The organism is Rheinheimera hassiensis (genome assembly GCF_022436675.1).
Classification (GTDB): Bacteria; Pseudomonadota; Gammaproteobacteria; order Enterobacterales; family Alteromonadaceae; genus Alishewanella; species Alishewanella hassiensis.
Window position 1 is genome coordinate 1 of record NZ_JAKUJZ010000005.1, and the last position, 57,671, is coordinate 57,671.

Here is a 57,671-nt window from a genome sequence, read left to right on the forward strand (position 1 = left end):
TTTGCGAACCGTTTTAACTCACCCGAGACACCCAAACTGCAGCACCCCGTGGCATGGCGCGCATTATAGGGCGTTTTGAAATACCTGCAAGCGGTTATTTGAGAAAAATGACAGTTTTAATATCGTTAGCCGATTAATTGCACAAAATGCTATAAAAGCAGACAAAATGCGCTACTTTTCACCCGCTCTGATTACTACCGCCGCTTTAAGCCGGCTTTTACCGTAACTAAAGGCTTTGATAAATACACTATGCTCTACCGGAATATATTGCCGCTCAGCAGCAGACAGCCAGGGGATATCTTCAGTGTCGGGATCATTAATGTAGACAAAGTGTTCATCCACTGCACATACCACTACCCAATGCGGCGCTTTGCTTTTATCAAACTGCCAGGTGCTGATAAGCACCAGCAATAAAGCACCATCCTGCAGTAACTGTTTTATCTTGCTGATACCGAGCTCTGAGCGTTGTAGCACTATGCCACTTTGTTCTACTTTTTGCCGGAATGAATCATGCACGCGCTGCAAAATCGCTTTTTTAACTTCACTGCGCACCGTGTCAGTAAATAGCGGGCCTTCTTTATTTAAGAAAACTTCAACTGAAAACCCCCTGTTATGTGCAGCTAAAGCTAAGCCCCTTGGACCACAGCCGCCATGACCTGAGGTCATAAAAATAGTCGTGGCCTCGCGCCAGATATCAATTTCCAAAGCAGTAGGGTCAAACTTGCCCGGTTGAAAATAATTAAACACCATTAATAAGCAAGCCGGCCCACAGGTAAAAGGTGTGGTTTGCACTATATAAGGTACTTGCCGATTTAGCGATCTGTCATTGAATTGAATAGTCTGTTTTTGCATACAGATAGCATCAGAGTGATCTTCGTAAAAGTCATGCTTAACGGCAAACTCATGGTAATTGAGTTTCTGGTATAAGCGAATAGCAGCCATATTGTCGTAACGCACCTCTAAACGCAGCAATACACAACGCCTGGCTGCCGCCGTTTGCTCAGCATGCAACATCAGAAACTCTGCTATGCCCTGCTTACGACAGGCAGGGTCAACCGCCAGAGAATATAAACGTGCCAGGCTGGTGCCTCTGCGATAAATAAGTAAAAAGTACCCTACTACCTGCTCTGACTGCTCAACCAACAACAGGTCGCTGCGCTTTTCCGCGATAAAGCGTTTAAAGCTACGCAAGCTGATGCGGTCAGCAGTAAAACACTTATTCTCTAATGCTACCAAGGTAGCCAAATCAGACAAACTGGCATTTCTGATGGATAACATAGCTGTATCTGCGGGTAACGCCATAACTACACTCATTATTGCCTTTATCTGGTTTTTAACTAAGTTTAGGATAACACCAGCTAAACAAATGAAAAGCCAACAAGAAATTTAACTGTTGTAGTGCAGATTTCTTCGCTGTCTTTTGTTGTCACACCACGACATGCTTTAGCAAAATTACAGGAGTCGCAATGGCCAAACTTATTATCGTAGTCGACAAAGCTCAGGATTGGGCACCTTTTCATCAGTATGATGGCGTAATGACGTTACCGGCCTATTTGAAATGGTCAGCAAAAAATAAACAACGTACCCGGGTGATTAACTTATGCCGCCAGGCGCAGTACCTAGGGAGCGGCTATTACTGTTCATTGCTGGCAGAAGCGCGCGGCCATCACGTAGTACCTTCTGTGCGGGCGTTTAATAAATTTAACCGCCATGAAATAGCCGATATTGCCGAAGAAATTCCCGGCACTATCTTAACCCAGCTCAACAAAGCTTTAGTTGATGAAACCAGCACGCAGCTTATTTTTAATATTTACTTCGGTGAAACTGAGCATAAAGCACTGAAAAAAGTGGCTGGCTACCTGTTTGATGCCTTTTCGGTACCTATACTGCGTGTCGAGTTGCAAAAGAAAGCTACCTGGCAGGTGAAAACACTAAAAATCGGCAGTGTGCATAAACTGAACGAGCAAGAGCAAAGCTTGTTCGGCAATACGTTGGAGCGCTATAGCCACAAGATCTGGCGGGTAGAACCGACTAACCGTAAATATAAGTATGATCTGGCCGTATTAGTTGATCCGAAAGAGAAGTTCCCGCCCTGCACGCCTAAATCGCTGGAACTGTTTAGCAAAGCAGCCAAAAAAGCCGCGATGGATACCGAGCAGATCAGCTCTCGAGATATTCACCGGCTAGCAGAATTTGATGGTTTGTTTATTCGTGAAACAACCGGAGTGAACCATCATACCTTTCATATGGCATTAAAAGCCGAGCGCGAAGGATTGGCGGTAATTGACGACCCTAACTCGATATTGCGCTGTGGCAACAAAGTGTATCTGCAAACCTTATTTGAGCAGCATAAAGTACCGATGCCTGATGGCATTATGCTGTTTAAGCAGGATGAAGATAACTTAGAGCGTGCTGCCGACACTCTCGGTTTGCCCTTAGTGCTGAAGATCCCCGACGGCAGTTTTTCCCGCGGGGTGGTAAAAGTAAAAACCCTGACCGAGTTGCGCTCACAACTTAGTGCGCTGTTTGAGCAAAGCGCGATTATTCTGGCCCAGCGTTATACCTTTACCGAATACGACTGGCGTATTGGTGTGCTGAACGGCATGGCCATTTTTGCCTGTAAGTATTTTATGGCACGTAACCACTGGCAAATTTATAAACATGGTAAAGCAAAGACAGAAAGTGGTGGCTTTAGCACCTGTGCTGTTACTGAAGTGCCATCGCATGTACTTGATGCCGCTATCCGCGCTTGCGCACCTATAGGCGATAGTTTATATGGCGTGGATGTAAAACAAGACGGCGATAAAGTTTACGTAATAGAAGTTAACGATAATCCGAATATTGATGATGGCGTAGAAGATTTGTTTCTGGGAAATAAACTGTACGACATGATTGTTGAGGACTTTATTCGCCGTATAGAACTAAAACGGTGAACTATGGACGCAAAAAAACCGGCCTGGGCCGGTTGATTTGGTGCAGATGGAGAGACTCGAACTCTCACGCCTTGTGGGCACAAACACCTGAAGCTTGCGTGTCTACCAATTCCACCACATCTGCGTTATGTTTCGCGCTCAGCGCTTAACATGGCGTGCAGTATAGCGACTTTATAAAACCAGTCAACTGTGAAAATGCACATTTTGTATCGTTTTATATCGTTCGGACAAATACCAAGCAAGATGCTTAGTATTTCGTCTTTTTCAGTAACCCAATCTCCTCTAAACGCTGCATTAAGTAGTCGTTAGAGTTAATCGGCTCAGGGTAACGATTGGGCCTGTCGGCACTGATGCAGCTATCCAATGTCTTTATCACATAATCCGGGTTCGGATGCATAAAGAACGGAATTGAATAGCGCGGTTCACCTGCCGCAGCACCTGCCGGATTAACCACTCGATGAGTGGTGGATGGCAATACATGGTTGGTCAAACGCTGCAGCATATCGCCAATGTTCACCACTATAGTGCCTTCAATAGTGGTTACCGGTAGCCAGCTGCCATCACGGCGTAAAATTTCCAGCCCGGCTTCATTAGACCCTACCAACAAGGTAATAAGATTAATATCTTCATGCTGGCCGGCGCGAATAGACTGAGTGCTGGTATCTTTAATTGGCGGATAATGTATAGGCCGTAAAATCGAGTTACCGTAATTTACTTTATCGGCAAAGTAACTTTGCTCTTGCTGCAAAAACAATGCCAGCGCTTCCAATACGGTATTACCAAGCTTTTCCAACTCGCTATACAGCGCATAAGTAGCTTGCTTAAAACCGTCTACCTCAGTTGGCCAAACATTAGGATATAAGCTGGGATGCGGTGCAGGGCCATCCAGCTCACGACCCACATGCCAGAACTCTTTTAAATCCGGGTGATTAGAGTCTTTAGCTTTTTCGACGCCAACAGCAGTATAACCGCGAGCCCCGCCCTGACCCGGTTTATGGTATTTCGCTTTAACCTCACTCGGTAAAGCGAAAAATTGCTTAATTGCTGTGTAAGTATTTGCTACCACTTCATCCGGAATACCATGGCCGCTAATGCCGCAGAATCCAAACTCAGTGTAGGCCTTGCCAATTTCGGCAACAAAGTTATCTTTGTCGGTGGCAAACCGTCTTATATCTAACGTTGGAACTTGCTGTGTCATATAAAAGACCTGTTTTTTAGCCTAAGGAAAAAAAGAGCCCTGCAATAGTAGCGCTCATTAAGTTAGCTAATGTTGCCGCAAGTAAGGCTTTTAAACCCAGCTCAGCAATATCAGCACGGCGACTTGGAGCCATTCCGCCCAAACCACCTAATAAAATAGCAATTGAAGAAAAGTTAGCAAAACCACACAGAGCGATAGTTACTATCACCTGAGTATGAGCGCTTAATTGATCTTTCACTTGCACAAAGTCGAGGTATGCGACAAATTCATTAATTACCAGTTTTTGGCCAATAAAACTGCCGGCCATCCGGGCCTCATCCCAGGAGACTCCGAGAATAAAGGCTAACGGTTGAAACACATAACCAAATATCACCTGTAGTGTTAAACCTTCAACGCCAAACCAATTGGCAATGCCACCAATAGCGCCATTAACTAATGCAATCAAACCAACAAAAGCCAGCAGCATAGCACCAACATTTAATGCCAATTGCATACCGCTGGAGGCGCCAGCAGCAGCAGCATCAATTAAGTTGGTATGCTGAGTATCAGCCTGTATCTCGTTCAACTCATTCTTCGGTTGTTCGGTTTCCGGCAAAATGAGTTTTGCCATTAAAAACCCACCCGGTGCAGCCATAAAACTAGCAGCAATCAGGTATTTAAGTTCAATGCCCAAACCGGCATAACCTGCAAGTACAGAGCCAGCAACAGAAGCTAAACCACCTACCATAACGGCAAATAATTCAGAACGGGTCATGGTAGGGATAAAAGGCCGAACTATTAACGGCGCTTCGGTTTGACCAACAAAAATATTTGCCGCCGCCGACATAGACTCCGGCCGGCTGGTGCCCAGCAGTTTTTGCAAACCACCACCAATAATACGGATAATCCAGGTCATAACACCTATATGGTACAGCACTGCAATTAACGATGAGAAAAAGATAATAATCGTCAGCACATGCACTGCGAAAATAAAGCCTTGTGATTTACGGCCGATATCGCCAAACAGAAACTCAATGCCAGAGGTAGCATAACTGATAACATTGGCGACAAAAGCTGAAATGCTGTACAGCACATCCTGGCCAAAAGGCACATACAAGACAAAAGCCCCTATTGCCAACTGAATTGCAAAGGCACCACCCACGGTGCGCCAATTTATCCGGCTGCGGTTGGCAGATGCGGCATACGCCACCAGTAACAGGGCAACAATGCCCACTAATCCCATCATACGTTATTCCCTGATTATTATTATTCAGCCAGCAACTGGCGAATTTTTGCTTTTATTATATCGATAGCAATCTGGTTTTTACCGCCGCGGGTCACCACCAGATCGGCATGCTGTTTGGAAGGCGCGATAAACTCAAAAAAAGCTGGCCTTACGGAGTTTTCATATTGCTCAGTTACCGAGCTTAAACTGCGGCCTCTGTCCTCTAAATCACGTTTTATACGCCTTAACAGGCAGACATCCAGCGGCGTATCCATAAATACCGTAATATCAAACTGCTCTCTTAACTGCTCATCAGTCAGCAGCAAAATCCCTTCAACCAGAATTACTTTCGCCGGTTGCACCGCTATAGTTTCGTCAGTACGGGTGTGTATTTTATAGCTATATTGCGGCATTTGTATGGCTTTACCGGCACGTAGCGCGCGCAAATGCGCAGCCAGTAATTCATGTTCAAAAGCTGCAGGGTGGTCATAATTAGTTAACGTGCGTTGTTCAAACGACAAATGGCTCTGATCGCGATAGTAGGCATCTTCCGATAAAATAGCGATACGCTCACCGCCCAACTCAGCTACCAGTTCCTGGTATACCGTTGATGCAAAAAGGCTTTTACCTGATGCAGAAGCACCGGCAATAGCGATAATAGTATTTTTTCCCACTGGCACGTTCACTTTTGCAGAAATTAGCTGCTGATTATCGCTAATTACGCCTGAATTAGAAATAAAAAAATGCCAGTCGAGTACGACTGGCATTTTTATTTTACTGTTTATTAAACAGATTAGAACTTATAGCTTAAACCTATGCGAACTTCCCATAGAGAAGGTTCAATACGGCGGTTTTCGGCTGTTGGCTGGTTGAAGGTATAAACATACTGGCCATTAGCGTTAACACTGGTGGTCACGGCTGACGTCTGTGAACTACCTTCTTTAACAATACCCCAGTCATCATTCAGGAAATTACCAACGTTCTCCATCACGAAGTAAACGCTACCTTTATGCTCTGCAGTAAAACCTGGGAACTGTTGTTCAACACGAATATCAAACTTATTCCACCAGCTACCACTCAGAGCATTACGTGGCATGATGCTGCCGCGATAACCTTCAAGCCCTTGCTCAGTTATCCAGTTGTTAAAATTAGTTTCATTTTCCGCAGATGCGAAGACAACACTGCTATCGTTTAAAGTTGGAACGTATAACAACTGACGGCTTGCATCGTTAAAACCTAAACCCGAGCTTGAACGGTCAAAGGTATAACCATAAGAATTACTCTTAACTACCTGGCCGAATAAACTGAAACGAGTTTCATAGCTTGCAAAAAACTCATGGGCATAAGATAAGTTCAGTGTAAAACGATGAGGAATTTCATAGTCGGATGTTGATAAAGCTAAGTTTTCAGTATCTGACGCAGAAACATAGTGGTAATTAGAAAATGCCACCGAACTGTTCATCGGATGTACGTCTTTAGAATCAGTATAAGCATATGCTAAAGCGATATCGACGCCATTATCAAAAGACTTAGTGCCTGACAATGAAAAAACCGTAGACCGAGCATCATCTCCCTGCCGGTTCGTCAACAGGAAATCATTATTTGAACCACGTCTAGAAGTATATACAGGACGACCGTCTGGCGCGGTGCCGGTTTGATCTAGCGAGAGGTCCTTGATCAGAGCTGAGTTTTTCTTTCTGCTGTGTAATAGATCTGCAGATACAACATAACCACTGTCAAAGCTGTATGTAGCACCTAAAGCATACTTCCACTCAGAAGGGATTTTGAAATCTGGATCTGTGACGTTAGTCGTAGAATCAGCAGTTCCAGAGCCAACCGCATCATACAATGCTTGAGGTACGTCATACCCCGGACGGCCTTCACCTGTAAGAGCAACAGCATTTGGCCCTAACAGTTGCATGTCACGTTGGTTAATTTGAATATTGCGTATGCCATCATTGGAGTAGCTGTTAGAAATCCATACGTTAGGATTACCACCAGAATATAGACCGACACCACCACGAACTTCAAGTTGTTCAGTGGCAACCCAGTTAATACCTAAACGAGGTTGCAATAGACTTTTGCCATCCAGATTTTGCTGGTTAGAATAACCGTAGCGGTCTTCAAATTTAGCATTATAAGTAGGAACGCTGTCACTGGTATACCAGTCATAACGTAAACCTGCCGTAATAGTTACGTCTGCATTAGGCAAACGATACTTATCCTGAGCGTAAACCGTGTGGATATTATATTTAAATTCACCAGCAGCATCGTTCGGATTATGCGATGAAGCATTACCGTAATAAGCTCTTGCTAAACCATTCCTGAATGCCTCAATACCAGAAAAACGGTATTGACCGACGCTGTTTTGTACGAATAAGTTGAAAACATCTAAGTTTTCATACTCATATCCAAAATACAGTTCATGGTCGTTCAAATAGTAAGTACCAGCCAGTTTGAAAGACAAATTATCGTAATTTAAAATATTGGACTGACGTGAGTCATCAGGGCCTAAATAGATAGTGGTTCCATTTACGCCAAGTACCTGAACTTCACCAAAGCCACTGGCGGCATCGATTGACAGCTGGCGATTACGCAACTCAGAGTAACCAAGGCGAACTTCAGTAGAAAAATCTGGCGTCCAATCTGAATATAAAGACGTAACATAAGCATTTAGCTCAGCTCCGCGCTCGTAGAAGTGATTCGATAGTGACAGGCGATCAGAACCAGCATCAGACTGCGCTATAGCGTAACCATCGTTATAGTTATATAGGAAGTTTGCGCGGTGTAGTTCGTTAATGTTCCAGTCAATCTTCAGCAAAATCTTTTCATCTTCAACCGGCATACTTGGAATTGTAGAACCAGGATCGTAGTTGTAAACATCTTTTGCAATTGAAGTAATTTCATCTATCTGAGCTTGCGTTACACGACCATTTGCTAAAGGTGCATAATCAAATATCTCTGAACCTTCTAACTTTTCATAGGCAAAAAAAGCAAACAACTTATCTTGTACTATCGGGAAGCCAACATTCACACCGTAGCGTTTTTCGTTATAAGAGCCAAGGTTCTGCTTGTCGCCTTCTAACTTGTCGCCTTTCATCGAATCATTAGTGTAGTCAACGAAAACACTACCGCTAACTTCATTAGAACCTGACTTGGTAACAGCATTAATATTACAAGCAGTGAAACCGCCATACTTCACGTCAAATGGCGCAAGCTCGACAGCTACCTGATCTATAGCATCAAATGAAAATGGAATCCGCTCCGTTGGATAACCACTGCTATTCAGACCAAAGTTGTCGTTCATACGAACGCCATCTACCGTTAAGCTGTTAGACCGTGGGCTGCCACCGGCACACTGTATAGAGCTAGCATTCGTTTCATTGATATAAATGCGGGGATCAGCACGAATTACATCTTTAATATCACGGTTCATTGAAGGCGCAACTTCAAGAGCATAGCTATCAAAACGTGCTGATGGACCATTATCACCCGTCAGGCTGGAAATAGCGGTTCCGGCAACCTGAATTCTTTCAATAGTAGATGCTTCTAACTGACGCTGGAGTTGAAAAGTTTCGCCTAATGTAAGGTAAATATCATTAATTACCGTATCAGCATATGCATCAGAGTCGACGATGATCTGATAAGGGCCACCAACTCTCAAACCGGAAGCATTAAAAAATCCACTTTCGTTTACAACTGCCTGCCGGCTTGTGCCTGAAGGTACGTGCAAAATCGTTATTTTCGTACCTGCCGCTGGAGAGCCTTGCGGGCTGCTAATTACACCCCGAATGGCTGATGAGGTATCAGCAAAAGCAACGTTTGCTACGCCCATAGAGAGTGCGACAGCAATAGCTAAATATTTAATCTTCATATCGTTTTTTCACCTGGTAGTTGTAGGTATTTATCTAAATCCATTTGAATACAGATGCTGCTTTCAATTTGAGGAATTATGGTAACTAATTTATATTACATATTTCTTACGCCTAGCCAATTCACGGGAACTTTTAGCTCCTCTTGTTGTCGAGCTCAGTTGACACACAAGTGTAACATGTGAATTGTTTGATGCGAGAAAAACAAGCAAAAAAAGGTCAATAAATCAGCTCCTTTACCTGAAAAAAAAATGCCAGTTTAAGAACTGGCATTTTCAGGTCAATAAATCCGTTTAACCGGTTGAACTATCAGAAGCGATAACTCACACCTAATTTGAGACGCCAGGTTGATTGCTCCGGCTCATATTTATCCCAGTTATCGGTAATTGGGTCTCTGAACGGTTTTTCATAAATATAACGGCCCTCACTGTCTAACCCGCCAAAATCAACTATAGAGTTAGTCGTGTACTCCATACGGCGAACTTCCCCTTTAGAACTATCTATCAGGTTAAGCAAGTTACTAATGGTAAAATAGAATGAACCTTTATGACCTTTCGCAAAACCAGGTAAATCTTGTTGGAATTGGAAATCTAAAGTATTCGTCCAAGGGGTTTCACCCACACCTTTAGGAGCAAAACCACCTGCATACTTACCCAAGCCAACCTGATTTAGGTAGGACATGATTTCATCATATTGCATGCCGTCAGGGCTAATATTTGGGTCATCAACACCTGTTGGTACGTAAACTAAATAAGCACTGCTACTGAAGAACTTTGAGTTATCACCAAAGCCACGGTCTTGGTATAAACCAAAAGTACGGCTGAAATGCGTACCTGAGCGCCTCTGGAAAAACAGATTAAACTTAGAGTCATAACCTTCAAAGAACTGGTGCGTGTAACCTAAAACTAATTTCAGTGAGTGTTGGATTTCATAGTCAGCACGGCCTATTAACGTTTCGTTTCTATCAACAACAACATTATATTGATAGTTTGAATCCGCAGTCGATGAAGTTCCTGGCGTACCTTCATTAATATCTTGGTAGGTGTAAGATGCATAAGCAGTAAATCCACTATCCCAATTTTTGTTGAAGCTAGTCGTGAAAATTAACGCATCGCCGCTACTTTTTTCATTAGTGAGCATTAAATCATAATGATTTTCTTTAGCTGTAGGATCACATGGTTGATAGATATTAACGCCAGCACTTGTTTCCCCGTCCTTACAACGAGACACATCAGTCCAACGGTTGTTATCAACCATCCACTTCTTCATAACCTCAGCAGAAAAGTTAACATCTTCAACTACATTTGGCACAGAGAAAACATAGTCAGCACCTACACGAGCAATCCAATCAGAAGGAATTTTATAGTTAGGATCAATAAAGTTAGTGAAACCATCACCAGGGAACATAGCATCTTGAACGTTTTGCGGCACAGTTAAAGACGTAACATTAGATAAATGCGAGGTACCAGCAACTGCTGCATCATAACTAACCAATGTTGTGCCATCGTTTGAAAATGAGTTGGAGATATAAACATTGGGTTTACCTCCAGAGAAGCGTCCAAAACCAGCACTCAAGGTTAAGTCGTCGGTAGCCGTCCATTTTACGTTAACACGTGGCATTAAAATTGACAGGCCATCCAAATTCTCCTGATTAGAAAAACCGTAACGACCAACAAAAGTATCATTCAATGCTGGCTTATCACTTACGAAGAAACGCTCGTAGCGTAAACCCAAACCAATTTCAATATCATCATTAAAATACCACTGGTCCTGAACATACAGGTTGGCAGACCCGAAAGTAAACTCAGCTGCAGCATCACTTGCAACATTAGTGTAAGCATTATCATATGTAAACTGGCTGGCAGAACCAGCTTCAAAAGCATCGATGTTTTCGAAAGTCCAAACACCTAAAGCTCTGCGAACAAAAGCATTGTAAACATCAAGTGAAGCGTACTCACCACCGAACTTCAAGCTGTGATCACCAACTAAGTAATTGAATTTAACACCAAATTTTAATTCATCAGTATTCAACGCATTGGCATGGCGAGCCTCATCCGGACCAAAGTTCAATAAACTACGGATCACTATTTCGCCGTATTCTTCAGTTTTATTGCCCGAAACAGAATCTACAGATTTAAGATTAATATAAGCTTCACTTGACAGATCAGGAGTCCAGTCAGAGAACAGTGCAGCACGATACATATCCATTTTTTGCGTATAGGTATACCAGTGCGTATCAAGGTTTAATACACCGTTACTACTTGTTGTCTGGTTACGGACTGAACTACCTTCGCTTGAGTTATAAGTAAAAGCCGCACGATGCTCGTGGTTGATATTCCAGTCAAGTTTAACAAGAATACTTTCGTCTTTGATTTCTGGGGAGTTTCCCCATGAACCGATATCATCAATGCCATAACGTGACTGAGCGATCGCTTTGACGCGCGCTAACTCAGCTTCAGTTATCGTTGCTTCGTTTATCGCGCCGCTTCCCTTCGGCCCAGCAGTAACCTGAGCAGGTTCAGTGGTCTTCTCGTAAGCACCGAAAAAGAACAACGTATCTTTAATTAACGGCCCACCTAAAGTTAAACTATATGTGTCACGTTCGAAATCTAAGTCTGACTCGACACCAGTCTTTGGATTTTTTGATTTGCCAGCCCATGAGTCTGACATTTTTTCATATGTCAAAGAGCCGGTAAATTCATTGGTACCTGACTTAGTTACTGCATTAATACGACCGCCACTAAAATTACCTTCAGCAGCATCAAAAGGTGCTACGTCAACAGAGATCTGCTCAATTGCATCAATAGAAATAGGTGAGCGCTGTGTAGGATAGCCGTTGCTATTTAAACCAAAATCATCGTTTACACCAACACCATCGATAGTGGTACTGTTATATTTTGGGTTACTACCCGCAATACTCATTTCAGCATTAGCACCAGGTAGGATGTTTGCATACGGATTCATCCGTGCGACTTCTTTTAAATCGCGGTTAAATGTTGGCGAATTAGCGATATCATCTTCACCAAAATAACTACTACTGCCTGCATTATTACTACCAACAATTCTGGTTCCAGAAACAGACACTCTCTCAATTTGTTCTAGTTGAGCATTTAAACGTAACGTTTCACCAAGTGAAATAAAGATATTTTCGTAGGTTTTAGCGCCTGCGGAGCCAGTAATAGTAATAGTATAGGGACCACCAACTCGCAGACCTGAACTAGAAAATGCACCTGAAGAATTTGTAGTAGCAATAGATCTTGTACCAGATGGCACATGAACAATTTCAACTTTGGTATTTGGTGCAACTTCACCATTCTGTGTAACAATGTTACCGCGAATCGACGATGTAGTTTCCTGCGCCATTGCTATATTAGTAGCACCTAAAGCCAGCGTTACTGCAAGCGCTATACTCTTAACTTTCATATCGTTTTTCTCACCTGATAATTATAGGTATTTATTTAAATCTATTTGAATACAGAATGCTGCTTCAATTTGAGGGACAATAGTAACCAAACCATATTACATTTTTCTTACGCTTAACCATTTTCCGGGAACTTTTTTCCCTCTTCATGGCCTAAGGCGATTTGCCATATAAGTGTAACATAGCAGGTCTGAGTTGCGCACTATGCCGGCCTGAATTGGCTATAAAAAAAGCGACTTAACCAGCGTTTTCATTCATTTACCGGCAGTTACTGGTTTTTATTACTCTGGCACTTTATGCTATTCGCCTGTCTGATTTACTAATCTGTTGCCGATGAAAAAAACTTTATCTTCTGTCTGCTTTAGCACCTTAATCAGCCTTGGAGCGTCTTCAAATATGCACGCCACCGAAGTTACCTTTGCTACTTTTAATGTCAGCATGGAAGCCCAGAATTATTTACCCAGAGGCCAAACCGGCAGCCCTGCTGTGCTGGCAGAGTTACTGCAAACCGATAACCAGCCGCAAATTCGTAATATTGCTAATATTATCCAGTTGGTGCGCCCTGATGTGCTATTGCTGAATGAATTTGACTATATCGCCGATAGTAATAAAGGCATAAAAGCTTTTATTAAAAACTACCTGAACAAACCGCAAGGCACTGCTGAGGCCATTAACTATCCCTACTTCTACTACAACACAGTAAATACCGGCCAACCCAGCCCTTATGATTTAGATAACGATGGTAAAGCAACCGGCATAGGAGCAGACGCCTGGGGCTTTGGTTTTTATCCGGGCCAGTATGGTATGGTGCTGTTGTCGAAATACCCGATAGATATCGCCAAGGTACGCACTTTTCAGCAGTTTAAATGGAAAGATATGCCAGGCTTTATGCCAACCCAAAAAGCCGATGGCAGCCCCTGGTATAGTAAAGATGCCTGGGCAGAGTTTCCGCTTTCATCTAAAAGCCACTGGGATATTCCGCTCAATATTAACGGCAAAGCTGTGCATGTATTAGCCAGCCACCCGACGCCACCGGTATTTGACGGTGAGGAAAACCGTAACGGCATTCGTAACCACGACGAAATACGTCTATGGGCTGATTATTTAACGCCAGAAAAAGCAGCTTATATATACGATGACAACGGCCACAAAGGCGGATTAGCAGAAACCGCCAGCTTTGTGCTGCTGGGCGATCAAAATGCATCGGCTGATAATGAAGGCAATGCCTTAAATAGTGGTATTAATGCGTTATATAACCACCCGCGGGTTAACAGCAGCATGCCACCAGCAAGCAAGGGCGGCGCTGAGCATACGCCTGATAACGCCAAGGCAGCCTATCACACAGCGGAGTGGCGGATGCGAGCTGATTATGTGCTACCGTCAAAAGCAGGTTTTGTGATTAAAGACAGCGGAATATTCTGGCCGGTAAAAGCCGATCCACTTTACCCACTAGTTGGTTCACGTGGAGCCAGCTCGGATCACCGCCTGGTGTGGGTTAAGCTTGCACTCAGCGCTGAGTAATCAGCACTGAGTCTGGCGGGCATCAGAATTTTAATACCAGGTTTTGCACATGTACTGTTACTTCTTCACGGTCATGGTACAAGTGCTTAACCTGCAAGCGGAATTTAATATCTGCATCTGCAAGTCGCTGCTCAAGCTGGGTTAATATATCCGTTACGGTTTCATAGCGTTTTTTCATCGGCAGTTTTAAATTAAACATGGCTTCCTGACACCAGCCATTAATTAACCAATCTCCCATCCGTTCAGCCACCCGCTGCGGCTGCTCAATCATGTCGCAGACAACCCAGTACACATTTTTTTTCTGCGGTTCAAACTTGAAACCATCAACCATTAAATGCTTAACCTGACCGGTTTCCATCAGCGATTCTGCCATAGGGCCATTATCAATAGCCGTTACCATCATGCTGCGCTTTACCAGCTGATAGGTCCAGCCGCCGGGGCTGGCACCAAGATCTACCGCATTTACACCACCCGATAAACGCTTATCCCACTCATGCTTAGGAATAAACTGGATAAAGGCTTCCTCCAGCTTTAATGTACTGCGGCTTGGCGCTTCGTTGGGGAACTTCAGCCGCATAATGCCATTTTCCAGCGGGCTGTTGTTTTCGGGGTACGACAAGCCAACATAACCTTGCTGGCCGGTTAATAAAAACAGGTGCAGTACAGGTGCGCGCTTTTGCTCTTTTGGTAATAACACCCCGGCCTGGCGTAATGACTGGCGCAGTGGCACGGTGAGTTTACGTGCCAGTGTTGATAAGGTTTTACCGTCGTTGGTTTCCGGATACTCAACCCTTATTTCACCACAACCGCTTAACTCTGCACCAAGCACGGTCTCTATTACCGGTGCAATACGATCTGCCGGCGGCAATTCAAGCAACTCAGCCAGCAACAGGCTCCACTGACGGATAAAGATAAACTGCTCAAACGGATAATCGCGGTAAAACTGCGCCAGGCTGTCAGCATCATAAGCTTCAAAAATCACGTAGGCACTGTCAGCGCTTAATTTGCAGTAACCAAATACATTATGCAAAGCAGCTTTGTGCTGAATTTCGGCTACGCATTCTTTTTCAAAACCGGCGCGGCAGTACAGTAATAATTGTTTCATGTTAACTCCGCCGCCAGGCACTTACAGCAAACAGCAGCCAGGCAGCAATAAGCAACTGGCCACCGATAGGCGCCAGTTGTGAATAATAAAACGGCAGTGCAAACACACCTGCCAGTATAGTCCAGACAAAAAACCACAGCCCCAGATGCCAGACAACCGCCACCAGCTTAACCAATTTAGCGTCGGTGCGTTGCTGCCCTATCGCCAGCAACGCCAAAGCATGAAATGCCAGCATCGCAAGGGCGCTTATTGTCCGGGATATAGCCTCTGCATTTAACTGCCCTTGCCATAAATGCATCAGCACTGCACTTAACCCCACTACTGCGCCACCATATAAAGCAGTGACGCTATTACTTAGCTGCCAAAAGTACTTCATCAATATTCCTGCTGCAAAATTGCGCGGCGTCACTAATCAGTTGTTGCTGTGTCAGGCCGCTTTTTACTCTGGGTTTAAAATCATGATCGCCATCTGCCAGCCAGTGTGTTGTTACTTTAGGCCATTGCATGGCGGCCAGTTCGGCTTTAGAGCCAAAAGCATCCCGCTCGCCCTGGGCAATAAATAACGGGCAAGCCAACTGTGCAAAATGCTCTGTGCGCCAGCTTTGCTTTCTCGGCGGGTGAAACGGATAACCAAAGGCAAATATCGCTTTTACGTTACTATGTTGGCTTAGCATACTAGCTACCCGGCCGCCCATCGATTTGCCGCCGATAAATAACGGTAAATCCGTCGGGCAGTTATCCAGCCGGCGGCTGAATTCAGCCAGCAATAGCGGCATTTTATCCGGTAAGCTGCGCTTACCGCTGTCGACATAGCGCTGCATATAAGCAAAGTTAAAGCGCCATACTTCTATATTAAATGCCGCCAGTTGCTGTGACAGCTGCTGCATAAAGCCACTGCTGGCACCAGCGCCGGCACCATGAGCTAACAGTAAGCGGGCTTTGGCTGTTACGACCTTATTAATTAACACGTCAGTCAAGGGCAACCGCATTGGTAAACTGCTGTTCTGCAAAAGCGGCTTGCTCAGCTTCTACCATCGATACCATCCACTGGCGAAACGCAGTAATTTTACCCAGCTCAGTCTGGCTTTCACGGCAAACTAAATAATAAGCATCTTTAGAAATTAGCACATGGTTAAACGGCACTATTAAGCGACCTGAGTTTATATCTGGCCTCGCCAGCACGTTATGCGCCAATGCCACACCCTGGCCATGAATAGCTGCCTGCAACACCATGGAAGAGTGGCTGAAAATAGGCCCCTGATTAACATTAAAATGCTTAAAGCCTTGCGTAGTAAACCAGGCTTTCCAGGCACGGCGCGAACCGTCATGCAGTAAATTGTGATATTGCAAATCAGTGGGCTCTGACAATGGCTTAGTGCTGTTTAATAACAGTGGTGAGCACACCGGCAGTAAGTATTCAGTATGCAATTTATCTGCATGCAAATTGCGCCAGGTGCCACGGCCATAATAAATCGCCACGTCAACGTCATCGGTCAGTGAACCTTCGTCTAAATCCACGGCTTTAATGCGTACATCTATATCCGGGTGTTGTTCACTAAACTGGTTTAACCTTGGCACTAACCACTGAATAGCAAAACTCGGCTGCAGGCTTACAGTTAACGAGCCTTTGGCACCGCGCGCCAACAGTTTTTCGGTAGATTCATGCAGCTGCAAAAATATTTCTTTAATATCCAGAAAATAGCTTTGGCCTTCCTCTGTCAGCAGCAAAGAGCGGTTTTTTCGCATAAACAGCTTAAGGCCAAGATGATCCTCCAACGCTTTAATCTGATGGCTGATAGCGGCTTGGGTCACGTACATTTCTTCTGCCGCCTTGGTAAAACTTAAGTGCCTGGCAGCAGTTTCAAAGGCTTTTAATGCATTAAGCGGGGGCAGACGACGCGCCATGGTATCTCTTAGATTATTAAATCTGATGATTAAAATTTCTAATCCGAATTATAACGCCGTCGTCGCCACTACGCCAGCAACAAGCTAAGCTAAGTTTACTTCTCTACTGGCTTGTAGCCCTCAATTTCAACCTCTTCGCCTTTAAACAGAAAAGCTTCCATTTGTGCTTCTAAAAACTGCCGGTGTTCCGGGTTCATCATATTCAGTTTTTTTTCATTGATAAGCATAATTTGCTTGGCTTGCCACAGCGCAAAAGCTTCTTTGCTGATGCTGTTAAAAATCTTTTTACCCAGCTCGCCAGGATACAGCTGAAAATCCAGCCCGGCTGCTTCTTTGTTTAGATACTCACAAAATACGGTACGGCTCATAGTGGTTTGTCCTTTTTGTCCGGATTTGCAGCTAATAACTGCTGAAACAGTTGTTTTGCCGGTGCCGACAAGCCAACCTGAGGAATGGCATTTATTGTAAACCAAGTCGGTGCAGATTGCTCCTGCACCGCAACAGGGGCATGTTTTAGTTTTACCCGCTTTGGCTGGATCCATAAATGAAAATGGCTGAAAGTATGGCGAAAGCCTGCCAGCTCTTCGCTGCTTTCAACGTCGAGCGCATTTAATGCAATATATTGCTCACGCTCTGCTGCGGAGGCAAACTCAATAAAACCAAACAAGCCGCCCCAAAGGCCAGACGCCGGGCGCTGCGACAATAGCACTTTATCGCCGTGCTGTAACAACAACCAGAAGCTCTGTTTTTCCGGCAGGGCTTTTTTGGCTTTTTTACCAGGATACAATGCATGCTCACCAGCCAGTGCAGCTTGGCACTTTAATTTAAGCGGGCATTCAACACAGCGCGGTTTACTGCGGCTGCACAAAGTAGCGCCAAGATCCATCATTGCCTGATTAAACGCACCTACCCTGTCTTTTGGAGTTAGCTGTTCTGCCAGCTGCCATAACTGCTGCTCTACCTTCTTCTCACCGGGCCAGCCGGATATAGCAGCAAAACGGGCCAACACACGCTTACAGTTACCATCCAAAATAGGATAATGCTGCCCCAGTGCTAAAGATAACACCGCCCCAGCTGTTGAGCGGCCCACGCCCGGCAGCGCCAGCACCTGGTCAAATTCTGTCGGAAAGTCGCCGTTATACTGCGCCGCCATAACCTGCGCCGCTTTATGTAAATTGCGCGCCCGGGCGTAGTAGCCAAGGCCGGTCCATAAATGCAGCACCTCATCAAGTGGCGCCTGCGCCAGAGTATTAATATCGACAAAGCGCGTGGTAAAACGCTGAAAATAAGGAATTACTGTGGCAACCTGGGTTTGCTGCAGCATAACTTCGCTAAGCCAGGTTTTATACGGGCTTTTATTCAGCTGCCACGGTAGTGTTTTGCGCCCGTGCTGCTGATACCAGCTAACCAGCTGATTTGAAAACCAAACTGCATCCTGTTGCGCTAACATAACAGCCCCTGCTTTGAAGATTGCGCGCAGTATAAGCAGCTCTGTTTACCTTGCCAACCATAATCGCGGTTGAGCAAAGCCGCTAATATAAGGATAATACGCGCCGTTAACGATTATGCGGAGCAACAGATGACAGACAGTACCGGCCAGCAGCAAGACGAACAGGCTGAAAACACCACCTATATGCGCAGAATACGCTCCTTTGTGCTGCGTGAAGGCCGGCTGACCAAGGGCCAGCAACATGCGCTGGACACCTACTGGGCCGATTACGGTTTAACCTATCAGAGCCAACCGCTGCAATTGACAGAGGTATTTGGCCGAGATAATGCCAAAGTGCTGGAAATAGGCTTTGGTATGGGCAAATCGCTGGTGCAGATGGCAAAAGAAGCACCGGAAAAAGATTTTATCGGCATTGAAGTGCACCGCCCCGGCGTTGGCGCCTGTTTATCTGAAGCCGTGGCGCAGCAGGTTAATAACCTGAAAGTGTTTGAACACGATGCTGTAGAAGTGCTGGAACACAGCATTGCTGATAACAGCCTGGATACCGTGCAGCTGTTTTTCCCTGATCCCTGGCATAAAAAGCGCCACCATAAACGCCGTATTGTGCAAAGCGATTTTGTGCAACTGTTACGACGTAAGTTAAAACCAGACGGCGTGTTTCATATGGCTACCGACTGGGAAAACTATGCTGAACATATGCTCGAAGTTATGCTGGCAGCAGAAGGCTTTACTAATTTATCTGCCGACAATACCTACGTTGAGCGGCCAGAACACCGGCCGCTGACCAAATTCGAACAACGCGGCCAGCGGTTAGGCCATGGTGTTTGGGATCTGATGTTTAAAAAGGAAAGCTAAATGCTAGCAACAGCCAGTCAACTGGTTTTACGTAACATCAATGATCTTAATGGCAAGGTATTAGTGGTAGAGCCAATGGCTGACAGCCTGGCAACCGAGCTACACCACCTGTCGCCAGAGCTGGAACTAAGCTGCTACAGTACCGATGCTGCAGCAGCAGCCTGCTGGAATCATGACAATGTAACGCTGTATACCGATGTCAGCCCGCAATTTACCGGCACTTTTGACACCGTGGTGCTGTTTTACCCAAAAAGTAAAGAACAGCTTGCCTTTACGCTGGGCCAGCTGAAAAGCGTTATCAGCACTAACACCGAAGTCTTTGTGTGCGGCGACAATAAAGGTGGCATTAAAAGCCTGGCCAGTCATGCCCAAAAGCTGGGGCTCGGTGCCAATAAGCTGGACAATGCCAAACACTGTTTATGGTTTTCATTATTTGGTGATTTTAGCCGCTTAGCCAACGTATCAGACAGTAGTTTTACCATTAACGCAGCGGGTGAAACCCTTACACTGCATTCGCTACCCGGCGTATTTAACCACGGTAAGCTGGATATCGGCACCGCATTGTTACTGGATAACCTGCCAGATGTAAGCCAGGGCAAGGTGCTGGATTTTGCCTGTGGTTGTGGCGTAATTGGTGCGATGTTAAAGCGCAAGCATCCGGCAATTGAGTTGTTTAGCTCCGACATCAGTAGTTTAGCAGTAAAGGCTACAGAGCTGACACTGACAGCAAACAAGCTCAGCGGTACAGTAATAGCCGCCGACGGTTTGCCGGAAATACCCAAGCAGTTTGACTGTATTGTCAGTAACCCGCCATTTCACACGGGTATTAAAACCGACTACAGTATTGTGGATACCTTTATTCGCCAGAGCTCAGCCAGGCTTAGCGCCAATGGCAGCCTGACAATAGTGGCGAACAGCCATCTGGCGTATATGGAGTTACTGCAACAGGCATTTAAAAAGGTTACGCTAAAAGCCAAAGCAAACGGCTTTGCGGTGTACCGGGCTACTAATCAAAGTTAAAGGAATTACCATGCACAAACTGGCTGCTGTGTTAATACTGTTCTGGTTAACACCGGTGATAGCAGCAGACAGTTTGCCCTGCATCCAAAACCCTAACCGGGTAAAAGCCTGCCCTAATCTATTGTACCGCGTTGCACAGTTGCCGCAGATGAGCACACCTGGCGTTGTCTGTATCTGCGCTACTGATTTCGCACATCTGTTACAACAGCCCGCAGATGAAGCTGAAAAAGTGCAACAGAATATGAGCCGGCGCCAGATGGAAGTAATACACGGCGAAAAACTGCAAGCAGTGCTGGATATATTACAGCGCCGCGTTAATTAAGCAGACAGGCTAATCAGGTAGTAGCACTAAACGCTCACTAAAAGCCCCCAGGCTTTCTTCGTGCTGTGGCATTAACACCGGCACCAGAAATAATTCGCCCTGCTGTACCCAGTAAATCGCATTTTGCTGAAATTTTTGCGCCAACTGCAATGCAATGCTTTTATCACATAACACTATCCAGCTTTTTTCCTGAAAACTTAAGTCAGGTGCACTGCCAATAACAGAGCGCGAGGGTAAACGCTGCAAATTTAAATAAGCTTGTAACTCTTTGTCGCGGCGTAAATTAAGATAAGGATGTTCAGTGTTCCCGGCGGGGTTTTGGGCGCTGATAATAGCGAAATCAGCATCACACTTCAGTGCCTGATGACACAGAAAAATACTCGTTTTATAACTTTCCCACAGGCTCATAACCAGACCTAAAAGTAACAAGTGCTTCTACTATAAACTGCTTTACTAAATTTACCAGCGCGGTTTGCTAAATTCCGTTAATGTGCATAACATCAATGCAGACATTGCTCTGCAAGCGAACGATAAATTGGTCGAGATAACTGAATGATTGCAATAGATAAAACCACTTCAATTAAAAATGCATTGATTTGGGTAATTATGCTGATTTGCAGTCTTACGCTGTGTCTGGCCATGATTGTCTCTGCCACACAGGATGTTAAATTACAGCGTAAAAAGCTGGTATCGCAGCTCGAAGGTTATATCAGCATTATTGCATTTAACGCCAGCAGCAGCATTTTACAGGACAACGCTGACATAGAGGAAAACCGCTTAAGCTCATTTGCCGCGGTTAATATTTTGCACAATGTGCATATTTATAAAAAGCAACCCGACAGCGATGCGCTGAGTTTTTTTGCCAGCTACAACCGGCGCGATATCGGCCCTTACCCGGTGCAATTTGACCGCATACAACAATTCGTTAAACCGGTTATCAGCAGTAATTATATAGAGTTAACCAAACCGATTAGTTACGACGGCAACCTGCTGGGCTATGTTTATGTTCGGGCCAGCCAGGAAGAACTCAGCTCTTACATTCAAACGCGGATCCTGCTTGATATTCTAATCGCCCTGGTTGCGCTAATCAGTGCCTTTTTTATCAGCTCGCGTTTGCAGCGCCGTTTTACCGCCCCGATAGAAACCTTACTTAGCGTGGTGCAAAAGGTAGCCAAAGAGAAAAACTATCAAATTCGTGCACCTGTAGCCCCTATCAAAGAATACAATATGCTCAGCCGCGCCTTTAACACCATGCTGGACAGAATTGAACAACAAATTAGTAAGTTACAGCAGGCCGAGCAAGAAAACCGCCAGCTAACTCTTAGCCTTGAGCAAAAAATAGGCCAGCGCACTGAAGCATTAAAAACGTCAAACCAGGAACTGCTAAATACACTGGCAACACTGCACCAGTATCAAAACCAGATTGTTGAAACCGAAAAAATGGCCAGTCTCGGCCAGATGGTGGCGGGCGTGGCCCATGAAGTAAACACACCTATTGGCCTGGGCGTGACAGCATCAACCCTGATGCAGGACAAGCTGACCGATATCCAAAAAGCCTTTGAAGAAAAAAAGCTCACGTCATCGCAACTGGCAAAATTTTTATCAGAAAGCAAAGAGAACCTCGGCATTATTTACCGCAATATGGAGCGAGCTGCCAGCCTGATTTCCAGCTTTAAACGGGTTGCGGTCGATCAGTCCAACGAGAACCGCCGCCAGTTCAATATGCTGCAACTTATTAATGAAGTATTGCTGTCACTGCGGCCAAACCTGAAAAAAACCCAGCATCAGATGATAGTAGATTGCCCGGCAGAACTGGAACTGGACAGCAAACCCGGCCCGATTAATCAAATTTTGATCAATCTGATCATGAACAGCCTGATCCACGCTTTCGAGCACATAGAGCAAGGCGAAATGCATATTAGCGTTAAAACTAAAGATAACCGCTGCTTTTTGGAATATAGCGACAATGGTGCCGGTGTACCGGAATCGATTAAAAAGCGCATTTTCGATCCCTTTGTCACCACTAAACGTGGTGAAGGTGGTAGTGGCCTTGGTCTACATTTGGTTTATAACCTGGTTACTCAGGCCCTTAACGGCAAAATTCAGCTGGAAAGCACCCTGGGTGCCGGTATTCAAATCCAGATAGACTTCCCTGTTATCGTAAAAAACACCCGCTCAGTGGCGAAATAAACTGCAATAACCGATGCTACTTTGGTCGAATGGAACATTAGCTGCGACTAATTGTTAACAAAAGAACTTGTTAACAATTGGACAGATGGTTATAATTGCGTATTATTTGACAAATCGACGTCATCTATAAAACGCTTAAGCATTATAAATTTCACAAAATTCACATAAGGTTTAACTCCAATGCAAACACCTGTGATTCTCATAGTTGAAGACGAAGAAGTAACCCGTTTAAATCTGGTTAGCCTGTTTCAGGGAGAGGGCTATGATGTTATCGAGGCTGTAAACGGCGAGGAGATGAACCAGAAGCTTACTGAAAATCAGGTAAATCTGGTCGTCATGGATATTAACCTGCCAGGTAAAAATGGTCTGATCCTGGCCCGCGAGCTGCGTCAGCGCGAAAATATCGGTTTAATTTTCCTGACTGGCCGTGACAGCGAAGTTGACCGTATTCTGGGCCTGGAAATTGGTGCAGATGATTACCTGACCAAACCGTTTAACCCGCGTGAGCTGACGATCCGTGCCCGTAACCTGTTAAGCCGCACTGTGGCTCAGCCGGTGGTTGAAGAGCATAAAAGCATCGTTAAATTTAATGGCTGGACGCTGGATGAAAACAGCCGCAACCTGACTTCACCAAAAGGCGTTGCCCGCCGTTTACCCAAAGGTGAATACCGTGCCTTACGTTTAATGCTGGATACTCCGGGTAAAATCTTCACCCGCGAGCAGTTAATCCGCCATATGACTGGCCGTGATTTACGCCCGAACGACCGTACTGTAGATGTAACAATCCGCCGTATTCGTAAGCATTTTGAATCTGATGTTGAAAGCCCAGAGTTAATCAGCACCATCCATGGTGAAGGCTACCGCTTCGTTGGCAAGCTGGAAAAGTAAGCCGTTAAGCGTTTTCAATGTACTCAGACAGAGCAGCCAGGTGCTGCTCTGTTTTTAGATGAAAATCAACCAACTGCCGCTCTAACCCCTGCCAGTTTATTTGTTCCTGCTCCATCCGTTTAGCTTGCTGTTGCACCCATAACAAACCAACAGATGCGGCGGCGCCTTTTAACTTATGTGCAGCTTCCTGAAAATCTTTCTCTTGCCGTTGCACCGCGGTTTCCATCAGTTTATTCATATAGCCGGGTAATAGCTGGGCAAACAGCTGGGCACTGCGCTTCATGGCGTCTTTACCCAACGATTGAATATAATCATTCAGGGTGGCGACATCCAGAATCTGCTGTTCATTACTCACAGTGGCCGGTTTTACCTGTTGCAACCGCACGGCGCTGGGCGAAAATAAACGCGCCAGCATTAAATCCAGCTTAGTGGTGTTGATAGGTTTAGCCAGGGCACCGTCAACGTGCACACCGTCCAGTTGCTGTTCGGCTTTACGCACATTGGCACTTAACACCACTATTGGCAATGCTGATAAATGTTCTTCATCGCGAATATAGCGGGCTATTTGCTCACCGCCCATATCGGGCAATTGCATATCCAGCAACACCAGATCAATATCATCTTCGGTTTCAAGTAAGGCGATGGCATCTTCACCTGTTTCAGCATGAATAACACTATGGCCACGTTGTTCCAGCAGCCCTATGGCAATTTCGGCATTAAGTGGTACATCTTCAATTAACAGTATCGTCAGCTCAGGGCAGCTTATTGCCTGCTGCTGTTCCTGCTGCAGTAATTCTGTTGGCAATAACACCGCAAAGCTACTGCCCTTACCCACTTCACTGCTAACACTGATATTGCCCTGCATGGCTTCAACCAGCGCCCGCGAAACGGATAAGCCTATACCAGAGCCGATAATACTTAAGCGCCGGCCATCATTAGATTTGTAGTACATATCAAAGATGCGGTCCTGCTCCTGAGCAGCGATGCCAATACCGGTATCTTCGATAGTAAAATACAGCTGGTTATCCACTGCATCAAGCTTGCAGTAAAGGCTGACAGAGCCAGAAGCGGTAAATTTCACCGCATTATTAAGCAAATTCCACAGTACCTGGCGCAGCCGGGTTGGATCGAGCCGTAAATATACATCCAGCTCACCTTCACAGCTTAACTCGAATTGCAGGCCTTTTTGCTGACACAGCAACTCGGCAAAATTGGCGATGTCGTTAATAAACTGACGTAACGATACGCTATGGTAAACAATGTCGAGATCCTGCCGGTCAATTTTGTCCAGATCGATAATATCGTTAAAAATATTACCCAGTGTTTCAGCGCTGCTGAAAATGGTATTGGCCCAACCATGTTGCTGCTTGCTGAGTTTACTCTCCAGCAAACGCCGGCTTAAACCCACAATGCCGTTTAGCGGTGTTCTGAGTTCATGGCTTAACGTAGCAATAAACTTACCCTTATCCAGATAAGCTTTTTCCAGCGCCTGCTCGGCCAGTTTGCGCGAAGTAATGTCCCGGCCAAACCCCAGCAAACCGATATAACGGCCATAGCGGTCATAAAATGGCACTTTACGCATTTCAAACCACAGCACCTGGCCGTCGTCTTTGACAAATTCTACGTCTAATGTCAGCTCGGAAGGCTGCTGTATATTAGTTTCATGCTCGGTGAGAATAGCGGCCTGAGCGCTGTCATCAGTGTAAATTTCTGCCGGGTAATGCCCTATCAACTCCCGGGCAGACTTGCCCATAATAGCTTCAAACATTTTATTACAGCTGGCAAAACGGCCGGTTTCGTCGCGGTAGTAAAATAAATCGGGCGAGCTATCAACGATAGAGCGGATCAGCAGGCTTTGCTCTTCCAGTTCAATCTGCGCCTTTTTGCGTTCGGCAATTTCTTTTCGCAGTTCATCTATTGCCCGGCGCTTGGCCTGAAAGGCTTTTTTACGCTCTTCAATCTCAAAATTCAGTTGGCGGATATTGTCTTGCATACCTTCATTGAGTAAACGCTCCTGATGAGCAGAATCAATCAGATACGACAAAGCCGCATCCAAATGCAGTACCAGATAAAAAACAGAGCTGATAAACACCGGCCCCAGCGCTAGGGTAAATAACAGTGCGCCATTTAGCAGGGTAAAATCTATTTGATTATGCAATACCAGCTCAAGGCCAATGCTGAATAACACAGCAAAGACAAGCAGTAACAGCTGGCAAAACAAAGCCAGCTGAAACTTACCCCATTTACGGATCCAGGCAGCAAATATCCTGACGTGTGGATGAACCGGACCTTGCATCAGGCTGTTACCTCATATGATGTGTTACTGCACAGGTTGAACATCAACCCTGAAATTGCGATACGAACAGTACTGCACCTCTTTATCCTGTAACTGGTAAACACCCTGGCGGGCATACGACGAATGATCTTTATACAGACTTATTTGCTGCCCCTGGCCAACCTTTATCGCTTTACCATCTGCCTGGCGGCTTTGAGTTAAACAAAGCAGATGTGCTAACTGCTTATAGTTGTCACGTTCAAACAACTCGCCAGAGGTCAGCATTGGCGCCTGCATATTATTTGGCGCAAACTTCCAGGCGGCAAACCGGGTGCGCATAACGCCGTCTTTTATCTCCAAAGCATCGCCGCGGGTCAGATAATGTGTGTTAACTTGTTTTATCACCGTTGCTTTGCCTTCGCCGGTATTTTGCAAGGCTTGAGTATCCACAATATAAACTCCTGCTGCTCCCAGTACTGCCATTTTTACTTGTGGCGTATTCTCGGTATTAGCAAAACCCACCAACAATGCGGTTGCTTCATCAATACCAAAACCAAAGCGGGTTTGGGTATCGTTCAGTAAACGAATTAAACGCCCCTGCCGGCCCCGTTCAGAAAGATGCGTATCCAGTACCCCCCATGAAAACAAACCAAGGCCGCCAGTTGAAGTAAAAGTAAGATGATTTTCTGCCAGGCCATTACTACAGCTTTGATCTTTGTCGCAGCCAGGCTGTGGTGCTGGCAAATCAAAGGCACCAAACTGCATAGCACTGTAACTGTCGCCGCTGGAGATCATCGGAATGCGTTTGCCCTGAAAGCTGCCTCCGGCCATCGCGGCGGCACCAGCACCGGTACCCGCAACAATTATCTGGCCTGCCGATAACATACGCTCAATTTGCTTCAATTCTTCAGATGCTGAGCCATCTTCCAGTCGAAACGCCTTTAATGTCAGGCTTTGATCATCACCATCAAAGAAAATAGCATCCGCTTTACGGATCTGCTCAACGGCGGCCGCAGTGCCGCTTTGACAAAAGCGCTGCAACTGCAGCATTAAATCCGGGTATACACGGCCGCGCTGATAAGTGCCATGTTCAGTAGCTAAATACTCAGTTAAAGCATCGCATGAAGGTTTATTACTGTCTTTAAGCTGCTGCGCACGTTGGTATGCGGCGTTAAGTGGTAGCCAGCTAACCTCCGCACCGGCCTTTGCAAGCAAGTTAGTATAAAAATCTACGTCAGCAAACGGATCCCGGGATGACGCAGTAACAACGAGAAGCCGTGGTTTACGCTGACTGCCTGCGACCTGTTGCGCCAACTCAACTATTTTGCGGTAAATTTCCGAGGTAAATTCATCTTTGGTTTTTGTCAGACTCGCGAATTCTTTCATCCGGGTGCTGCTGCGTCTGTTGTTTTTGTCCGGAGCGGTCAGTACCGTTGCTTGTAACTGATCAAACACAAAATTAAGCTCACGCTCGGTAAGTTCATTGTAGTTTACCCTGCCTGATACCCAAATGCCGTCCATCTCCGTTTCGGCAGAGCGCCATAAACGCGCCAGTTCCTGTGCAGATATAAGTTCGCTGTCAAGACGGCTGCGCACAAATTCAAGCAAGGCAAGTGTACGTTGTTGCTCAATAACCCGCTCGGCACCCCAAAATTCCGTATCGGCAATATTCGCTATATTTTCTGGCGACAGTGCAAATAAGTCAGCTGATTTCGCCGCGGCAGAAAATGTATCTGCGGCAGAACAATAGCGAGTATTCGTTGAGCGGCAAGCTTGTAACCCACCACCAACCAGCAGCATGGAATATTCCGGCAAGCTTGTTTCACGCCCCGTATTAGCTGCCGACACTGAGCAAGCCAGCAAAGTGGCTGATAGATAAAAACCAAGTGATTTCATTATTCTCTTTCTTATATTAAACGCAGAAGTTTTAAGCTGCCGGGGCAGTAACCAGAACTACGGTTTAGTAATCATAAATTTGGCTTAACATAGATTATCCTTTATTGACTTCTTTGCCAATTAGCAGTAATTGCATTGGCTGTTTTTATTCACAGCTATATGCATTTTTTATCACATAAAAAAGTAAGTTAAAGCCGCATAAATATGGTGTATTTACAGGTAAATTTTGCCCGCTAAAAATAGCTAATACAGCAGCATCCCCTACCCGCAGTAAATATAATTGGCAAAAATATCGCCAATTCATGTAATTAATTTTCAGTTTTAGAAAGCCACTTTCTGCGCTGTTCTGCCAGTAACACACTACAAAGTTAACTTGCAATTTGCCATATTTCACGGTATACCTGTAACCGCTTTACACGTTTAGATGGCTAAACGCTTTTAGCGCAAATACACTACAACGCATTGACCTCTGAAAGAGTAACCGTTATTTTCTTTCAGCAGCAGCAAAAACCAAAAATTAGAATAATAATTCATAAATAGTAAATATTTATTTAAATATCAGGACAAGTGTGGAGGTTAGTCATGGCGTTGTACCAGCACAGTCAGGCAAGAGAAAACTGTGGCTTCGGTCTGATCGCGCATCTGGAAGGCGCTGCCAGCCACCGGATCGTCAGAACCGCAATAAACGGCCTTGACCGTATGCAGCACCGCGGCGGTATTTCTGCCGACGGTAAAACCGGTGATGGTTGTGGTTTATTAATGCAAAAGCCGGACAGCTTCTTCCGCGCTATTGCGCAAGAGAATGGCTGGAATCTGGCAAAGAAATACGGCGTCGGCATGATTTTCTTCAGCCAGGACCCGGTAAAAGCCGCTTTAGCGAAAAAAATTATTGAGCAGGAAATTGCCCGTGAAACCCTAACCTTAGTCGCCTGGCGTGCCGTGCCGATAGACAGCAGTGTGCTGGGCCCGTTAGCGCTTAGTTCTATGCCGGGCATAGAACAGGTTATTGTTAATGCGCCGCACGGCTGGGGCGATCATGACCTTGAGCGCCGGCTGTATATGCTGCGCCGCCGCATTGAAAAACAACTGAGCGACGATGCTGATTTTTATATCCCCAGCTTCTCGTCGTTAGTTACCGTATTTAAAGGCCTGATGATGCCGGCCGACTTGCCGCGCTATTATCTCGACTTAGCCGATATCCGCATGGAAACCGCCATTTGCGTGTTCCACCAGCGCTTTTCCACCAATACCATGCCGCGCTGGCAACTGGCGCAGCCGTTTCGCTTTTTAGCCCATAACGGTGAAATTAATACCATTACCGGCAACCGCCAATGGGCCCGCGCACGGCAGTATAAATTCTCCTCGCCGCTGTTAAGTGATTTACAAGATGCAGCGCCCTTTGTCAGCCAAAGCGGCTCAGACTCCAGCTCGCTGGACAATATGCTCGAGCTGCTGTTAGCCGGTGGCATGGACTTGTTCCGTGCTATGCGTTTGTTAGTGCCGCCAGCCTGGCAGGGCAACCGCGTAATGGATGACAACTTAAAGGCGTTTTACGAGTTTAACTCCATGCATATGGAGCCGTGGGATGGCCCTGCCGGCATCGTCATGACCAACGGCCAGCATGTGGCCTGTAACCTTGACCGTAACGGCCTGCGCCCTGCCCGCTTTGTTATTACCCGCGATAAACTGATCACTTTGGCGTCAGAAGTCGGCATTTGGGATTACACCCCGGATGAAGTGGTGGAAAAAGGCCGCGTGGGCCCGGGTGAAATGCTGGCGGTAGACACTACTACCGGCAAAATCTGGCGCTCCAACGAAATAGACAGCGATTTAATGGCGCGTCATACCTACCGTGACTGGCTAAACGCCAACGTGCAACGGCTGGTACCGTACGAGAAATACGAGACCGATTTAATCGGCAAACGCGTCTTCTCCGATGATGACATGCTGGTATTCCATAAGCTGTTTAACTACAGCTATGAAGAAATTGATCAGGTAATGACAGTACTGGCCAAAGATGGCCAGGAAGCAGTTGGCTCTATGGGTGATGATACGCCGATGGCGGTATTATCGCGCAAGCCACGCACCTTATTTGATTACTTCCGTCAGCAGTTTGCTCAGGTAACGAATCCGCCGATAGATCCGCTGCGCGAATCCCACGTTATGTCGCTGGCTACCAGCATCGGCCGCGAACACAACGTATTTAAAGAAACCGCCGGTTACGCCCGTCGCATTCAGTTTGAATCGCCGGTGATGATGTACTCCGACTTAAAGCAGTTAAAACAAGCCGATGAGAAGTACTACAAGCATCAGATTTTCTCGCTGAACTTCGACCCGGCACAGCAGAATCTGCAACAAGCGGTAGAGCAACTGTGCGCCAACGTTATTACTGCCGTGCGCGATAACAATGTCGTGCTGGTAATGTTAACCGACCGGCGTATCGAGCAAGGTAAGTTACCGATCCCTGCTGCAATGGCGGTAGGCGCTGTGCAACATGCGCTGGTTAATGCTCAGCTGCGCTGCGATTCTAATATTATTGTTGAAACCGCCACAGCGCGCGACTCGCACCATTTCGCGGTATTAATTGGTTTAGGTGCCACCGGCATTTACCCGTTTTTGGCGTATGAAACAGTCGAGCAGCTGGTAGAAAAAGGCGCTATTAATTTAACTGCGCGCCAGGCAGTGCTGAATTACCGTAAAGGCATTAATAAAGGCCTGTACAAAATCATGTCGAAGATGGGTATTTCAACGGTAGCCAGCTATCGCTGTTCTAACCTGTTTGAAGCCGTCGGCATTGATAAAGCCGTGATGCAGCTTTGTTTTGCCGATATTCCGTCGCGTATCGGCGGTGCCGGCTTTAGCGACTTTGAGCAAGATGTACAGCAACTGGCCAAAATAGCCTGGTTAAAACGTAAACCGCTAAACCACGGTGGTTTATTAAAATATGTGCATGACGGCGAATACCACGCCTATAACCCGGATGTGGTGCAAACGCTGCAAAAAGCCGTACGCTCAGGCAAGTATGAAGATTACCGCCAGTACAGCAGCATAGTGAACCAGCGGCCGGTGGCGCATTTGCGCGATCTGTTTAAACTGGCCGGCAGCACACCGGTGGCGCTGGAGCAGGTAGAAAGCGAGCAAAACCTCTATCCGCGCTTTGACAGTGCCGCTATGTCTATCGGTGCTCTAAGCCCGGAAGCACATGAAGCGTTGGCGATTGCGATGAACCGCCTTGGCGGGCGCTCTAACTCGGGTGAAGGCGGTGAAGATCCACGCCGTTTTGGCACCGAGAAAAACTCCAAGATTAAACAGGTTGCCTCCGGTCGCTTTGGCGTAACGCCGCATTACCTGGTTAATGCCGAAGTTATTCAGATCAAAGTAGCCCAGGGCGCTAAGCCCGGCGAAGGCGGCCAGTTACCCGGTGAAAAAGTGACTGCCGAAATTGCTCGGCTGCGCTACTCGGTGCCTGGCGTAACGTTAATTTCGCCGCCACCGCACCATGATATTTATTCGATTGAAGATTTAGCCCAGCTGATTTTTGATTTAAAGCAGGTGAATCCGCAGGCGCTGATCTCGGTAAAACTGGTATCGGAGCCCGGCATCGGTACTATCGCCGCCGGCGTGGCCAAAGCCTATGCCGATCTTATCACCGTATCCGGTTATGACGGCGGCACAGGTGCCAGCCCGCTTACCTCGGTTAAATACGCCGGCAGCCCGTGGGAGCTTGGCTTAGCCGAAGTACACCAGGCTTTAGTCGAAAACGGCCTGCGTGATCGCGTGCGGCTGCAGGTAGACGGCGGCTTAAAAACCGGCCTTGACGTAATTAAAGCGGCTATTTTAGGCGCCGAAAGCTTTGGCTTTGGTACCGGGCCTATGGTGGCGTTGGGTTGTAAGTTTTTACGTATTTGCCATTTAAATAACTGTGCCACAGGGGTGGCAACGCAAGATGCCACATTGCGGCGCGATCACTTTACCGGCTTGCCGGAAATGGTAATGAATTACTTTAAATTCCTTGCCTTTGAAGTGCGCGAGCTGATGGCGCAACTGGGTGTAACCGAGCTGACCCAACTGATTGGCCGCACCGATTTACTGGCAATAAAAGACAGCGAAACGCAAAAACAAGCCAAGCTGGATTTAACGCCAATATTGCAAGCCAGCGGCGTGAAATCTGACAAGGCGCTGTTTTGTGTAAAAAACAATACACCGTTTGATGAAGGCGCACTAAACCAGCAACTGCTGAAAAGCTGCGAGCAAATGGTACTGAACAAAAGCGGTGGCCGCTTAAACCTGAATATCCGCAATACCGACCGCTCGGTTGGTGCAGCGTTGTCGGGCTTTATCGCCCGCCAGCATGGTAATCAGGGTATGGCAACCGATCCTATCCGCATCCGCTTTAACGGCACCGCCGGCCAAAGCTTTGGCGTGTGGAATGCCGGTGGCCTGCATATGTCACTGCAGGGCGACGCTAACGACTACGTTGGTAAAGGCATGACCGGCGGCCAGTTGGCTATTTTCCCTGCCAAAGGCGCCAGCTTTGCCAAAAATGGCTTTACCATTGCCGGTAATACTTGTTTATACGGCGCCACCGGCGGCCGGCTGTATGCGGCAGGCCAGGTAGGCGAGCGTTTTGCAGTGCGAAATTCGGGCGCCTTAGCCGTAGTAGAAGGCACCGGCGATAACTGCTGCGAATATATGACCGGCGGTGTGGTAGTGGTATTGGGCTGCACCGGGGTGAACTTTGGTGCCGGTATGACAGGCGGCTTTGCTTATTTACTCGATGAGCAAAACGATTTGGAGCTTAGGTTAAACCCCGAGCTGGTAGAGGCGCTGGAAGTTAGCACGCCAATACTGCAGGAACACCTGCGTAGCCTGTTGCACCAGCACGTAGAAGAAACCGGCAGCGACAAAGCACAGAAAATCTTAAACGACTTTAACCGTTATTTAAGTCAATTTAAGCTGGTTAAACCAAAAACCAGCGATGTAAACACCTTGCTGGGACACCGCGCACGCTCGTCAGCCGAGCTGCGGGTTCAGGCGATGTAGGGAGGCGTTATGGCACAGAATGTATACCAGTTTATTGACGTAAAACGGATTGATCCGCCAAAACGCTCACACAGCGAACGCACTATAGAGTTCGTTGAAATTTATCAGCCGATGACCAATACCCAGGTAGAAGGCCAGGCTGATCGCTGCCTCGATTGCGGCAACCCTTACTGCGAATGGAAGTGCCCGGTGCACAACTATATTCCGCAGTGGTTAAAGCTGGCCAACGAAGGCAAAATTATTGAAGCCGCCGAGCTGGCGCACAAAACCAACAGCCTGCCTGAAGTATGCGGCCGGGTGTGCCCGCAAGACCGCTTATGCGAAGGCGCCTGTACACTGGACGAAGGTTTTGGCGCCGTTACCATCGGCAGTATTGAAAAATACATTACCGACAAAGCCTTTGAAATGGGCTGGCGGCCGGACCTTTCCGCCGTGGTTAAAACCGAACGCCGCGTCGCGGTAATCGGTGCCGGCCCGGCCGGTTTAGCCTGTGCCGACGTACTGGTGCGCAACGGCGTAACGCCTGTAGTGTTTGACCGCTACCCGGAAATCGGCGGCCTGCTAACCTTTGGTATACCACCGTTTAAGTTGGAAAAAAGCGTGCTAAGCCTGCGCCGTGAAATTTTCACCGATATGGGCATCGAGTTTCGCTTAAACACCAATGTCGGCGTTGATGTCAGCTTTGACAGCCTGCTAAGCGAATACGATGCGGTGTTTTTAGCCCTGGGTACTTATACGCCAATGAAAGGCGGCTTAACCAATGAAGACGCGCCGGGCGTATATGAAGCCCTGCCGTTTTTAATTGGTAATATCAATAACCTGATGGGCTGGCAAACCGAACACCCGTATGTCAGCTTAAAAGACAAAACCGTAGTGGTATTAGGCGGTGGCGACACAGCAATGGACTGCGTACGCACCTCCATTCGCCAGGGCGCCACCAAGGTAAGCTGCGCCTACCGGCGCGACGAAGCCAATATGCCGGGCTCACGTAAAGAAGTACAAAACGCGCGTGAAGAAGGCGTGGAGTTTTTGTTTAACCTGCAACCGCTGGGTATCGAAGTAGACAGCAGCGGCAAGGTGTGCGGCGTTAAGGTAGTGACTACCGAGATGGGCGCACCTGATGCCAAAGGCCGCAGAAGCCCGCAGCCGGTACCAGGCTCCGAGCAGGTACTGGCTGCCGATGCCGTGGTTATTGCTTTTGGCTTCCAGCCCAGCCCGCCGCAATGGTTGGTGGATATGGGTGTAGAGCTGGACAATAAAGGCCGCGTTATCGCCAGTGAAAAGAGTACCTTTGCTATGCAAACCAACGAGCATAAAATCTTTGCCGGCGGCGATATGGTATTAGGCTCAGACTTGGTAGTAACCGCTATCGCCCAGGGCCGTAAAGCGGCCGAAGGCATACTGGACTATTTAGAAGTATAAGGTTGGAAGTATAAACAGCGGGATTAAACTGCCGGTTTAGGCGAAATGCCCGAACCGGCTGTTACCATCCGCAGCAGATAACTTTGTAAGCGAGATTAGGTTTGCCCTAAGCCAACCGTCTATGCCCCGGACGGGCATAGACGAGCCCCCAGGGATGGGTTCACGGCGTGTTGGCGTGGGCAAACCGGTTCGAGCCTAAAACCCAAACCATCCGCTCCACGAACAAAAAGGAGTCGAACAGTGCCCCCATTTACCCTACCCGATTTATGCGACGCCCATGCGGCTTATATCCGCGTAACTGAACCGATCTTTACCAACTACGGTGGCAAAGCCGCCTTTGGCGGGCAAATTGTTACGGTAAAATGCTTTGAAGATAACTCCAAAGTAAAACAGCTGGTAGCCACACCGGGCCAGGGTAAGGTGTTGGTGGTAGACGGCGGCGGCTCAAAACGCCATGCACTGCTGGGCGATATGCTGGCCGAACAAGCGGCAGCAAATGGCTGGGAAGGCATTATTATCAACGGCTGTATTCGTGATATAGACGAAATACGCCAAACCGCACTCGGCGTGCAGGCACTGGGTATACACCCGATGAAAACCGATAAACGGGATTTAGGCGATATCAACCTGACGGTGACCTTTGCCGGAGTAGATTTTATCCCCGGCCAGTTTGTGTATGCCGATAATAATGGCGTATTGGTAGCGACTAAGCAGTTGGTGTAACGTGATTACTTTAACGCGTTAATACGCGCCAACACCTGCGCCCTTGCATCGTTATTACTAACACCCGCGCCTGCCGCCAGCTGCGATTCGGCCATGCGTAACTCTTCCAGCAGTTCAATCTTTTCCTGCATGGCTTCATACTCGGCCACATCAAATGACTCGCAGGCGGTGCCTTGATGAAAAACCATCTGCCATTTCTCACCATCAAAGCGCCAGATAGAGCTTCGCACCGAATAACTTAGGCTATCGCTTTCTGCGCGCTGTATCGTTGCGCGGTAAGTCAGCTGTGCCAGGCCATCGGCTAACACACGGCAGTTAAAATCTTGCTGAGTAATCACTGGTGGCGTTTCAGTTGGCAGGCGCTCAAGCACATCGGCTTTACCAAAACAGCGGCCGGTAGCGGCAATCTCATAAAAATCATCGGCCAGATGGCGGTTTAGCATCTCAGCTGATAACCGGGTGGCGGGCTGTACCAGTAGTTGTTCAAGTTGAATTAATTGTTGTTTAACGGTATCGCTATGCACTTTTTAAAATCTCCGCTAAAGCCGGTCTAACACTCAATACTAGCCAGGGTGGAGTTACCCCAAAGCCAGGTTGCTTACGCTGCTAATAGTACCAAGACTTTGATATGAACGCCTACGCCTGCACAGCAAAGGTAAAAGGTAAAAGGTAAAAGGTAAGACCTGACACCGAGGCTTATCTGCAGTCACCGAAAAATATTTGATTAGCTAAACCTACCTTGAGTTGTCGAACCCCGTTTATTTTCCACGCCTTTTCAGTTACAGCCCAGCTCCCTTTTCCCTCTAAGCTTTTCAACTGCATTGTTAAGGTTTCCAGTAATATATTTATTATTGTTAAGTTTGATTTTCAACATTATTTCGTTTATCAACTCACACCTCTCATAATCCGACATATAATGAATCAACAACCCAACATTATCATCCACTGCCTTTGACATAATTACCCTACTATCAGTAGAATAGATATCTTCCCCAATAGAAACCAGCAGGCCATTTAATATCCTTTCAAATCCATTCGTGATCATTACAAAGCCATCTCTTATGGACTGATTAATTCCATCTGATTTTATAGACTGGATGTATTTGTTTGTATATTGGAAAATGTCAGCCGTAATTTTAGCCATATAAGACATTAAAATCGCAATTTCCGACTCATAATCAGCAACTTTACTAATGTGAGCACCATAATAAGCCTGAATAATATTATTAACTATCCTATTGACACCAGCAGCATACTGGGCCGCCTCTTTGTTGGTCATTTTACTATTTCTGTATAATATCAAATTACCTTCAGAAGTTAACGACTTGAAAACCATGCCAGAATCACTTGAATTTGCTACTGGCAACGGAAATTGTTTACTTTTAATTGCAACATCAAATAATTTGTAATCTTCAATACTCCAATCGCGTCCCGTTTGGTCAATCCCCAAATTAGTGTATGCCTCATTAACATCCGAACCGAAACAACTGAAAGAAAATATAAATAGGCAAAAAATAAAATTTTTCATAAATTTTTTCTCCTTGGGAAAAGAAAAATATAGCGGAGCTAACAATCACAATTGTTCACAAAAACCACTGAAAAATGGTAGATTAGCGAAAAAATACTTTTAATCATCTCCGCCCCTTTTTTTCGACGACTTATTCGAGGTTACTTTATTCTCCAGCCCATATGGAGGGGGTGGTAAATTGCATTATTGTGTTGACCTAAAGTTTGAACTAATTGCCGTTTAGAAATCCATTCTATATCGCCATTAGCTCTAAATACACTTGAGTAACCAATACACTTATAGCCATAAATACCGTACCCAAAATAGTTCACTATTCGTATTAAGTGAGTATCCAGAACTTCACACTTAGCATCAAAAGTATGGGATGGTATTGCAATATTCATAGCTCCGGCGTGTTTAACGCTGGGGAAAATCAAGCCGCCACCTGCTTTATGTAACTTCTCAGCATAAATTGCAGAAATTTTATATTCATAGTTATTTTCAACTTTCTTTCTAAAGGCGTCGGCAATAAAAGAATCTATAAATAACTTTTGTAACCATTCTGGAGAATTAGAAATGTCTTCAATCTGCTTTACCGCTGGACCTGTGCGTAAAAGCGTTCGACCCGTAGTATAATAGTACTGCAGTTGACCTACAAGACCGCATATAATCTTTGAATAACTTCTGGCACGAAGAGTAATTAGCTGAACTAGGTCACCTCTCTTTGCGTTTATTTCTTCTAGGGCAGTAGGCAAATTCCAGCTTGCATATAGAACTTCAGATTGAGGAAGTTGAGCTCTACCAAATTTATCACTGCCACCTTTAGGATAAATTATTTCGTGTAAATTATTAAATTTCTTTTCATTTTCACATGGCCTAGCGCGATACCAAGTTTGTTCCCACGTTCTAGGTATTGCGGCTTCTGTGTGATTATATGTAAAATCAGTTAATTGCTTTTCAAGAGAAATCACATCAGCAGTTTCTAAGTCAATGCTTCGTAATAATTCAGCTTTTTTGTAAAGTTCTTGAATAGAATGCATATTTATAAGCCTAAGTTTAAGATTTCAGGAGCAGTTCTTGCTTTTGCCCCCGCAAGCCATTGAGGTCACCTATTAACCTTTCGGAATCAATAGAGTAACCAAACCCACGCGTACGGTTAAGTGCGCATTCTGATTTATGTGGACACTGATTCTGGGGAATTTGAACCCTGGACTTCCCGCGTTGCAACTTCAAAAACTTCGGGGGTCAAGTCTTGTTTTTGCCACCCAAAACTTTGTATTGTCAGACTAGCCCTAAAACAGCTGCCACTTTTACCTGTAACTCATACACCGTCAAGTATTTAAATCAGCCAAGTTCTTGAATCGCTTCGATGTGCTTGACAGCAACCAGCGATAAACGCTGAAGCCATACTGCCATTTTAGCTTTGGATAAAATCAACGAACTGATGATTTAATGCTGATATTGCCGTATTTTGGTTATTTTTTGCGCTAAACGTTTCTTCTGACGTTGATTAAAACCTGCTTCAATAAGAAAAGAATTTTCTACTCCGTGTAATCCCAGTTTATTAAGTAACCACAACTCGGTTATAAAGCTATTTTTCTGCTTGCTCACCACAGTCAAAATAGTTACTATTTTTTAACTTTTATTTACAAGGATGAAAAATGAAACAACCAAGCCACCAACGTGCTGATCGCACTTACGCTCAGTTAAGAGAGCAAAGCCGGATATTGATCACTGAGGAATTACCGGTACGGTATCGCGACTCGGTTACTTTTGATGATATTAACGGCCGCGCTATGGCGCAGTTATCCCGCTGGGAAGCGCATCCTGATCGCCGGGTAATGTGGTCGTGGCCGGCATGGGCAAGCCGTTACGCCTCGATTTACCCCAAGCGGTTTGAACTGACAATCTGGTTTCATAGCATGCTGTGCAGTGTATCTTTGGGCCGACCAACCTGGGGTGCAGGTAAATTGCGACTAGATATGATTGAATCTTCGCCGGAAAGAACCCCTCTAAGCGGAAATACCGTAAACTTAACGGTCACAGCGGCCCGAGCCTATGCTCGTATGATTGGTGCAAGCCAAATCAGAATTATGAACCCGATTAACAGTAAAGTGCGTTCACATTATGAGTCACTGGGATTTACTTATGTTGGTGGCAAAAGTGATTATTGCACTATGGATTTAGCATGAAAAAACATACCGACAGACCAAAGCCGGGCACGCCAGAATTTGATCTATGGCTGCGTGAAAAAATTCGCGAAGACTTCAAAAAAATGGAGAATGCGCCTGAACTGGATCAGTTAGGTATATCGTCTGGCAGACCGGAAAATCTAACCCAAACCGATGCTGAAGCTTTTCCTGACGAACCGGAAGAATATATGCAGCATGAACGGGTAAAAATTGTGGTCGACAACACCGGCAAAAAGAAGTCTTAACAGCCATTGTTAAAAAAACTATAACTTTCAAAACTTTAAAAGTTAGTCTTACGCTCACAGCAAAGATGAGAAAAAGGGGCTTACCGCCCCTTTCGAGTACCTAATAGCCGTAATTTAAGCCACTGATTTGGCAATATTCTGCGCAACAACATAGGCTTTGTACTGGGCGTCAATTTTAAAAAACACCTCTACCGGCGCGTTATAAACCCGCTTTATCTTGGTTGCCAGGTCAATGCTTAACTCACTTTCGCCGTTGATAAAACGGGTAATGGTGGATTTGGCTACATTAAGATCACGGGCTGCGTCGGCTGCAGTCAGGTTTTTACGCTGCACTAGGGGCTTGGGGTCAGGTCTTGCCTTTTGCCTCATAACACCCTGCTTTGTATATCCCCCCAAAACAGCTTCGACCTTTGTCTAATTTGCCTTTATAGACGATCGGTCTATTATTTTTGCATGACTAAATTTATTACCACACCACGCAGAGGCCGGCCGCCAAAATCAGTGGCACAACAGCGGGATATCCGCGCCGAGCTGATTAGAAGCGGGCTTGAGCATTTAACCGAAATCGGTTTTACCGCCTCGGGCTTAGACAAGATACTGAAAAACGTCGGGGTGCCTAAAGGCTCGTTTTATTTTTACTTTAACAGTAAAGAAGCCTTTGGCCATGCCGTGCTTGATAGCTACGCCAACTACTTTGCCAGCAAGCTGGATAGCTGTTTGCTGGATAACAGCTTTTCGCCGCTGCAGCGGATACGTAATTTTGTCGATGATGCCAGGCATGGCATTGCCCGGCATCAGTTTAAGCGCGGCTGTCTGGTGGGCAATTTAGGCCAGGAAGTAGATGTATTACCCGAAAGCTTTCGCCCGGTGCTGATAGCCATCTTTAAAAGCTGGCAGCAGCGCATTGCTGCTTGCCTGCGCGAAGCACAGCTGGCCGGTGAGTTAGCGCCAGCGGCTGATTGCGATGCGTTAGCGGAGTTTTTCTGGATTGGCTGGGAGGGCGCGGTAAGCCGGTCGCGACTGGAGCAAAGTACAAAACCGTTAGATCGCTATCTGGCGCTGTTTATTCAGGGTTTTGGCAAGTAAATTTTTCTTAATAAATAGGCGTCAGGTCTATTGGGGAGGCGATATGTTTAAAGGCGTATTAATTGAAAAAGACGAGAACGGTTATCGTGCCGCGCTTAAAGATTTAGACGATACCGTACTGATGGACGGCGATACGCTGATTAACGTGGCTTACAGCACTCTGAATTATAAAGATGCGCTGGCTATTAGCGGTAAATCACCGGTGGTGCGTAAATTCCCGCTGATCCCCGGCATTGATTTAGCCGGCACAGTAATAAGCTGCGTCTCTGGCAAGTTTAAGCCCGGTGACGAAGTACTGCTAAACGGCTTTGGTGTTGGCGAAGCGCATTGCGGCGGTCTGGCGCAAAAGGCACAGCTAAAAAGTGACTGGTTAATTGCACTGCCCAAGGCACTATCAGCCAAACAAGCGATGGCAATTGGCACCGCAGGCTACACCGCTATGCTGTGTGTGATGGCGCTGCAAAAGCATGGAGTTGTGCCGGACTCGGGCGAGATCCTGGTTACCGGTGCCAATGGAGGGGTTGGCAGCTACGCTATCGCTATACTGGCCAAGCTGGGCTACAACGTTGTCGCCGCCACCGGTCGGGTGGCAGAAGCTGACTATTTAACAGCGCTTGGCGCCAGCGAGATTATTGACCGGCATACACTTTCTGACCCCGGCCGCCCGCTGGCCAAAGAGCGCTGGGCCGGTGTAGTAGATTCTGTCGGCAGCCATACTTTGGTTAATGCCTGTGCCAGTACTAAGTACGGCGGCATAGTGGCGGCCTGTGGCCTGGCTCAGGGTATGGATTTACCGGGCACGGTAGCACCGTTTATCTTGCGCGGTATCACTTTAGCCGGTATCGACAGTGTGATGCGCCCGCTTAAAGACCGTATCGAAGCCTGGGATAGATTGGCCAAAGTGCTGGACGCCAACACGCTGGAAAACGTGGCCACCGAAATAGGCTTAGCGCAGGTATGTGATACCGCACAGCGTTTACTCGACGGCCAGGTGCGCGGGCGTATAGTGGTTAATGTTAATCAGCTTTGAGATGAGTAGTTAAATAATAATTAGGGTCAGGTCAAAATTAAACAACTGAAAGTTTTAAGGTTTAATTTCTATCTGCCCCTGTTTATTCTGCAGTGAAACCCGGTAAACGCTCATTGTGCCTGCCCTTTAACGTTTGCGCCTTTTACTATCATCCACAAGCTAAGCGATAACTCCCCAACCAACACCGGCAGCATGATCCACGGGAACAACGTATTGGCTACAACGGGCGCCAATAGCAACGCCAGGGTATTGATCAGATAACAGACACCGGCCAGGCCCAACATCAGGCCGAGTATTTTAGGGAACAGCTGCGATTTAATAATCAGATAGCCGCGGATAATACAGGCCAGCGCAAAAAACAGTAAGCCAATGGCGAAACCGTAGCCGTGCAGCTGTATCGCCACATAAGCTAAGGCGTCGCGTTGCTCTGCAGAAAACACGGTTAAATACACGCCACTGCCAGCCAGCAGCAGTGGCAGCATTAGGGTTAATTTATTGGCGACCAGCATGGCGGTTTGAATAAGGTTAAAACCGGTGGCGGTGAGGTTAAGCGCGGCATTTACCCGCTTAAATAACAGATAAAACAGTACGATGATCGGAATGTCTAACAGCTGCATACATAAGTCGGCGACGATGCCGCTGCGCCAGAATGTCTGGGCCGCACCAATTTGCACGGCGGTAGTGGCGGCATCGCCCGCAGCTACCAGGCTGCCACGCACCAGGGTTTCTGCATACAAGCCTAAACCGATTATCAATAAATAACAGCAGCCGGCAAAACGCACATAGCCCTGCGACACCGCGGCACTGACTGACACCATGATTCACCTGTCCTTGTTTATAACCTGGTTTAACGCTGCCACAGCAGCTTCTGCCGCTAAGATGCTGCTCCGAAAAATGGCTTTTGCCTACAAGGTTATTGTTACAACTGATGTCTGTAGAAATATCATGCGGCATACCCGGCCTGTTGCCGCCAGCCAGGCGGAGAATAAAAAAGGGCGTAACGGCTCACAGGCCATCTTGCATCATCTGCTTTATTTTCTGCGCTTTTTCGAAATGATCTAAGCGGTGGGTTTGGATCCACCAGGTTGCAGCTTCCATCAGCAGCGCGGGGTCGTCATTTTTATTGGCAAAAAAGGCGTAAAACGACAGCCCTACCGTTTCGCCTTTGGCGTGTATTTTGGTGTCACACACGCTAATGATTTTTTGTCTTAATGCTTCGCGCATCGGCTGGTAATTCCTGAGGTTATTTTTGAATACAAGCTGCGCCTGGCAACAACGGCACAGGTTAAAGGATTGCTGAAACAAACAATAGCGGCTATTTTGGCTACAGAGCAGTATTTAGCGTTTAACCTGGCGGCAAGCTTAGCCTTTTACGTTTAACCGGAGAACTTATGGCAATACAATTTATTCCACTTATCAAAGCGCTTGCTCCCTATCTGACAACAATAGCCACTAGTGCTATCCCGGCTTTTACCTCTAAATCTGAAGTGGCCAAATCAGACCTGGTGGTGGCGCAGCAAATTACAGAGTTACAGGATGCGGTAACCAAAAATGCGCAGTCACTGCATATTATTGCCGAGCAATTGCAAAAGGTTATCAGCTCTGCCGAAGAAGCATCAGTAGAAGCACAGCGTCAGGTTGCCACATACAAAACAATGGTGCTGGGCAGCAGTATTGTCTCGGTTATTGCCATAGCTGTAGCGATTTATAGCCTTATCGCTTAAGCCTGTGCGGCTTCAAGCTACTGCATCTGGCTTTACTACCTGTCTTTTCTGATAAACTTTGCGATCTCGCAATCTTCCGGCACCCGCTCTATCCGGCAGTCCAGATTGGTAGCTTCGGTAACTAACTCTGACCGTGCAGGCAACTGTTTTGGCAAGCGAATATTCTTAACAAGACCTAAGTTATGCAGAGCATTTAACACCCACCAACCAGGATCCGGCTCATCGGTATAAAGCCCGAGCATTGCTGAGCCTGGGAAGGCATGATGATTATTGTGCCAGGCTTCCCCCATAGAAAGCAGGCCAGCCAGACGAATATTATGCCCCTGAACAGCAGCACCTTCGACCCGCCAGGTGCGTTCGCCATCATTGTGCGCGAAATAGCCTATTAGCCAATGGCCACCTACTGATACCACTATACGCACAGACATACCCCAAACCAGCCAGCTCAAGCCACCGATCCAATACAGCGGTACGGCAACAACCAGTTGTTGCAGCAGCCATGTTTTTTCAATAAACCGGTAAAACCGGTTAGAAAGAATGTCTTCTTCGATATTAAATTCAGGCCCGTTTGCTAACAGCAGGTCGCAGTTTAGTTGCCACCAAGCATCCTTTAACATTCCGGAGCCATGTAAGAGGTAATCATGGCAGCGGCTTTGGCGCTGCGCCCAATCCCGCAAGTCATGTTGTTTGATCATGCCAATTGGCCCGGCCATACCTACCAGGGTTCCAAGGTATACAAACAGATACTCCATCCATTTAGGGCATTCGTACGATCTGTGGATCAGAAGTCTGTGCATGCCAAGCGAGTGACCAAAGCACAATGTGATTGCGGTCAGCACTACAAATATGCCAACCGACGAAAGCGTTACTACAAAGGGCGCCACAAGCACAGCCGCAAACAAATTGGCAATAAACCACAAAGACTTACCGGGGCTCCACGTTACCTTCCCAACATAAGCATCTGTATTTGCATTTGCTTTAACTCTTTCGGTGTTTAACATGGCTCTCCAGAGAAAATATTCCTTTTGTCATATAACCGGGTTCTGTATTTAAGTATCTGAATAAGCATGCCTAACATCGCATGAGTGCGCAACGCTCAAAACGCAATACACTGCCGTTACTGATAAAAATCCGGCTGGTTCTGCAGAGCAGTAAAAAAAACAGCGGCTAACATGCCCTCGCTACTGTTTATAACTGTGCCCAATCATTCAGGTATTGTGCTAACTCGCGCGTTTTTTCCAGTGGCAGCATATGGCCGCAGCCCGGGGTGCTGATAACTGACAGTTTGGCGTTGGCCTTACTCATTTCATTAAGCCGCGCGGCATTTACTAAGCTGTCATCAGTGCTGTAGTAAAAACAACTAGGTACCGGCAGCTCCTTTACCCTGGCAGATAAATCTATCCGGTTTGAGGTGTATTGATACTGACTGATAAATTCGGCCTCACCTAAATCGCGATCCATTGCTACTCCAGCGCCCACAACTTATCATTGCACATAGTGCCCGGTATTACATGCAGCTTGCTGGTCAATAGCTCTTCCTGAAGTTATAGCGTATTGAAACGCAGCGAAAGTTTGAGCTGGGTGCTTACCCTTGTTAAGGCTTGGTGGCAATCATATATACATGCTTCTGAGGATACTGATCCAGCTCAAGATGCAAAAGCGACAAACCGTTATTTGCCAGAACTTGTATATTCCCGTTAATACCAATAGAGCTGTAATAAAAAGTATCGTTGCGCCATTGGTCGGTATGTTCACCCTCAGCATTGCCAAATGTATATATCAAGATCCCACCCTTCGCCAACAGCTTGCACAGCTTGGTAATAACCGGCTGCTGCATTGCTAACGGCAAATGAAAAATACTATCCCAGGCAATGATGAAATCAAACTGTGCTTCTGTTTCCCAGATACAAATATCTTGCTGCACAAATGTGTGTTCCGGATGATTAGCACTGGCTAACTTAACCATTTCTTTTGACACATCCACACCAGTAACAATGTAGCCTTGCTGTTGTAATATTCGAATGAAGCGGCCTCCGGCACCACAACCGACATCAAGAGCCTTTCCTCCGGAATCCGAAAACGCGATAGCGCGTTCTAGTTGCTGTACACCATAGGAAGAATCTATGTGCTGGTCATTCCACCACTTGGCAATTTTGTCGTATTTTGCCCCGAGTAAAGATGGTTCCATTTAACAGCCTTAATGCTAAAAACAATACGGTGCGGTTGACTGGCTTTGCTGGTAACGCCAGCAACTAGCCATGATGTCTGCGAATATGTTTAATAAATCCATCATCATTAAACTCCAAAGACATAATATTGCTACTGGTGTACTCAACTACCTTATCCATATGACCCGGTTTAACCTTGGCATGCTCGGTATATTTCACGAACACAACATTACGACCAACCATCATTTGAGTAATTTTAATTTCACTAAAAAATACTTCATCCTCCATTTTTAAGATCATTCCCTCCCGTAGTTCAGCCTTATCAGTAATGGTGACATTGAACTTGATGTGCTCATCTATAAACTTATCCGCCAGGAAGGAAATGAAATGGTCTATATCCGCAATGGTAGTTCCGGGTTGCTGTCTTGCGTTCTTAGCCTGGATAAATGCCTCTGCTTTTTGCCTCAGCTCCGCTTCGGAAAGAGGTTTGCTACCTTCTGCAATTGCAGACATGCTCAGTAGAATAATCATCGAAAGTAGAAATTTCACAGCGCTATCCTTTAACACTTATTCGACAGCGTCCCCCGCATTTAATCACCGGTTAACCTGCCTTTGTAAATTCAATGTGTATGACATTACGCTTGTTCCTACTTAGTTTCAAATAGCTATGAAAACATGTTTCTGTGTGTTGGTGACAAAACCGCGCGTTGCTTCCCCTGCAAGTTTTACAATTTTTACTCCCTACCGTGAATACCTTACAGGGCCGGGCAAAGGTCGTTTTTGCTAAAACGCCCTGCTGGCGCGCTCTTGCCGGTGTGGAACAGCTCTTGCTGTTATATGGGTAGCTTAACCATGCGAACACTATTCGCGTTGTCGACAACACCGCTTAACAACTAAGGAGCACCACATGGCTATTATTAAATGGGCTACTGCAAAATATGAAGGTCTTGGCAAAGACGGTAAAGGACATGTTTCTACTGAATCGGGCGCTTTGAAGGATCAGCCTTATGGCTTTAATACCCGGTTTGAAGATAAAGCTGGCACCAACCCCGAAGAGCAAATCGCTGCAGCGCATGCATCGTGTTTTACTATGGCATTATCTTTTGGCCTGGCAAAGCTCGGCTTTAGTAAAGGCAGTTTAGCATCTAAGGTAGCTATTACACTGGTAAAAGAAGGTGACGGTTTTACCATCTCAAAATCTGAAATCTGGTTAGATGCCAAAGTACCGGGTATGAGCGGTGCAGACTTTGAAAAAGCTGCGGTAGAGGCCAAGCTAAACTGCCCGATCTCCAGGTTACTAACCTGTGACGTTACCTTAGATATTACCTCGTTTGAAGGTAGTTAATTAAGCAGATCTTGGGGTAACTAATAAGGCCCGTTTTGATAGCGTTAAACGGGCCGCTTTAAATACAATGGAGCCTGATTAATGACATCTGAGCAAACTGAACAACCTGAAGAAGAGTCACGTAGTTTTATGCACTATGCGGCACTGAAAACCGCCATTGTTAATAATGAAGAACAGCGGGTAAAAGAGCTGTTGGCAAACCAAAGTATGCAAGCGCTGGAAAAAGGCTACCTGCTTGATTTAGCAAGGTTAAACAATAACAGTACTATTGTAGCCTTGCTGGAAGCAGTGCCTGTATCTGCATAACCGCTCAGCGAATGCTTTACCGGCTGTTGCATGGCGACACTACACTTTTTGCCGGTAACCAAAAAATGTTACGACTAATGCCACCAGCCCGGTAATGCAAAAGGCCGGAATTAACACTACTACGCCGACAATGGCGCTAATGCTGATAGCATCCGGATAATCAAAACTGCTTACGCAACCACTATTATTGCCCCCGCCAAAACTGAGGCAAAGATCGGCAAAGATAACTGCGCAGCCCAGCCACGTAAGGGCAATAAACAGTGTCAGTAACCAGTAAAAGCCGGCCGTTTTCTTTTCTTTCGGATTAATAGGTTTCCCCTCATGCCTGATGTTGTGTTTACTTAGGTTGTTAACTCAGCGCGGCCAACAAGCAACCGGTTATAACAGCCAGATACTGCTGATACCCTGCCTCGTTAAAGGCTTTGGATGCCGGTGAATTTGACCGGGGTAAAATAATACTGCCTGTTTTACTGTGCTGGTTTCTGTGCCCGCCAAAGATCGCCGAGCACAGAAATGTGCAACTGCAATGATACAAAGCCGGTTTAGCAGCGTAGTATTGGCGTTTTATCGCCAAAACAAAAGATTACTATGAAATTTCTGCTTAAGATTACCTTATTATTAGCCAGCAGCGTGCTGATGCAAAGCTGCACCGGGGTGCCGGATGGCGTTACACCGGTAACACCGTTTGAACTTAACCGCTATTTAGGTGAATGGCATGAAATTGCCAGGCTGGACCACCGCTTTGAGCGCGGTTTAACTGACGTGACGGCTAACTACAGTTTGCGCGATGATGGTGGTGTTAAAGTGATTAACCGCGGTTTTAATCGCGAGGATAACAAATGGCAACAGGCAGAGGGCAAGGCGTACTTTGTTGGCGACAGCAATACCGGCGCGCTTAAAGTGTCATTTTTTGGCCCATTTTACGGCGGTTACAATGTGGCTAAACTTAGCGCTGACTACAGCGTTGTTTTGGTTGTAGGTCCGTCAACAGATTACGCCTGGTTACTGGCGCGTAGCAAAACACCAGACAAGGCCCTGTGCGACGACTACATGGCATTTGCTGAGCGCCTTGGCATTACTGCCCAACAATGGATTTGGTTACAAAGCTGCGACTAAAACAACGGCGTTGAGCATCCAGCACGCAGAGATAAAACAGGCAGAAGCTCATCGTTAATGTGCTTCTGCCTGTTTGGCTTAACTGAATAATTTTTTTAATGCTACAGCACGCTCTTCATCAGGCATAGCTGATAGCTTTTCAATAAGACTTTTCGGCAAACGAATTACCGAGCCACGCTGCAGACGCTTAAGCTGCTGTTCTACATCAGCCATGTTGTTACTGGTAACAAGCACCTCTGCCGTATTGCGTAACTGCTTGCATTCAGCGTGCTCCGGGGTAAAGCCCAGTTTACGGCTGTAAGCCTCTAACGTGGCTTCGTGGGCATTTTGCGCCGCCAACTGACAGTATTCTACGTTAGAATATACATAAGTTTGTGTACTGGCTTCACTTGTAACACTCAGCAATGATAACGCAGTCAACAGGGTTGCAGTAACTAACTTCATTTTTAACCTCGGGTATGTGTAGTGCTTAATTGCTGCGCAGTTTACCGGGCAATAATGACAGTTCAGTGTAAGAAGCACGAGATTAAACAGTACACTTGCATTAGTTTAACTAATGCATCAATCACTGAGGCCACACTGTAACCTTGTTACAACTCAGATCTGTCGATTGCATTACATCTCTACCCTGTTTAAAGTAATTCCCATTCAGCCAGTTAGAGCCACCTAAACCATGAGCACACTCCCCCCTGCCGATAATGCCGTGATTTCTGAAGTGGCACCCGACACCTTCGTTGACAGCAGCGGCAAGCAACTGACTGATCGCCAGGTGCGGGGGGTGGTTACGCCACATGTATTTGCAGTCGCACCAGAGTTAATTGGCCAGCCATTGGCCAGGCCCGCTCGCCGTGGTGTGGCGATACTGATTGACGGTTTTTTTATTGCAACCCTTACCTCCGGCAGCCTGATTTTTCTGTTGCCTATGCTGGCTTATCTGGCGTGGTCGCGCTGGCAGACAGGCAAAACCGGCCAGGTGGCTATTCTGGCCTGTACGGCACTGGTGCTGTTTACCAGTAATAACTGGACAGCATCGCTGCCCTCAGACACCGCTATTAAACGTATTACAGACAGCACAGCCGTATCGGCGAATGCCCTGCGCTTAAGCCAGGCTGACTGCGATGCAAGCTGTGCACAAGCACAGCTACAGGCGGTGATACAGCAACTGCAAAAAACCCAACTGAGCATTACAGAGCGGGAAGAAATGCTCAGCGATTTGCTGGATATCAGCCAGCTGTCTGCCAGCGAAAAAGCCTCTGTGATGACAGAAGCGATTACCAGCCTCAAAGTTGGCGCGACTGTGGAACAAATGAGCGCGACAGTACAAGGCAGCACCAGCCCGCCCGAGCCGGCACCTTCGCTTACCGGCGCTTCGCTTTGGCAAAGACTGCAGGAATCGGATCACAGTGTACTGAAATGGGTGCAAGGTATTTTAGCTGATTTAGGTATCGGTTTTGGCTGGGCTATCGGCTATTTTACGCTGTTTATCGCCTGGAATAATGGCCAGACTATTGGCAAAAAGTTATGCGGTATTCGCGTAGTGCAACTGGACAACAATCCCATCTCCCTGTGGGGCGCCTTTGGCCGCCAGGGCGGTTATAGCGCTGGCTTTGCCACCGGCTTACTGGGCTTTTTACAAATCTACTGGGACCCAAACCGCCAGGCCATTCAGGACAAACTGGCTGATACCCTGGTACTGCGGATAAAAAGCTAAACCGGGCGGTGCTTTAATGCCCACTCAAAAGGTAAACTTATAACAAAAATCGGCAATATTGAAAAAACACCGAACTTTATACTGTAAAAATACACATAAACCATGTGAATTATGGTTTTTTAGCCAAAATACACTAGCCTATTTTGCCATATTTTCATTAGTATGCGCATAGTAGATTAATGTTAACCGGGCGTTGCCAGCACTATTGCGCAGCGCCAAGCTATAGGCTGATTTATGTTATTTGATGCAGATTTAACCACCGCTTGCCCGCTGCGACAAAAGATCCGTAATTATTACCGCATCGACGAAAATACTGTTATTGACCATTTATTACCACTGGCTGAAGTGGGCGTTAAGGCCCGCAGCCGTGCCTGGGAACGTGCCAGGCAAATTGTACTTACAATCCGCAAAGAGCAAGATGGTCAAGGTGGTATTGATGCATTATTAAATGAATTCTCCCTGTCGAGTGAAGAAGGTGTAGTGCTGATGTGTCTGGCTGAAGCATTACTGCGGGTGCCGGATAAAAGCACCCAGGAAGCGCTGATCCGCGACAAACTGGCCAAAGGCGACTGGAGCGCGCATTTGGGCAGCAGCGACTCGTTGTTTGTTAATGCGTCGTCATGGGGCTTGTTAGTTACCGGTAAAATGGTGAACTACTCGGACCAAAACAAAGCGCATCAGTTTGGTATTCTGAAAAAAACCCTTGGTCGCCTGGGGGAGCCGGTGATCCGCAAATCGGTTAACTTTGCCATGAAAATTATGGGCAAACAGTTTGTGATGGGGCGCGATATTGATGAAGCAATAGAGCGTGCGGCAGACACCGAGAAAAAAGGTTATGTGTATTCTTACGATATGCTGGGCGAAGGTGCCCGCACTATGGCCGATGCCGAGCGTTACTATCAAAGCTATTTAACCGCCATTCATGCTATTGGCAAAGCCGCGAACGGCCGCGGCCCGATTAAAAGCCCCGGTATTTCCGTTAAGCTGTCGGCTATCCATCCGCGATACGAGTTTAGCCACCGCGAGCGGGTTATGGCCGAATTACTACCTAAACTCAAAGCTCTGGTGCTGTTAGCCAAAAGCTACGATATCGGCTTTACAGTGGATGCCGAAGAAGCCGACCGCTTAGATATTTCGCTGGATATTATTGAAGACGTGTTCAGCGATGAAGACCTTGGCGATTGGACAGGCTTTGGCCTGGCAGTACAGGCATATCAGAAACGGGCCATTTTTGTGATTGAATGGCTGGCTGAGTTAGCCCGTAAAGTTAACCGCAAAATGATGGTGCGGCTGGTAAAAGGTGCTTACTGGGATACTGAAATTAAAACCACCCAGCAAGATGGGCTGGAGCACTTTCCGGTATTTACCCGCAAGGCCTCTACCGACGTATCTTACAAAGCCTGTGCGATTAAATTGCTTGAAGCGCGCGATGTGTTGTATCCGCAATTTGCCACCCACAATGCTTACACCGCCGCCACCATTTTAGAGGTAGCCAAAGGCAACAACACAGGCTTTGAGTTTCAGCGCTTGCACGGCATGGGCGAATCATTATTTGACCAGATCGTTACTGCAGAGAAAATTCAGTGCCGGGTGTATGCCCCGGTTGGCGAGCATGAAAACCTGCTGGCTTACTTAGTACGGCGTTTGCTGGAAAACGGCGCTAATTCGTCTTTTGTTAACGCTATTGTTGATACCACCCAGCCGGTGGAGGCATTGCTGCCCGATCCGGTAGAAACCCTGCAGGGCCTGCGCAACAAATACAACGGCCAGATTAAAATGCCGCTGGATTTATACGGCGCCGAACGGGCTAACTCGCGCGGGCTGGATTTAACTGATGTTAATGCCCTGATGCCGTTTAAAGCAAATTTAGACAGATGGTTTAATGAGCACAGAATAACTGCCGACACGTTGCCAACAGGTGTGTCAGCGGTGATAAACCCTGCCAACCACCGGGAAATAATAGGCCATATTAGCCTGCACAGTACTGAGCAAATGCAGCAGTTGCTAACCAACGCCGATAAGGCATTTAGCAGTTGGTCACAAGTCCCTATTACACAGCGGGCCAACTTACTGCGCCGGATAGCCGACATTTTAGAGCGGCATAACGACGAGCTGGTGGCAATCTGTATTAAAGAAGCCGGTAAAGTGGCGCAGGATGGTATCGACGAAGTGCGTGAAGCGGTCGACTTTTGCCGCTATTACGCCGCACGGGCAGAAGAGCTGGCCAAAGATGAACGCTTTGAACCACGCGGGGTAATTTTATGTATCAGCCCGTGGAACTTCCCGCTGGCAATTTTCCTGGGCCAGGTAGCCGCCGCTATTGTTACCGGTAATACCGTTATCGCCAAACCTGCCGAACAAACCAGTCTGATTGCGCTGCGTACCATTGAGCTGATGCACACCGTGGGCTTGCCTGAGCATGTGGTACAAGCTGTGCTTGCCCGCGGCAGTGATGTAGGTAAAACCATAGTGCCGGACAGCCGTATTCAGGCGGTGATGTTTACCGGTTCTACCGATACCGGCAACCTTATTGCACAAACGCTGGCCGGGCGCAGTGATATTCAGGTGCCACTGATAGCCGAAACCGGTGGCCAGAACTGTATGATTGTCGACTCGACAGCGCTGCCGGAACAGGTGGTTGACGATGTGATCAGCTCGGGCTTTCAAAGTGCCGGCCAGCGCTGCTCGGCACTGCGGGTGCTGTTTATTCAGGAGGATGTAGCTGACAACATTATTACCATGCTAAAAGGCGCTTTAAAAGAGCTGCATGTGGGCGATCCGGCACTGCTTAGCACCGATATTGGCCCGGTTATCGATGCAAGAGCACTGAAAAACCTGCAGCAGCACGTTGAGTATCTGCAGGATAAAGCCACACTGCACTACCAGTGCGATATTCCGGATAACGACAGCAACGGAGCTTACTTCTTTGCGCCGCGCTTATATGAAATTAAAGATTTGTCTGTGTTAAAGCGCGAAGTATTTGGCCCTTGCGTGCATATTGTGCGCTTTAAAGCGAAAGATCTGGATAAAGTTATTGATCAGATCAACGGTACCGGTTTTGGCCTGACCATGGGTATTCATTCACGGATTGAAGAACGCTGCGATTATCTGGCCAAAATGTCACGCGCGGGCAATGTGTATGTTAACCGCAATATGATTGGTGCCATTGTCGGCTCTCAGCCCTTTGGCGGCCGAGGCTTGTCAGGCACCGGCCCCAAAGCAGGCGGCCCGAACTACTTGGTACGGCTGGTAAAAGAAAAAGCTTCGCCGGACAATATACAAATGACGAACCTGTCACCCGACGAGCTGGACTTACACCACGCGCCCGACGCTGAAGCGCAGGTGCAGCAGCTGATGGAAAACTCGCTGCGCGATGAAAAAATCTGGCGTTCAACACCATTAAATGATCGCATTTCCGCAGTACGGCAATTATTGGCCAAAATAGCCACCGTTGACATTATTGACGAGCTGGCTGACGATTTAGGCTCTACTCTGGCCGATGCCCGGGCGCAGCTAAACCGGCTGGAAAAACATATGCGCAAAGCCATAGAATTGCCGGGGCCTACCGGTGAATCGAATACGCTGCGCTATGAACCACGTGGCTGTGTGGTGTGTTATGCCGATAAGAGCACCTCGTTTAACTTCTGGACCCTGTCTATTATTACCGCGCTGGCTGCGGGCAATACTGTCATTACGGTAGCGTCCGAGCTGTTTTATGAAGAAGCCCAGACGTTCAGAGAAAAGTTTATCGCTACAGGTGTTGCTAAAGGCGTGTTTCAGGTGGCGAAATCCAACCAGTTGCAGGCTATTCTGGCTCATCCGCATTTAGCCGGAGCCGTTGTTGCTGCGCGCTCGTCGCGTTTGGGGTATTTCAGCCAGCAGTTGGCCAAGCGCGAGGGCGCTATTTTGCCGGTGATCAGCGCCGAGTATTACGACACCCTGATTAAACGGCTGATAACGGAAAAAACCATCAGTATTGATACCACCGCCTCGGGCGGTAACACCTCGCTAATGACTATGGTGGAAGACGACGAGTAACACGCTGGCCGACGTAAAGCCACCCTTGCCGGGTGGCTTTTTTGTCCTTTGCTGCCTGGCGTTATTTCAGTACCTGCAACAAATTACTGTGCTGATCTGTCCAGCTGACAGTAGGTTGCGCCGGAGTAAGCCAACGGCTTAAAGCCTGCTGCAATTGCGGCTGTTGCATAAAACGCTGGTTATTCGTCAGCAATACCCAGTGTGCCGCAGGGTTAGTACCTTTTGCCGGCGTAGCAATAAAATATGCCTGCAGGCCAAGGCTGGCGGCCTGATTACGCAATAAACCGGTTAAATCCAGGTAGTTATTTGACACATGTACTGCCAGCACACCATCACTGTGTAAATGCTGCCAATACAAGTGCATGGCTTCAAGCGTAAGTAAATGCTGCGGAATGCTGTCGCTGCTAAATGCATCCAGCACCAGCACATCAAACTGTTGGCTGCCGGCTGCCAGCTGCGCCTGCAGCATTAATCTGGCATCCCCCTGTACAATTTCAACATTTGCCGCGCTGTCGCTGAGGTAACTGAAATACTCCGTTGCCACTTTAATGACGGCTGGGTTCAGCTCGTAAAACAGCATGGTATCGTCTGGCTTACCGTAAACCGCCAACGCCCCGGCGCCTAACCCGACCAAACCGAATTTACGTTGTTGCAGTTGCTGCACATTGCGTGATGGTGCTGCCGGTAAAAAATACTCTAATGCCAACGCTGCCCCGGTGCCGGCGCGATAATAACTTTGCGCCTCAAGCGACAAAGGTGCAGCCAAATATTGCGCACCATGGCTGGTGGTGCCGTCAATTAAACGCCGCTGCATATTGCCGTTCAGGCTGATATCGCGCACGATAAGACTACCGTAGAAATTACGTTCGGCATAAACGTTGTGCCGGCCGGGTTGCCACTCCAGCGCCAGCACACTTAGCGTAAACAACACGGCGCCAGCTAACCACACTGCCTGCTGCCAGGGCGGTGTGCCCGGTGTGCGTGGCCACAGCAGCAAGTAAATAGCCAGCAGTACCAGTAAAAACTCCCACTGCTGTGTAAACAACAACGGTGCCAGCAAATTAACTGCCAGGCTACCCAGGGCTCCGCCAGCGGCCAGTAATAAATAATAACCGGTTAGGCCACGCGGCTGGGGTTTTAACCGCGCCAGCTCGCCGTGGCACAACATGCAGCCACTGAACAGCAGCAACAGATACAGCAGCAACTGCGAGATCAGATCAAACTGGCGGCCCAGATAGAACAGCAACAGGCCAAACACCATACTCAGACAAAACAGATAGCGCCACAGCCCCCGCTGATACCAATGCGGTTTATTAAACACCAGGATATAGCTAAGCAAATACAAGCACAGCGGCACCACCCACAAAAACGGAATGGGCGGCACGTTCTGAGTAAGTTGCTGCGTTACCGCCAGTAATAACACCACGCCGCTGGCCGACAACAACAACCAACGGAAAGCAGCCGGTTGACGCAGCCGGGCGGCACCGGCACGGTACGACGGCGGTAACGCCGCCAGGTGTTGCCACATCAACGCCAGGCAGCACACGGCAAACACCACAAAGCCAGACAACCAGTACAGGCGTTGTTCCGACAGCAATAAGCCAGGTTCCAGCAAAAACGGATATGCCAGCAAACCACCTAAAGAGCCGATATTCGACAAAGCATATAAGCGGTAAGGCGACACTGTAGTATAGCGGCCGGCAAACCAATGCTGCAGTAAAGGCCCGGTGGCCGACAGCAAAAAATAGGGCAAACCTGTGGTAAACAACAGGAACAGCAACACAGCCGCCAACGGCGGCAGCGCACTGAATGCCGTGGCATCTGAGCGGTACAGTAGCGGCAAACTCAACAGGCCCAGCAATAATAACAGGCTGTGCAACGAACGCTGCGCCAGTGGCGACAGAAAACGACACAGAGCATGGGCGTAGGCATAACCGGCGAGCAGCATGGCCTGAAAAAACAGCATACAGGCAGTCCACACTGCGGCACCACCACCCAAATAAGGTAGTAGCTGTTTGGCCAGCATCGGCTGAATTAAAAACAGTAAGGCAGCGCTTAAAAATATCGTCAGGGCAAACAAGGCCACAACAAGCTCCGGAAAAATCAACGACAGAAAAATGCGCCAAGCCTATACAATGAGCGCTCTGCAGGCAAGTAACAGCAGTAAATACCTGTTTGTGATGCTAACAGTGTTGCGGTAGACTCCGTTTTTTTATCGACATAGTGCAGCATAACGCGCCTTAAATTTTAATCTGAGCTGCACTTAAGGGACACTAAAGCATGGCAAGATTTAAAGTACCACACACCCTTACTTTGTTGTTTAGCATGATGGTACTGGCGATGATCGCCACCTGGATAGTACCGCAAGGCTTTTTTGAAACCCAAACCCTGGCCAATGGCCGCTCCGCCGTTATTCCAGGCACCTTTGCTTTAGTAGAAGAACGCCAGTATTTAAGCCCGTGGCAGCTGTTAACAGCCATACCACGCGCTTTTGCCAGCGCTCAGGATGTGATTTTCTTTGTTATGATCCTCGGTGGCGTATTGTCTATCGCCCGCGCCACCGGCACGGTAGATGCGCTGATCGGCCGACTGCTGACCCGCTTTGGTGAGAAGCCGCATATGCTGATCTTTATGGTGGTGTTCTGCTTTGCCATGGCGTCCAGCGCTATCGGCACCGCCGGTGAGTACATTCCCTTTGTGCTGATTTTAGTCGCACTGTGTAAAGCGATGCGGCTGGATGCGATGACAGCTGTGGGCATGACAGTCGCCGGTTATGGTATTGGCTATGGTGTATCAGCTATTAACCCTTTCACGGTGATTATTGCCCAGCAAATTGCTGAAGTACCGGTACTGTCTGGCATTGAACTGCGCCTGGCAATTTTTATTCCCTTTGTGCTGATTGGCTTTCACCATGTCTGGAGCTATGCCAAAAAAGTACTGGCCGATCCGGCCAACTCAATGGTAGCCGATTTGCCCTGCCCGCTGGGTGATAAACAAACCAGCACTTACCCACAACTGGCGCTAAACCATAAACTGATTTTAGCCAGCTTTGTCGGCACCATCGCTGTGGTGGCCTATGGCATCCGGGTACATGGCTGGTACTTGTATGAGCTAAGCGCCTGCTTTGTTGCCTGGGGTCTGTTTACTGCAGTGGTTGGCCGTATTTCTGCTGATACTACCGCGCAAAAGTTTATTGATGGCGCTATGGAACTGACCACCACAGCGATGCTGATTGGCGTGGCACGCGGTATTTCACTGATTATGGAAGATGGCCAGATTTTGCATTCGCTGGTGCATGGTATGTCGCTGCCGTTGTCTTATGTTGGCGCTGAGGCAGCAGCTGTAGGTATGTTGGTTATTCAAACCCTGCTGAATTTTTTTATTCCCTCCGGCAGCGGCCAGGCCTATGTCACTATGCCGTTAATGGTGCCACTGAGCGACTTACTCGACATTCCGCGCCAGGTTGCGGTATTGGCGTATCAGTTTGGTGATGGCTTTTCCAATATGATTATCCCCACTAATGCAGTATTAATGGGCATTATCGGCATTGCCGGTATTCCTTACGGCCACTGGTTCCGCTTTTGTGCACCACTACTGTTAAAACTGATGCTGGCAGCCTCGGTGGTTTTAGTGCTGGCAGTAGTATTTGACTATGGCGACAGCGTACAACCCCAAACTCCTGCAGGCGCAAACCTGAGCCAACCGGATTAAACTCTGCAACACCTGCGGTAGCAACTTACCGCAGGTGTTGCTGGTAATTCAGTGGCTTCCTGATTAGAGTACGCTAATCAGGCAACAGCCCCCCTTAACCGCAGGCCGCGATATGAGTCAGGCGAAACAAATTGCTGAAATTATCTTAAAAGGCTTTCGCCGCCACTTCAGTTTATTTCAGGCTATTACCGCCAAAGCCAAACAACGTTTTGAGTTGGCCGACTGGCGCGCCTTTCAGCAGGACAGCTC

General features: G+C 47.1%; 49 protein-coding genes and 1 tRNA gene (1 of these 50 running past the window's edge). 22 read left to right on the plus strand and 28 right to left on the minus strand.

The window, feature by feature from the left end; genetic code table 11:
- Positions 1 to 171: 171 nt before the first annotated feature.
- The gene (locus MJX74_RS11195) at positions 172 to 1,302 is read right to left on the minus strand and encodes a peptidase C39 family protein (RefSeq protein ID WP_240222937.1); all 1,131 of its coding nucleotides are present in this window, start codon (positions 1,300 to 1,302) and stop codon (positions 172 to 174) included.
- A 164-nt stretch (positions 1,303 to 1,466) separates the two neighbouring features.
- Here MJX74_RS11195 and MJX74_RS11200 point away from each other — a divergent pair, with 164 nt between their 5' ends.
- On the plus strand, positions 1,467 to 2,933 hold the full coding sequence (locus MJX74_RS11200) for a RimK family protein (RefSeq protein ID WP_240222938.1): 1,467 nt from the start codon (positions 1,467 to 1,469) through the stop codon (positions 2,931 to 2,933).
- A 38-nt stretch (positions 2,934 to 2,971) separates the two neighbouring features.
- On the opposite strand, the gene MJX74_RS11205 is transcribed toward MJX74_RS11200, so the two are convergent.
- The 6 genes from MJX74_RS11205 to MJX74_RS11230 form a co-directional block, all read right to left on the minus strand.
- Positions 2,972 to 3,057: transfer RNA gene (locus MJX74_RS11205), tRNA-Leu, on the minus strand.
- 123 nt (positions 3,058 to 3,180) lie between these two features.
- The gene (locus MJX74_RS11210; protein ID WP_240222940.1) at positions 3,181 to 4,131 is read right to left on the minus strand and encodes an isopenicillin N synthase family dioxygenase; all 951 of its coding nucleotides are present in this window, start codon (positions 4,129 to 4,131) and stop codon (positions 3,181 to 3,183) included.
- Between the two features lie 16 nt (positions 4,132 to 4,147).
- Positions 4,148 to 5,356: a NupC/NupG family nucleoside CNT transporter gene (locus tag MJX74_RS11215; RefSeq protein ID WP_240222941.1), complete on the minus strand. Its 1,209-nt coding sequence runs from the start codon at positions 5,354 to 5,356 to the stop codon at positions 4,148 to 4,150.
- 20 nt (positions 5,357 to 5,376) lie between these two features.
- Positions 5,377 to 6,009: a uridine kinase gene (gene udk / locus MJX74_RS11220; protein WP_240222942.1), complete on the minus strand. Its 633-nt coding sequence runs from the start codon at positions 6,007 to 6,009 to the stop codon at positions 5,377 to 5,379.
- 119 nt (positions 6,010 to 6,128) lie between these two features.
- A complete protein-coding gene (locus tag MJX74_RS11225) occupies positions 6,129 to 9,209 on the minus strand; it encodes a TonB-dependent receptor (RefSeq protein WP_240222943.1) in 3,081 nt (1,026 codons plus the stop codon).
- Between the two features lie 307 nt (positions 9,210 to 9,516).
- Complete coding sequence (locus MJX74_RS11230; protein ID WP_240222944.1) at positions 9,517 to 12,630, minus strand: TonB-dependent receptor; 3,114 nt, start codon at positions 12,628 to 12,630, stop codon at positions 9,517 to 9,519.
- Between the two features lie 394 nt (positions 12,631 to 13,024).
- On the opposite strand from MJX74_RS11230, the gene MJX74_RS11235 reads away from it, so the two are divergent.
- Entirely contained in the window at positions 13,025 to 14,149 is a 1,125-nt protein-coding gene (locus MJX74_RS11235; protein ID WP_240222945.1) for an endonuclease/exonuclease/phosphatase family protein, read from the plus strand.
- Positions 14,150 to 14,171: 22 nt separating this feature from the next.
- Here the strand turns inward: MJX74_RS11235 and rlmM are convergent, their stop codons facing one another.
- The 6 genes from rlmM to mutY form a co-directional block, all read right to left on the minus strand.
- Positions 14,172 to 15,254, minus strand: coding sequence for a 23S rRNA (cytidine(2498)-2'-O)-methyltransferase RlmM (gene rlmM, locus MJX74_RS11240; protein WP_240222947.1), 1,083 nt, complete (start codon positions 15,252 to 15,254; stop codon positions 14,172 to 14,174).
- Position 15,255: 1 nt separating this feature from the next.
- Positions 15,256 to 15,630: a DUF423 domain-containing protein gene (locus tag MJX74_RS11245; RefSeq protein ID WP_240222948.1), complete on the minus strand. Its 375-nt coding sequence runs from the start codon at positions 15,628 to 15,630 to the stop codon at positions 15,256 to 15,258.
- Complete coding sequence (locus MJX74_RS11250; RefSeq protein ID WP_240222949.1) at positions 15,605 to 16,243, minus strand: alpha/beta family hydrolase; 639 nt, start codon at positions 16,241 to 16,243, stop codon at positions 15,605 to 15,607. Before MJX74_RS11250 ends, MJX74_RS11245 begins: the two co-directional genes overlap by 26 nt.
- Positions 16,224 to 17,159 (minus strand): transcriptional regulator GcvA, encoded by a 936-nt coding sequence (locus tag MJX74_RS11255; protein ID WP_068232145.1) that lies wholly within the window; start codon positions 17,157 to 17,159, stop codon positions 16,224 to 16,226. Before MJX74_RS11255 ends, MJX74_RS11250 begins: the two co-directional genes overlap by 20 nt.
- A gap of 95 nt (positions 17,160 to 17,254) precedes the next feature.
- A complete protein-coding gene (locus MJX74_RS11260; protein ID WP_240222950.1) occupies positions 17,255 to 17,527 on the minus strand; it encodes an oxidative damage protection protein in 273 nt (90 codons plus the stop codon).
- The gene (gene mutY / locus MJX74_RS11265; protein ID WP_240222951.1) at positions 17,524 to 18,609 is read right to left on the minus strand and encodes an A/G-specific adenine glycosylase; all 1,086 of its coding nucleotides are present in this window, start codon (positions 18,607 to 18,609) and stop codon (positions 17,524 to 17,526) included. The genes MJX74_RS11260 and mutY overlap by 4 nt, the downstream gene beginning before the upstream one ends.
- A 129-nt stretch (positions 18,610 to 18,738) precedes the next feature.
- Here mutY and trmB point away from each other — a divergent pair, with 129 nt between their 5' ends.
- The 3 genes from trmB to MJX74_RS11280 are packed head-to-tail and all read left to right on the plus strand — an operon-like array spanning position 18,739 to position 20,806.
- Complete coding sequence (trmB, locus tag MJX74_RS11270; RefSeq protein WP_240222952.1) at positions 18,739 to 19,464, plus strand: tRNA (guanosine(46)-N7)-methyltransferase TrmB; 726 nt, start codon at positions 18,739 to 18,741, stop codon at positions 19,462 to 19,464.
- Positions 19,465 to 20,484, plus strand: coding sequence for a methyltransferase (locus tag MJX74_RS11275; protein ID WP_240222953.1), 1,020 nt, complete (start codon positions 19,465 to 19,467; stop codon positions 20,482 to 20,484). It begins immediately after the preceding gene.
- 10 nt (positions 20,485 to 20,494) lie between these two features.
- On the plus strand, positions 20,495 to 20,806 hold the full coding sequence (locus MJX74_RS11280) for a hypothetical protein (protein ID WP_240222954.1): 312 nt from the start codon (positions 20,495 to 20,497) through the stop codon (positions 20,804 to 20,806).
- A gap of 9 nt (positions 20,807 to 20,815) precedes the next feature.
- Here MJX74_RS11280 and MJX74_RS11285 read toward each other — a convergent pair whose 3' ends face one another.
- Complete coding sequence (locus MJX74_RS11285; protein ID WP_240222955.1) at positions 20,816 to 21,214, minus strand: DUF3293 domain-containing protein; 399 nt, start codon at positions 21,212 to 21,214, stop codon at positions 20,816 to 20,818.
- Between the two features lie 144 nt (positions 21,215 to 21,358).
- On the opposite strand from MJX74_RS11285, the gene MJX74_RS11290 reads away from it, so the two are divergent.
- Positions 21,359 to 22,996 (plus strand): ATP-binding protein, encoded by a 1,638-nt coding sequence (locus tag MJX74_RS11290; RefSeq protein ID WP_240222956.1) that lies wholly within the window; start codon positions 21,359 to 21,361, stop codon positions 22,994 to 22,996.
- A gap of 180 nt (positions 22,997 to 23,176) precedes the next feature.
- Positions 23,177 to 23,884 carry a two-component system response regulator ArcA gene (arcA, locus tag MJX74_RS11295; RefSeq protein ID WP_240222957.1) on the plus strand — a complete coding sequence of 236 codons (708 nt, stop codon included), beginning with the start codon at positions 23,177 to 23,179 and terminating at the stop codon, positions 23,882 to 23,884.
- Positions 23,885 to 23,888: 4 nt separating this feature from the next.
- On the opposite strand, the gene MJX74_RS11300 is transcribed toward arcA, so the two are convergent.
- Both MJX74_RS11300 and MJX74_RS11305 read right to left on the minus strand, forming a co-directional pair.
- Complete coding sequence (locus MJX74_RS11300) at positions 23,889 to 26,180, minus strand: ATP-binding protein (RefSeq protein WP_240222958.1); 2,292 nt, start codon at positions 26,178 to 26,180, stop codon at positions 23,889 to 23,891.
- Positions 26,181 to 26,204: 24 nt separating this feature from the next.
- Positions 26,205 to 28,055, minus strand: a complete 1,851-nt coding sequence (locus MJX74_RS11305; protein ID WP_240222959.1) for a cyanophycinase — start codon at positions 28,053 to 28,055, stop codon at positions 26,205 to 26,207.
- A gap of 582 nt (positions 28,056 to 28,637) precedes the next feature.
- Between MJX74_RS11305 and gltB the strand changes: the two genes are divergently transcribed.
- The 3 genes from gltB (at position 28,638) to rraA (ending at position 35,243) form a co-directional block, all read left to right on the plus strand.
- The gene (gene gltB / locus MJX74_RS11310) at positions 28,638 to 33,098 is read left to right on the plus strand and encodes a glutamate synthase large subunit (protein ID WP_240222960.1); all 4,461 of its coding nucleotides are present in this window, start codon (positions 28,638 to 28,640) and stop codon (positions 33,096 to 33,098) included.
- A gap of 9 nt (positions 33,099 to 33,107) precedes the next feature.
- Positions 33,108 to 34,520, plus strand: a complete 1,413-nt coding sequence (locus tag MJX74_RS11315; RefSeq protein WP_240222961.1) for an FAD-dependent oxidoreductase — start codon at positions 33,108 to 33,110, stop codon at positions 34,518 to 34,520.
- A 240-nt stretch (positions 34,521 to 34,760) separates the two neighbouring features.
- Entirely contained in the window at positions 34,761 to 35,243 is a 483-nt protein-coding gene (gene rraA, locus MJX74_RS11320; RefSeq protein WP_240222962.1) for a ribonuclease E activity regulator RraA, read from the plus strand.
- A 5-nt stretch (positions 35,244 to 35,248) separates the two neighbouring features.
- Here the strand turns inward: rraA and MJX74_RS22010 are convergent, their stop codons facing one another.
- The 3 genes from MJX74_RS22010 to MJX74_RS11340 all read right to left on the minus strand — a co-directional run bounded on the left by MJX74_RS22010 (position 35,249) and on the right by MJX74_RS11340 (position 37,790).
- Positions 35,249 to 35,767 carry a nuclear transport factor 2 family protein gene (locus MJX74_RS22010; protein ID WP_476748535.1) on the minus strand — a complete coding sequence of 173 codons (519 nt, stop codon included), beginning with the start codon at positions 35,765 to 35,767 and terminating at the stop codon, positions 35,249 to 35,251.
- 251 nt (positions 35,768 to 36,018) lie between these two features.
- Positions 36,019 to 36,771, minus strand: a complete 753-nt coding sequence (locus tag MJX74_RS11335; protein ID WP_240222963.1) for a hypothetical protein — start codon at positions 36,769 to 36,771, stop codon at positions 36,019 to 36,021.
- A gap of 140 nt (positions 36,772 to 36,911) precedes the next feature.
- Positions 36,912 to 37,790, minus strand: coding sequence for an RES domain-containing protein (locus MJX74_RS11340; protein WP_240222964.1), 879 nt, complete (start codon positions 37,788 to 37,790; stop codon positions 36,912 to 36,914).
- Between the two features lie 621 nt (positions 37,791 to 38,411).
- Between MJX74_RS11340 and MJX74_RS11345 the strand changes: the two genes are divergently transcribed.
- Together MJX74_RS11345 and MJX74_RS11350 are read left to right on the plus strand one after the other, a co-directional pair.
- Positions 38,412 to 38,942, plus strand: a complete 531-nt coding sequence (locus tag MJX74_RS11345) for a hypothetical protein (protein ID WP_240222965.1) — start codon at positions 38,412 to 38,414, stop codon at positions 38,940 to 38,942.
- Complete coding sequence (locus MJX74_RS11350) at positions 38,939 to 39,187, plus strand: hypothetical protein (protein ID WP_240222966.1); 249 nt, start codon at positions 38,939 to 38,941, stop codon at positions 39,185 to 39,187. Before MJX74_RS11345 ends, MJX74_RS11350 begins: the two co-directional genes overlap by 4 nt.
- 114 nt (positions 39,188 to 39,301) lie before the next feature.
- Here the strand turns inward: MJX74_RS11350 and MJX74_RS11355 are convergent, their stop codons facing one another.
- On the minus strand, positions 39,302 to 39,556 hold the full coding sequence (locus MJX74_RS11355; protein WP_240222967.1) for a helix-turn-helix transcriptional regulator: 255 nt from the start codon (positions 39,554 to 39,556) through the stop codon (positions 39,302 to 39,304).
- 84 nt (positions 39,557 to 39,640) lie between these two features.
- Between MJX74_RS11355 and acuR the strand changes: the two genes are divergently transcribed.
- Positions 39,641 to 40,273 carry an acrylate utilization transcriptional regulator AcuR gene (gene acuR, locus MJX74_RS11360; protein WP_240222968.1) on the plus strand — a complete coding sequence of 211 codons (633 nt, stop codon included), beginning with the start codon at positions 39,641 to 39,643 and terminating at the stop codon, positions 40,271 to 40,273.
- A 43-nt stretch (positions 40,274 to 40,316) separates the two neighbouring features.
- Positions 40,317 to 41,303 (plus strand): acrylyl-CoA reductase (NADPH), encoded by a 987-nt coding sequence (gene acuI, locus MJX74_RS11365; protein ID WP_240222969.1) that lies wholly within the window; start codon positions 40,317 to 40,319, stop codon positions 41,301 to 41,303.
- Positions 41,304 to 41,413: 110 nt separating this feature from the next.
- Here acuI and MJX74_RS11370 read toward each other — a convergent pair whose 3' ends face one another.
- Together MJX74_RS11370 and MJX74_RS11375 are read right to left on the minus strand one after the other, a co-directional pair.
- Positions 41,414 to 42,121: a DUF4386 domain-containing protein gene (locus MJX74_RS11370; protein ID WP_240222970.1), complete on the minus strand. Its 708-nt coding sequence runs from the start codon at positions 42,119 to 42,121 to the stop codon at positions 41,414 to 41,416.
- 187 nt (positions 42,122 to 42,308) lie between these two features.
- Positions 42,309 to 42,527, minus strand: a complete 219-nt coding sequence (locus tag MJX74_RS11375; RefSeq protein ID WP_240222971.1) for a DUF6500 family protein — start codon at positions 42,525 to 42,527, stop codon at positions 42,309 to 42,311.
- A 167-nt stretch (positions 42,528 to 42,694) separates the two neighbouring features.
- Between MJX74_RS11375 and MJX74_RS11380 the strand changes: the two genes are divergently transcribed.
- Positions 42,695 to 43,027: a hypothetical protein gene (locus MJX74_RS11380; protein ID WP_240222972.1), complete on the plus strand. Its 333-nt coding sequence runs from the start codon at positions 42,695 to 42,697 to the stop codon at positions 43,025 to 43,027.
- A 35-nt stretch (positions 43,028 to 43,062) separates the two neighbouring features.
- Here the strand turns inward: MJX74_RS11380 and MJX74_RS11385 are convergent, their stop codons facing one another.
- From MJX74_RS11385 to MJX74_RS11400, 4 genes are all read right to left on the minus strand, one after another.
- Positions 43,063 to 44,028: an acyl-CoA desaturase gene (locus MJX74_RS11385; protein ID WP_240222973.1), complete on the minus strand. Its 966-nt coding sequence runs from the start codon at positions 44,026 to 44,028 to the stop codon at positions 43,063 to 43,065.
- 187 nt (positions 44,029 to 44,215) lie between these two features.
- Positions 44,216 to 44,488, minus strand: a complete 273-nt coding sequence (locus MJX74_RS11390; protein WP_240222974.1) for an alpha/beta fold hydrolase — start codon at positions 44,486 to 44,488, stop codon at positions 44,216 to 44,218.
- A 133-nt stretch (positions 44,489 to 44,621) separates the two neighbouring features.
- Complete coding sequence (locus MJX74_RS11395; protein ID WP_240222975.1) at positions 44,622 to 45,215, minus strand: class I SAM-dependent DNA methyltransferase; 594 nt, start codon at positions 45,213 to 45,215, stop codon at positions 44,622 to 44,624.
- A 64-nt stretch (positions 45,216 to 45,279) separates the two neighbouring features.
- Entirely contained in the window at positions 45,280 to 45,744 is a 465-nt protein-coding gene (locus MJX74_RS11400) for a hypothetical protein (RefSeq protein WP_240222976.1), read from the minus strand.
- A gap of 358 nt (positions 45,745 to 46,102) precedes the next feature.
- Between MJX74_RS11400 and MJX74_RS11405 the strand changes: the two genes are divergently transcribed.
- The 3 genes from MJX74_RS11405 to MJX74_RS11415 all read left to right on the plus strand — a co-directional run bounded on the left by MJX74_RS11405 (position 46,103) and on the right by MJX74_RS11415 (position 47,962).
- Positions 46,103 to 46,540 (plus strand): OsmC family protein, encoded by a 438-nt coding sequence (locus MJX74_RS11405; RefSeq protein ID WP_240222977.1) that lies wholly within the window; start codon positions 46,103 to 46,105, stop codon positions 46,538 to 46,540.
- Positions 46,541 to 46,621: 81 nt separating this feature from the next.
- Positions 46,622 to 46,846 (plus strand): hypothetical protein, encoded by a 225-nt coding sequence (locus MJX74_RS11410; protein WP_240222978.1) that lies wholly within the window; start codon positions 46,622 to 46,624, stop codon positions 46,844 to 46,846.
- A gap of 588 nt (positions 46,847 to 47,434) precedes the next feature.
- Positions 47,435 to 47,962 carry a lipocalin family protein gene (locus MJX74_RS11415; protein WP_240222979.1) on the plus strand — a complete coding sequence of 176 codons (528 nt, stop codon included), beginning with the start codon at positions 47,435 to 47,437 and terminating at the stop codon, positions 47,960 to 47,962.
- 78 nt (positions 47,963 to 48,040) lie between these two features.
- Here MJX74_RS11415 and MJX74_RS11420 read toward each other — a convergent pair whose 3' ends face one another.
- Positions 48,041 to 48,406 (minus strand): hypothetical protein, encoded by a 366-nt coding sequence (locus MJX74_RS11420; protein ID WP_240222980.1) that lies wholly within the window; start codon positions 48,404 to 48,406, stop codon positions 48,041 to 48,043.
- A gap of 229 nt (positions 48,407 to 48,635) precedes the next feature.
- Between MJX74_RS11420 and MJX74_RS11425 the strand changes: the two genes are divergently transcribed.
- Together MJX74_RS11425 and putA are read left to right on the plus strand one after the other, a co-directional pair.
- The gene (locus tag MJX74_RS11425; RefSeq protein WP_240222981.1) at positions 48,636 to 49,673 is read left to right on the plus strand and encodes an RDD family protein; all 1,038 of its coding nucleotides are present in this window, start codon (positions 48,636 to 48,638) and stop codon (positions 49,671 to 49,673) included.
- A gap of 234 nt (positions 49,674 to 49,907) precedes the next feature.
- Complete coding sequence (putA, locus tag MJX74_RS11430) at positions 49,908 to 53,711, plus strand: bifunctional proline dehydrogenase/L-glutamate gamma-semialdehyde dehydrogenase PutA (RefSeq protein WP_240222982.1); 3,804 nt, start codon at positions 49,908 to 49,910, stop codon at positions 53,709 to 53,711.
- Positions 53,712 to 53,772: 61 nt separating this feature from the next.
- Here putA and MJX74_RS11435 read toward each other — a convergent pair whose 3' ends face one another.
- Positions 53,773 to 55,797 carry a spermidine synthase gene (locus tag MJX74_RS11435; RefSeq protein ID WP_240222983.1) on the minus strand — a complete coding sequence of 675 codons (2,025 nt, stop codon included), beginning with the start codon at positions 55,795 to 55,797 and terminating at the stop codon, positions 53,773 to 53,775.
- A gap of 194 nt (positions 55,798 to 55,991) precedes the next feature.
- Between MJX74_RS11435 and MJX74_RS11440 the strand changes: the two genes are divergently transcribed.
- Both MJX74_RS11440 and aceK read left to right on the plus strand, forming a co-directional pair.
- Positions 55,992 to 57,422: a YfcC family protein gene (locus MJX74_RS11440; protein WP_240222984.1), complete on the plus strand. Its 1,431-nt coding sequence runs from the start codon at positions 55,992 to 55,994 to the stop codon at positions 57,420 to 57,422.
- Positions 57,423 to 57,534: 112 nt separating this feature from the next.
- A protein-coding gene (aceK, locus tag MJX74_RS11445; RefSeq protein ID WP_240222985.1) for a bifunctional isocitrate dehydrogenase kinase/phosphatase crosses the window boundary here: on the plus strand, positions 57,535 to 57,671 show its start. The gene runs 1,615 nt beyond the window's last position; only the first 137 of its 1,752 coding nucleotides appear in the window; it begins with the start codon at positions 57,535 to 57,537; the stop codon falls past the right edge of the window.

Coding starts and splice junctions, on each gene's coding strand:
- MJX74_RS11195 (WP_240222937.1), bottom strand. CDS start 1,302: ATGGCGTTACCCGCAGATACAGCTATGTTATCCATCAGAAATGCCAGT.
- MJX74_RS11200 (WP_240222938.1), top strand. CDS start 1,467: ATGGCCAAACTTATTATCGTAGTCGACAAAGCTCAGGATTGGGCACCT.
- MJX74_RS11210 (WP_240222940.1), bottom strand. CDS start 4,131: ATGACACAGCAAGTTCCAACGTTAGATATAAGACGGTTTGCCACCGAC.
- MJX74_RS11215 (WP_240222941.1), bottom strand. CDS start 5,356: ATGATGGGATTAGTGGGCATTGTTGCCCTGTTACTGGTGGCGTATGCC.
- MJX74_RS11225 (WP_240222943.1), bottom strand. CDS start 9,209: ATGAAGATTAAATATTTAGCTATTGCTGTCGCACTCTCTATGGGCGTA.
- MJX74_RS11230 (WP_240222944.1), bottom strand. CDS start 12,630: ATGAAAGTTAAGAGTATAGCGCTTGCAGTAACGCTGGCTTTAGGTGCT.
- MJX74_RS11235 (WP_240222945.1), top strand. CDS start 13,025: ATGCACGCCACCGAAGTTACCTTTGCTACTTTTAATGTCAGCATGGAA.
- rlmM (WP_240222947.1), bottom strand. CDS start 15,254: ATGAAACAATTATTACTGTACTGCCGCGCCGGTTTTGAAAAAGAATGC.
- MJX74_RS11245 (WP_240222948.1), bottom strand. CDS start 15,630: ATGAAGTACTTTTGGCAGCTAAGTAATAGCGTCACTGCTTTATATGGT.
- MJX74_RS11250 (WP_240222949.1), bottom strand. CDS start 16,243: ATGCGGTTGCCCTTGACTGACGTGTTAATTAATAAGGTCGTAACAGCC.
- MJX74_RS11255 (WP_068232145.1), bottom strand. CDS start 17,159: ATGGCGCGTCGTCTGCCCCCGCTTAATGCATTAAAAGCCTTTGAAACT.
- MJX74_RS11260 (WP_240222950.1), bottom strand. CDS start 17,527: ATGAGCCGTACCGTATTTTGTGAGTATCTAAACAAAGAAGCAGCCGGG.
- mutY (WP_240222951.1), bottom strand. CDS start 18,609: ATGTTAGCGCAACAGGATGCAGTTTGGTTTTCAAATCAGCTGGTTAGC.
- trmB (WP_240222952.1), top strand. CDS start 18,739: ATGACAGACAGTACCGGCCAGCAGCAAGACGAACAGGCTGAAAACACC.
- MJX74_RS11275 (WP_240222953.1), top strand. CDS start 19,465: ATGCTAGCAACAGCCAGTCAACTGGTTTTACGTAACATCAATGATCTT.
- MJX74_RS11280 (WP_240222954.1), top strand. CDS start 20,495: ATGCACAAACTGGCTGCTGTGTTAATACTGTTCTGGTTAACACCGGTG.
- MJX74_RS11285 (WP_240222955.1), bottom strand. CDS start 21,214: ATGAGCCTGTGGGAAAGTTATAAAACGAGTATTTTTCTGTGTCATCAG.
- MJX74_RS11290 (WP_240222956.1), top strand. CDS start 21,359: ATGATTGCAATAGATAAAACCACTTCAATTAAAAATGCATTGATTTGG.
- arcA (WP_240222957.1), top strand. CDS start 23,177: ATGCAAACACCTGTGATTCTCATAGTTGAAGACGAAGAAGTAACCCGT.
- MJX74_RS11300 (WP_240222958.1), bottom strand. CDS start 26,180: ATGCAAGGTCCGGTTCATCCACACGTCAGGATATTTGCTGCCTGGATC.
- MJX74_RS11305 (WP_240222959.1), bottom strand. CDS start 28,055: ATGAAATCACTTGGTTTTTATCTATCAGCCACTTTGCTGGCTTGCTCA.
- gltB (WP_240222960.1), top strand. CDS start 28,638: ATGGCGTTGTACCAGCACAGTCAGGCAAGAGAAAACTGTGGCTTCGGT.
- MJX74_RS11315 (WP_240222961.1), top strand. CDS start 33,108: ATGGCACAGAATGTATACCAGTTTATTGACGTAAAACGGATTGATCCG.
- MJX74_RS11335 (WP_240222963.1), bottom strand. CDS start 36,771: ATGAAAAATTTTATTTTTTGCCTATTTATATTTTCTTTCAGTTGTTTC.
- MJX74_RS11340 (WP_240222964.1), bottom strand. CDS start 37,790: ATGCATTCTATTCAAGAACTTTACAAAAAAGCTGAATTATTACGAAGC.
- MJX74_RS11345 (WP_240222965.1), top strand. CDS start 38,412: ATGAAACAACCAAGCCACCAACGTGCTGATCGCACTTACGCTCAGTTA.
- MJX74_RS11350 (WP_240222966.1), top strand. CDS start 38,939: ATGAAAAAACATACCGACAGACCAAAGCCGGGCACGCCAGAATTTGAT.
- MJX74_RS11355 (WP_240222967.1), bottom strand. CDS start 39,556: ATGAGGCAAAAGGCAAGACCTGACCCCAAGCCCCTAGTGCAGCGTAAA.
- acuR (WP_240222968.1), top strand. CDS start 39,641: ATGACTAAATTTATTACCACACCACGCAGAGGCCGGCCGCCAAAATCA.
- acuI (WP_240222969.1), top strand. CDS start 40,317: ATGTTTAAAGGCGTATTAATTGAAAAAGACGAGAACGGTTATCGTGCC.
- MJX74_RS11370 (WP_240222970.1), bottom strand. CDS start 42,121: ATGGTGTCAGTCAGTGCCGCGGTGTCGCAGGGCTATGTGCGTTTTGCC.
- MJX74_RS11375 (WP_240222971.1), bottom strand. CDS start 42,527: ATGCGCGAAGCATTAAGACAAAAAATCATTAGCGTGTGTGACACCAAA.
- MJX74_RS11380 (WP_240222972.1), top strand. CDS start 42,695: ATGGCAATACAATTTATTCCACTTATCAAAGCGCTTGCTCCCTATCTG.
- MJX74_RS11385 (WP_240222973.1), bottom strand. CDS start 44,028: ATGTTAAACACCGAAAGAGTTAAAGCAAATGCAAATACAGATGCTTAT.
- MJX74_RS11390 (WP_240222974.1), bottom strand. CDS start 44,488: ATGGATCGCGATTTAGGTGAGGCCGAATTTATCAGTCAGTATCAATAC.
- MJX74_RS11395 (WP_240222975.1), bottom strand. CDS start 45,215: ATGGAACCATCTTTACTCGGGGCAAAATACGACAAAATTGCCAAGTGG.
- MJX74_RS11405 (WP_240222977.1), top strand. CDS start 46,103: ATGGCTATTATTAAATGGGCTACTGCAAAATATGAAGGTCTTGGCAAA.
- MJX74_RS11410 (WP_240222978.1), top strand. CDS start 46,622: ATGACATCTGAGCAAACTGAACAACCTGAAGAAGAGTCACGTAGTTTT.
- MJX74_RS11415 (WP_240222979.1), top strand. CDS start 47,435: ATGAAATTTCTGCTTAAGATTACCTTATTATTAGCCAGCAGCGTGCTG.
- MJX74_RS11420 (WP_240222980.1), bottom strand. CDS start 48,406: ATGAAGTTAGTTACTGCAACCCTGTTGACTGCGTTATCATTGCTGAGT.
- MJX74_RS11425 (WP_240222981.1), top strand. CDS start 48,636: ATGAGCACACTCCCCCCTGCCGATAATGCCGTGATTTCTGAAGTGGCA.
- putA (WP_240222982.1), top strand. CDS start 49,908: ATGTTATTTGATGCAGATTTAACCACCGCTTGCCCGCTGCGACAAAAG.
- MJX74_RS11440 (WP_240222984.1), top strand. CDS start 55,992: ATGGCAAGATTTAAAGTACCACACACCCTTACTTTGTTGTTTAGCATG.